The organism is Bradyrhizobium sp. MOS003 (assembly GCF_003020125.1).
Classification (GTDB): Bacteria; Pseudomonadota; Alphaproteobacteria; order Rhizobiales; family Xanthobacteraceae; genus Bradyrhizobium.
The window spans coordinates 1-55514 of record NZ_PYFW01000003.1 but is presented as its reverse complement, the minus strand read 5'-3'; the positions used below and the strand labels follow the sequence as shown (position 1 = coordinate 55514).

The 55514-nt window shown below is 64.9% G+C and carries 58 protein-coding genes, 1 tRNA gene and 1 riboswitch (1 of these 60 running past the window's edge); of the genes, 36 read left to right on the top strand and 23 right to left on the bottom strand.

The window, feature by feature from the left end; translation table 11 throughout:
• From C7G42_RS15205 to C7G42_RS15185, 5 genes are all read left to right on the top strand, one after another.
• Positions 1-819 carry the 3' portion of a urate hydroxylase PuuD gene (locus tag C7G42_RS15205; RefSeq protein ID WP_106950427.1) on the top strand. The gene continues 372 nt to the left of window position 1, outside the view, so 819 of the gene's 1191 nt are visible here — the last part of the coding sequence; its start codon lies off the left edge, out of view; its stop codon occupies positions 817-819.
• A 145-nt stretch (positions 820-964) separates the two neighbouring features.
• Positions 965-1822, top strand: coding sequence for a VOC family protein (locus C7G42_RS15200; RefSeq protein ID WP_106949795.1), 858 nt, complete (start codon positions 965-967; stop codon positions 1820-1822).
• 77 nt (positions 1823-1899) lie between these two features.
• Positions 1900-2175 (top strand): hypothetical protein, encoded by a 276-nt coding sequence (locus C7G42_RS15195; RefSeq protein WP_106949794.1) that lies wholly within the window; start codon positions 1900-1902, stop codon positions 2173-2175.
• Between the two features lie 173 nt (positions 2176-2348).
• Entirely contained in the window at positions 2349-3308 is a 960-nt protein-coding gene (locus C7G42_RS15190) for a lytic transglycosylase domain-containing protein (RefSeq protein WP_106949793.1), read from the top strand.
• 94 nt (positions 3309-3402) lie between these two features.
• The gene (locus C7G42_RS15185; protein WP_106949792.1) at positions 3403-3864 is read left to right on the top strand and encodes an NUDIX hydrolase; all 462 of its coding nucleotides are present in this window, start codon (positions 3403-3405) and stop codon (positions 3862-3864) included.
• 11 nt (positions 3865-3875) lie between these two features.
• Here C7G42_RS15185 and C7G42_RS15180 read toward each other — a convergent pair whose 3' ends face one another.
• Positions 3876-4859, bottom strand: a complete 984-nt coding sequence (locus tag C7G42_RS15180) for a Bug family tripartite tricarboxylate transporter substrate binding protein (RefSeq protein ID WP_106949791.1) — start codon at positions 4857-4859, stop codon at positions 3876-3878.
• 454 nt (positions 4860-5313) lie between these two features.
• Between C7G42_RS15180 and C7G42_RS15175 the strand changes: the two genes are divergently transcribed.
• Together C7G42_RS15175 and C7G42_RS15170 are read left to right on the top strand one after the other, a co-directional pair.
• A complete protein-coding gene (locus C7G42_RS15175) occupies positions 5314-5928 on the top strand; it encodes a hypothetical protein (protein ID WP_199580924.1) in 615 nt (204 codons plus the stop codon).
• Positions 5925-6200, top strand: coding sequence for an HGGxSTG domain-containing protein (locus C7G42_RS15170; RefSeq protein ID WP_106949789.1), 276 nt, complete (start codon positions 5925-5927; stop codon positions 6198-6200). Before C7G42_RS15175 ends, C7G42_RS15170 begins: the two co-directional genes overlap by 4 nt.
• Positions 6201-6219: 19 nt before the next feature.
• Here the strand turns inward: C7G42_RS15170 and C7G42_RS15165 are convergent, their stop codons facing one another.
• Together C7G42_RS15165 and C7G42_RS15160 are read right to left on the bottom strand one after the other, a co-directional pair.
• On the bottom strand, positions 6220-6402 hold the full coding sequence (locus C7G42_RS15165) for a hypothetical protein (protein ID WP_106949788.1): 183 nt from the start codon (positions 6400-6402) through the stop codon (positions 6220-6222).
• 357 nt (positions 6403-6759) lie between these two features.
• Positions 6760-8187, bottom strand: coding sequence for a TAXI family TRAP transporter solute-binding subunit (locus tag C7G42_RS15160; RefSeq protein WP_106949787.1), 1428 nt, complete (start codon positions 8185-8187; stop codon positions 6760-6762).
• 271 nt (positions 8188-8458) lie between these two features.
• Between C7G42_RS15160 and C7G42_RS15155 the strand changes: the two genes are divergently transcribed.
• Entirely contained in the window at positions 8459-9700 is a 1242-nt protein-coding gene (locus tag C7G42_RS15155; RefSeq protein WP_106949786.1) for an MFS transporter, read from the top strand.
• Positions 9701-9982: 282 nt separating this feature from the next.
• On the top strand, positions 9983-10159 hold the full coding sequence (locus C7G42_RS35295) for a hypothetical protein (protein ID WP_199580923.1): 177 nt from the start codon (positions 9983-9985) through the stop codon (positions 10157-10159).
• Between the two features lie 32 nt (positions 10160-10191).
• Here the strand turns inward: C7G42_RS35295 and C7G42_RS15150 are convergent, their stop codons facing one another.
• Positions 10192-11403 carry a GAF domain-containing sensor histidine kinase gene (locus tag C7G42_RS15150; protein ID WP_106949785.1) on the bottom strand — a complete coding sequence of 404 codons (1212 nt, stop codon included), beginning with the start codon at positions 11401-11403 and terminating at the stop codon, positions 10192-10194.
• On the opposite strand from C7G42_RS15150, the gene C7G42_RS36120 reads away from it, so the two are divergent.
• The 5 genes from C7G42_RS36120 to C7G42_RS15125 all read left to right on the top strand — a co-directional run bounded on the left by C7G42_RS36120 (position 11360) and on the right by C7G42_RS15125 (position 16634).
• Complete coding sequence (locus tag C7G42_RS36120; protein ID WP_349627528.1) at positions 11360-11884, top strand: response regulator; 525 nt, start codon at positions 11360-11362, stop codon at positions 11882-11884. The two genes, C7G42_RS15150 and C7G42_RS36120, sit on opposite strands and share 44 nt — an antisense overlap.
• Positions 11885-12028: 144 nt before the next feature.
• A complete protein-coding gene (locus tag C7G42_RS15140; protein WP_106949784.1) occupies positions 12029-13234 on the top strand; it encodes a M20/M25/M40 family metallo-hydrolase in 1206 nt (401 codons plus the stop codon).
• A gap of 156 nt (positions 13235-13390) precedes the next feature.
• Positions 13391-14479, top strand: coding sequence for a mandelate racemase/muconate lactonizing enzyme family protein (locus C7G42_RS15135; RefSeq protein WP_106949783.1), 1089 nt, complete (start codon positions 13391-13393; stop codon positions 14477-14479).
• A gap of 187 nt (positions 14480-14666) precedes the next feature.
• Positions 14667-15815: an amidohydrolase gene (locus tag C7G42_RS15130; RefSeq protein WP_106949782.1), complete on the top strand. Its 1149-nt coding sequence runs from the start codon at positions 14667-14669 to the stop codon at positions 15813-15815.
• Between the two features lie 96 nt (positions 15816-15911).
• Positions 15912-16634, top strand: a complete 723-nt coding sequence (locus tag C7G42_RS15125; RefSeq protein ID WP_106949781.1) for a DUF72 domain-containing protein — start codon at positions 15912-15914, stop codon at positions 16632-16634.
• Here C7G42_RS15125 and C7G42_RS15120 read toward each other — a convergent pair.
• Positions 16631-17818 (bottom strand): CaiB/BaiF CoA transferase family protein, encoded by a 1188-nt coding sequence (locus tag C7G42_RS15120; protein ID WP_106949780.1) that lies wholly within the window; start codon positions 17816-17818, stop codon positions 16631-16633. The genes C7G42_RS15125 and C7G42_RS15120 overlap by 4 nt on opposite strands.
• Before the next feature lie 79 nt (positions 17819-17897).
• Positions 17898-19250 (bottom strand): ferredoxin reductase family protein, encoded by a 1353-nt coding sequence (locus C7G42_RS15115; RefSeq protein ID WP_106949779.1) that lies wholly within the window; start codon positions 19248-19250, stop codon positions 17898-17900.
• A 262-nt stretch (positions 19251-19512) separates the two neighbouring features.
• On the opposite strand from C7G42_RS15115, the gene C7G42_RS15110 reads away from it, so the two are divergent.
• On the top strand, positions 19513-19989 hold the full coding sequence (locus tag C7G42_RS15110; protein ID WP_245427734.1) for a hypothetical protein: 477 nt from the start codon (positions 19513-19515) through the stop codon (positions 19987-19989).
• A gap of 18 nt (positions 19990-20007) precedes the next feature.
• Here C7G42_RS15110 and C7G42_RS15105 read toward each other — a convergent pair whose 3' ends face one another.
• The 5 genes from C7G42_RS15105 to C7G42_RS15085 form a co-directional block, all read right to left on the bottom strand.
• The gene (locus C7G42_RS15105; RefSeq protein WP_106950424.1) at positions 20008-22293 is read right to left on the bottom strand and encodes a heavy metal translocating P-type ATPase; all 2286 of its coding nucleotides are present in this window, start codon (positions 22291-22293) and stop codon (positions 20008-20010) included.
• 29 nt (positions 22294-22322) lie between these two features.
• Positions 22323-22811 (bottom strand): EF-hand domain-containing protein, encoded by a 489-nt coding sequence (locus C7G42_RS15100; protein WP_502694210.1) that lies wholly within the window; start codon positions 22809-22811, stop codon positions 22323-22325.
• A 71-nt stretch (positions 22812-22882) separates the two neighbouring features.
• Entirely contained in the window at positions 22883-23077 is a 195-nt protein-coding gene (locus C7G42_RS15095; RefSeq protein WP_106949778.1) for a DUF2783 domain-containing protein, read from the bottom strand.
• Entirely contained in the window at positions 23074-24711 is a 1638-nt protein-coding gene (locus tag C7G42_RS15090) for an FAD-dependent oxidoreductase (RefSeq protein WP_106950422.1), read from the bottom strand. Before C7G42_RS15090 ends, C7G42_RS15095 begins: the two co-directional genes overlap by 4 nt.
• A gap of 29 nt (positions 24712-24740) precedes the next feature.
• Entirely contained in the window at positions 24741-25283 is a 543-nt protein-coding gene (locus C7G42_RS15085) for a VOC family protein (protein ID WP_106949777.1), read from the bottom strand.
• Between the two features lie 124 nt (positions 25284-25407).
• Here C7G42_RS15085 and C7G42_RS15080 point away from each other — a divergent pair, with 124 nt between their 5' ends.
• Positions 25408-25896, top strand: a complete 489-nt coding sequence (locus C7G42_RS15080) for a MarR family winged helix-turn-helix transcriptional regulator (protein ID WP_106949776.1) — start codon at positions 25408-25410, stop codon at positions 25894-25896.
• A 9-nt stretch (positions 25897-25905) separates the two neighbouring features.
• Here the strand turns inward: C7G42_RS15080 and C7G42_RS15075 are convergent, their stop codons facing one another.
• The gene (locus tag C7G42_RS15075; RefSeq protein ID WP_106949775.1) at positions 25906-26085 is read right to left on the bottom strand and encodes a hypothetical protein; all 180 of its coding nucleotides are present in this window, start codon (positions 26083-26085) and stop codon (positions 25906-25908) included.
• The gene (locus C7G42_RS15070; RefSeq protein ID WP_106950421.1) at positions 26082-26306 is read right to left on the bottom strand and encodes a hypothetical protein; all 225 of its coding nucleotides are present in this window, start codon (positions 26304-26306) and stop codon (positions 26082-26084) included. Before C7G42_RS15070 ends, C7G42_RS15075 begins: the two co-directional genes overlap by 4 nt.
• A gap of 330 nt (positions 26307-26636) precedes the next feature.
• Between C7G42_RS15070 and C7G42_RS15065 the strand changes: the two genes are divergently transcribed.
• Positions 26637-27092 carry an Hsp20 family protein gene (locus tag C7G42_RS15065; protein WP_018322651.1) on the top strand — a complete coding sequence of 152 codons (456 nt, stop codon included), beginning with the start codon at positions 26637-26639 and terminating at the stop codon, positions 27090-27092.
• Positions 27093-27195: 103 nt separating this feature from the next.
• The gene (locus C7G42_RS15060; protein ID WP_106949774.1) at positions 27196-27513 is read left to right on the top strand and encodes a hypothetical protein; all 318 of its coding nucleotides are present in this window, start codon (positions 27196-27198) and stop codon (positions 27511-27513) included.
• Between the two features lie 63 nt (positions 27514-27576).
• Here the strand turns inward: C7G42_RS15060 and C7G42_RS15055 are convergent.
• Positions 27577-27651 (bottom strand) — tRNA-Gln (locus C7G42_RS15055).
• Positions 27652-27903: 252 nt separating this feature from the next.
• On the opposite strand from C7G42_RS15055, the gene C7G42_RS15050 reads away from it, so the two are divergent.
• The 10 genes from C7G42_RS15050 to C7G42_RS15005 all read left to right on the top strand — a co-directional run bounded on the left by C7G42_RS15050 (position 27904) and on the right by C7G42_RS15005 (position 40338).
• The gene (locus C7G42_RS15050; RefSeq protein ID WP_106949773.1) at positions 27904-29682 is read left to right on the top strand and encodes an acyl-CoA dehydrogenase family protein; all 1779 of its coding nucleotides are present in this window, start codon (positions 27904-27906) and stop codon (positions 29680-29682) included.
• A gap of 210 nt (positions 29683-29892) precedes the next feature.
• Positions 29893-30651, top strand: coding sequence for an enoyl-CoA hydratase-related protein (locus C7G42_RS15045; RefSeq protein ID WP_106949772.1), 759 nt, complete (start codon positions 29893-29895; stop codon positions 30649-30651).
• Between the two features lie 177 nt (positions 30652-30828).
• Positions 30829-32490, top strand: coding sequence for a bifunctional metallophosphatase/5'-nucleotidase (locus C7G42_RS15040; RefSeq protein ID WP_106949771.1), 1662 nt, complete (start codon positions 30829-30831; stop codon positions 32488-32490).
• Between the two features lie 133 nt (positions 32491-32623).
• Complete coding sequence (locus tag C7G42_RS15035; RefSeq protein ID WP_106950420.1) at positions 32624-33553, top strand: histone deacetylase family protein; 930 nt, start codon at positions 32624-32626, stop codon at positions 33551-33553.
• A 74-nt stretch (positions 33554-33627) separates the two neighbouring features.
• Complete coding sequence (locus tag C7G42_RS15030) at positions 33628-33879, top strand: exodeoxyribonuclease VII small subunit (protein ID WP_106949770.1); 252 nt, start codon at positions 33628-33630, stop codon at positions 33877-33879.
• A gap of 609 nt (positions 33880-34488) precedes the next feature.
• Entirely contained in the window at positions 34489-36417 is a 1929-nt protein-coding gene (gene dxs / locus C7G42_RS15025; RefSeq protein WP_106950419.1) for a 1-deoxy-D-xylulose-5-phosphate synthase, read from the top strand.
• Positions 36418-36610: 193 nt separating this feature from the next.
• Positions 36611-37165 (top strand): nucleoside 2-deoxyribosyltransferase, encoded by a 555-nt coding sequence (locus C7G42_RS15020; RefSeq protein ID WP_106949769.1) that lies wholly within the window; start codon positions 36611-36613, stop codon positions 37163-37165.
• 27 nt (positions 37166-37192) lie between these two features.
• The gene (locus tag C7G42_RS15015; RefSeq protein WP_106949768.1) at positions 37193-37927 is read left to right on the top strand and encodes a TlyA family RNA methyltransferase; all 735 of its coding nucleotides are present in this window, start codon (positions 37193-37195) and stop codon (positions 37925-37927) included.
• A complete protein-coding gene (locus tag C7G42_RS15010; RefSeq protein WP_106950418.1) occupies positions 37920-39167 on the top strand; it encodes a class I SAM-dependent RNA methyltransferase in 1248 nt (415 codons plus the stop codon). The genes C7G42_RS15015 and C7G42_RS15010 overlap by 8 nt, the downstream gene beginning before the upstream one ends.
• A 94-nt stretch (positions 39168-39261) precedes the next feature.
• A complete protein-coding gene (locus C7G42_RS15005) occupies positions 39262-40338 on the top strand; it encodes an Acg family FMN-binding oxidoreductase (RefSeq protein ID WP_245427732.1) in 1077 nt (358 codons plus the stop codon).
• On the opposite strand, the gene C7G42_RS15000 is transcribed toward C7G42_RS15005, so the two are convergent.
• The 3 genes from C7G42_RS15000 to C7G42_RS14990 all read right to left on the bottom strand — a co-directional run bounded on the left by C7G42_RS15000 (position 40335) and on the right by C7G42_RS14990 (position 42816).
• Positions 40335-40961 (bottom strand): hypothetical protein, encoded by a 627-nt coding sequence (locus C7G42_RS15000; RefSeq protein ID WP_106949766.1) that lies wholly within the window; start codon positions 40959-40961, stop codon positions 40335-40337. The two genes, C7G42_RS15005 and C7G42_RS15000, sit on opposite strands and share 4 nt — an antisense overlap.
• A 195-nt stretch (positions 40962-41156) precedes the next feature.
• A complete protein-coding gene (locus C7G42_RS14995) occupies positions 41157-41795 on the bottom strand; it encodes a hypothetical protein (RefSeq protein ID WP_106949765.1) in 639 nt (212 codons plus the stop codon).
• Positions 41796-41952: 157 nt separating this feature from the next.
• Positions 41953-42816 carry a DUF1194 domain-containing protein gene (locus C7G42_RS14990; protein ID WP_106949764.1) on the bottom strand — a complete coding sequence of 288 codons (864 nt, stop codon included), beginning with the start codon at positions 42814-42816 and terminating at the stop codon, positions 41953-41955.
• Between the two features lie 270 nt (positions 42817-43086).
• A riboswitch (Fluoride riboswitch) is annotated at positions 43087-43176 on the top strand.
• Between the two features lie 36 nt (positions 43177-43212).
• Here C7G42_RS14990 and C7G42_RS14985 point away from each other — a divergent pair.
• The 4 genes from C7G42_RS14985 to C7G42_RS14970 all read left to right on the top strand — a co-directional run bounded on the left by C7G42_RS14985 (position 43213) and on the right by C7G42_RS14970 (position 46171).
• Complete coding sequence (locus C7G42_RS14985; protein ID WP_349627527.1) at positions 43213-44484, top strand: MFS transporter; 1272 nt, start codon at positions 43213-43215, stop codon at positions 44482-44484.
• A 28-nt stretch (positions 44485-44512) separates the two neighbouring features.
• Complete coding sequence (crcB, locus tag C7G42_RS14980; RefSeq protein WP_106949762.1) at positions 44513-44896, top strand: fluoride efflux transporter CrcB; 384 nt, start codon at positions 44513-44515, stop codon at positions 44894-44896.
• A gap of 124 nt (positions 44897-45020) precedes the next feature.
• Positions 45021-45332: an ATP-dependent Clp protease adapter ClpS gene (gene clpS, locus C7G42_RS14975; protein ID WP_106949761.1), complete on the top strand. Its 312-nt coding sequence runs from the start codon at positions 45021-45023 to the stop codon at positions 45330-45332.
• 77 nt (positions 45333-45409) lie between these two features.
• On the top strand, positions 45410-46171 hold the full coding sequence (locus C7G42_RS14970) for a hypothetical protein (RefSeq protein WP_199580922.1): 762 nt from the start codon (positions 45410-45412) through the stop codon (positions 46169-46171).
• A 21-nt stretch (positions 46172-46192) separates the two neighbouring features.
• Here the strand turns inward: C7G42_RS14970 and C7G42_RS14965 are convergent, their stop codons facing one another.
• The 4 genes from C7G42_RS14965 to fabI form a co-directional block, all read right to left on the bottom strand.
• Positions 46193-47386: an adenylate/guanylate cyclase domain-containing protein gene (locus C7G42_RS14965; protein ID WP_106949760.1), complete on the bottom strand. Its 1194-nt coding sequence runs from the start codon at positions 47384-47386 to the stop codon at positions 46193-46195.
• Between the two features lie 51 nt (positions 47387-47437).
• On the bottom strand, positions 47438-48523 hold the full coding sequence (gene aroC, locus C7G42_RS14960) for a chorismate synthase (protein WP_106949759.1): 1086 nt from the start codon (positions 48521-48523) through the stop codon (positions 47438-47440).
• 188 nt (positions 48524-48711) lie between these two features.
• Complete coding sequence (locus C7G42_RS14955; protein ID WP_106949758.1) at positions 48712-49311, bottom strand: histidine phosphatase family protein; 600 nt, start codon at positions 49309-49311, stop codon at positions 48712-48714.
• Between the two features lie 13 nt (positions 49312-49324).
• Positions 49325-50140, bottom strand: a complete 816-nt coding sequence (fabI, locus tag C7G42_RS14950) for an enoyl-ACP reductase FabI (RefSeq protein ID WP_106949757.1) — start codon at positions 50138-50140, stop codon at positions 49325-49327.
• 172 nt (positions 50141-50312) lie between these two features.
• On the opposite strand from fabI, the gene C7G42_RS14945 reads away from it, so the two are divergent.
• Both C7G42_RS14945 and C7G42_RS14940 read left to right on the top strand, forming a co-directional pair.
• Positions 50313-50801 (top strand): RNA polymerase sigma factor, encoded by a 489-nt coding sequence (locus tag C7G42_RS14945; RefSeq protein ID WP_028144186.1) that lies wholly within the window; start codon positions 50313-50315, stop codon positions 50799-50801.
• Positions 50802-50906: 105 nt separating this feature from the next.
• Positions 50907-51677 carry an anti-sigma factor family protein gene (locus tag C7G42_RS14940; protein ID WP_106949756.1) on the top strand — a complete coding sequence of 257 codons (771 nt, stop codon included), beginning with the start codon at positions 50907-50909 and terminating at the stop codon, positions 51675-51677.
• A 317-nt stretch (positions 51678-51994) separates the two neighbouring features.
• Here C7G42_RS14940 and C7G42_RS14935 read toward each other — a convergent pair whose 3' ends face one another.
• Both C7G42_RS14935 and C7G42_RS14930 read right to left on the bottom strand, forming a co-directional pair.
• Positions 51995-52957 carry a DnaJ C-terminal domain-containing protein gene (locus tag C7G42_RS14935; protein WP_106949755.1) on the bottom strand — a complete coding sequence of 321 codons (963 nt, stop codon included), beginning with the start codon at positions 52955-52957 and terminating at the stop codon, positions 51995-51997.
• A 109-nt stretch (positions 52958-53066) separates the two neighbouring features.
• The gene (locus C7G42_RS14930; RefSeq protein WP_199580921.1) at positions 53067-53474 is read right to left on the bottom strand and encodes an RT0821/Lpp0805 family surface protein; all 408 of its coding nucleotides are present in this window, start codon (positions 53472-53474) and stop codon (positions 53067-53069) included.
• 113 nt (positions 53475-53587) lie between these two features.
• Between C7G42_RS14930 and pdxH the strand changes: the two genes are divergently transcribed.
• On the top strand, positions 53588-54229 hold the full coding sequence (gene pdxH, locus C7G42_RS14925; protein WP_106949754.1) for a pyridoxamine 5'-phosphate oxidase: 642 nt from the start codon (positions 53588-53590) through the stop codon (positions 54227-54229).
• Positions 54230-54255: 26 nt separating this feature from the next.
• Complete coding sequence (locus tag C7G42_RS14920) at positions 54256-55008, top strand: SDR family NAD(P)-dependent oxidoreductase (RefSeq protein ID WP_106950415.1); 753 nt, start codon at positions 54256-54258, stop codon at positions 55006-55008.
• The last annotated feature ends 506 nt before the right edge of the window (positions 55009-55514 follow it).

Below are 55514 nucleotides of genomic sequence, written 5' to 3'. Positions count from 1 at the left end.
AGCTTTTGCAGCCTCGCGCTGGCGTGGCTGCTCTATGAAGCCGCCTGCCGTTCCGGACTTGCACAGCGCGAATTGCCCTTCGCCATCGGCGGCTATCTGTTCCTGGTCGCGCTGACCTATGCCTTCACCCATGTGCTGAGCGGCCGTGGCGCCTTCAACCAGATCGGCGCGATCATCGGCACCATCATGGTGGCGAATGTCTTTGCGCTGATCATCCCGAACCAGAAGAAGATCGTGGCCAGCCTGATCGCGGGACAGGCGCCGGATCCGAAGCTCGGCAAGGCCAGCAAGGAGCGCTCGGTTCACAACAACTACCTGACGCTTCCCGTGGTCGTGCTGATGATCAGCAACCACTATCCCCTGCTCTACGCCACGCGCTTCAACTGGATCATCGTTGCCACCATCCTGGCGCTGGGACCCGTGATCCGCCACTTCTTCAATGAGCGCCACGCCGGGCGCAAATCGCCCTGGTGGGTGTGGGGCGTGGCTGCGATCGGCGTGATTGCGATCCTCTTCCTGTCCGCGGCCGGCCCGCGCGAGGTGAAGACGGGCGCGTTATCGGCGCAGCCGACCCTTGCCGCTGTCGAGGAGATCGTGACGTCCCGTTGCAGCATGTGCCACGCGGCCGAGCCGGTCTGGGTCGGCATCGTGACCGCGCCGAAAGGCATCCTGCTCGATACACCCAAGCACATCCATCGCAACATCCGCCTGATCGGTCGCGTCGCAGCCTGGTCCAATGCGATGCCGCCGGGCAACATCACCGAGATGACCAGCGAGGAGCGCGCGATCCTCGCTGCCTATCTCGAGCGGGCCCGCTGATGCTGCCGCGCGTCGGCGGATCATTTCGCGGAATGAAATTCCGTATCGCGCATCGAATTGAAAATGACTTGGCCGCCTATCCGGCGTAGACAGGACGGGCCGCCGCCCGCGGTCTCAAGTCAGTTTGCATTCGGGGATAAGAACAGTGGCCCTCAAGAACGTCATCGGTATCGACCACGCCGTGGTCATGGTGAAGGACCTCGACGAGGCCGCCGAGAATTATCGGCAGCTCGGCTTCACCGTGTCGCCGCGCGGCACCCACAGCGCGCATATGGGCACCGGCAACTACACCATCATGTTCGACCCTGATTATATGGAGCTGCTCGGCGTGCTCGCCGCGACCGAGCACAACGCACCCGCACGCGCCTTCCTCGACAAGCGCGGCGAAGGCATCGAGCGTATCGCCTTCACGGCGGTCGATTCCGCTGCCGGTGCCGACGAGATCCGCGCACGAGGCTTCACGCCGATCGGCCCGACCGATTTCGAACGGCCGGTCACGCTGCCGAACGGAACGGTCTCGGCGGCAAAATTCCGCACCTTCATGTGGCCGACCGCGGAAGCGCCCGGCGGCGTGCGCATCTTCGCCTGCCAGCACAAGACGCGCGAGACGGTCTGGATTCCCGAACTGATGAAACACGCCAATGCGGCGAAGCGGATCAGGCAGACGCTGATTGCAACACCCGAGCCCGCGAACGAGGCCGCGCATCTCGGCCGGCTGATCGACCGCGAGCCGATCGCCGAGGCCGATGGCGCGGTCACGGTGCGCTCCGGCGGCGATCGTGCCGACTTCGTCTATCTCACGCTGGAGCAGCTCGGAAAGCGCTATCCCGGCGTGCCGCTGGCCGGCCTTGCCGAGCGCGGCGGCGCGGCTTTGGTGCTCGTCAGCGGCGATCTGTCGGCGACCGAGAAGGCGCTGGGTTCGGCAGCCGTACGCAGCGGGACCGCGATCTGCGTGCCGCCGGCCGAGGCCAACGGCACCCTGCTCGCCTTCGTTGCCGGCTGATTTGAACCAATTCTTTAACGCGTGTTTACCCGGCGGCTCTAGGATTCCCTGCGATCCAAGCCACCGGGGCCAAGCGAATGTTCAAAGAGGGATCGCCGATCGTCTATGAGGCGCCGGCCGAACTGAAGAAGTGGCCGTCGCTGAAGGGCGAGAGGCAGAAGGACCGCGGTCCGCCCTATCTCGTCTACAACGGCACGCTCGCCGACTGCGTCCGCGAGCTCATGGGCAAGCCGATCAAGGGCATCTCGCTCTACGACATCATGACGACGCCACAAGCGGCCTTTGACCAGACAGTGCTGTCGCCTGGCGATGCCGCCGAGATCGCGATGCGCAAGGATTTTCCGAAGGAATAATCGCGCCGTCCGCCGACGACACTTATCCCTTTCGCGGTTCCTGAGTTCCAGCGGAACACCGTACTAACACCGATCATTTTGCGGAATCGTAGCTTCGCCGCAATTACGGTTAAGAAGTCCTTGTCACCGGCGCGTCGCCGGTCGCTCCCCACGGATCGAGGACTTCTACAGAGATGCGATTTGTCATCGCGGCTTGTGCCGGGCTTTTCATCCTGATGTGCGACTTCGATCTAGCGGCGTCGCGGCAAGCATCGACTTTCGACAGCGCAGGTCTTCGAGACAATCAGGCATCCCCGCTCACTCCGGTCGTTGAGCTGTTCCTCGCGAGCGTGCAGGCAATCGATCTCGCCAACGCGCGCGCTGCCTTTGAGCAAGTGATCGCGCCGCCGCCCGTCGTCGAAGCGGCCGCACAGACGCCGGTTTCACCGACCGAACAATTCTGCCATGCGCTTCGACAGGCCGCCGAGACCAGCGGCATTCCCGTGCCGTTCTTCGCCCGCCTGCTCTGGCAGGAGAGCCGCTTCAAGTCCGACGAAGTCAGCCAGGCCGGCGCACAAGGCGTCGCTCAATTCATGCCGGAGACGGCCGCCGAGGTCGGACTCGACGATCCCTTCGATCCCATCAAGGCGCTGCCCGCATCGGCCAAGTTCCTGCGCAAGCTGCGCGATGATTTCGGCAATCTCGGCCTCGCGGCGGCAGCCTATAACGCCGGTCCCGGCCGGGTTCAGAAGTGGCTCGCCAAAGAGAGCGAGCTGCCGCGCGAAACCCGCGACTATGTCCGGATCATCACCGGCACCAAGGCCGAAGACTGGACCGAGCGGTCGGAGGCGCTTGCGATCAGGATCGACCTGCCGCGCGAGGCGCCGTGCGAAGGCATCGGCAGTCTCTCCAAAGCCAAGGATATCGCCTGGGTTCCGGTCAACTTGACGCCGTCCGCCACTGCTTTCATCCGCAAGGCCGAACAGCTTGCCGCGCGCCTGACGACAAACCGGGCGCGCAAGCGGTTGGCATCCCTGCTCCACAAAAACGCCCCGGCCCGTGGCAAGGCGAGAAACATGATTGCAGTCCGTGCGGCGAAGGGCACCAAGGCTCGCGCCATCCGCATCGCAGCGCGCGAGCGCTCGGCGATCTGATGCGTCGATCGGACGCCAATTGACGGAGCAGTCTGCTCCAGATCGGCCGTGCTATCAGGTTATGGAGGGGGCCACACCGCGGACGGAGCCTGCGATGCCATCGAAGAGCGCCGGGATCATCGCCTATCGCAAGCGCCGGAATCTCGAGATCCTCCTCGTTCATCCCGGAGGGCCGTTCTGGCGCAACAAGGATCTCGGCGCGTGGTCGATCCCCAAGGGCGAGTATGCGGAGGAAGAAGATGAGGAGACCGCCGCGCGACGGGAATTTGCCGAGGAGCTGGGATTCGAGCCGTCCGTGCCGCTGATCGCGCTTGGCGAGGTCAAGCAGCGCGGCGGCAAGATCGTCAGCGCGTTCGCCGCCCAGCTCGATATCGACGTCAGCAGCATCCGCAGCAACACGTTCGAGATGGAATGGCCGCCGCGCAGCCGCAAGCGGCAAGTCTTCCCGGAGGTCGACCGCGCCGAATGGTTCACGCTCGAAGAGGCGCGGGAAAAGATCAACGCGGGACAACGCCCGCTGCTCGATCGGCTGGCGCAGCTGGCCGGCGAGGAATAGCGACCGCGCCCCTACTCCGCCTTGATGTCAGCGGCAGCGACGACCTCGGCGAGCTCCCTGGTCTCCTTCGCGATCTTCGCGGCATACTCGGCCGGTGTCAGCACGCTGACGACGCCCTGCGAGCTGAGCTTGTCCGCGAGCACCGGATCATTGGCCGCCGCGACGATCTCCCGGTGCAGCGTCTCCAGGATCGGCGCCGGCGTCGACTTCGGCATGAAGAAGCCGACCCAGAACGAGATGTCGAAGCCGGGATAACCGGCTTCCGCGACGGTCGGCACATCAGGCAGCGCCGGCAGCCGCTCGGCCGACGACACCGCGAGCGCGCGCAGCTTGCCGGCCTTGACGAGCGGCACCGCGGAGAGCGGATCGAACACGGCCAGCACCTCCTGGGCGAGGATGCCGACCTCGGAAGCCGCGCCGCCGCGATAGGGCACGTGGATTAGCTTGATGCCGGCCTTCTGGCTGAGCAGCTCCATGGCTAGATGGGCAAGGTTGCCGTTGCCTCCCGAGCCGTAGGCCAGCGCACCGGGTGCAGCCTTCGCCGCCGCGACGAGATCGGCCACGGTCTTGATGTCAGCCGTCTTGGGATTCTCGGGATTGACCACGAGCACGAGCGGCGCCGACACGACGGTGGTGAGCGGCGCGAAGTCGCCTTGCGGGTCGTAGCGGATATCCCTGAACAGCGTCTTGTTGAGCGTGATGGTGGACGAGTTGCAGGCGAGCATGGTGTAGCCGTCGCCGTCCGCACGTGCGACGCCTTCGGCGGCGATCATGCCGTTTGCGCCGGCGCGGTTCTCGACCACGAAGGGTTGCCCGAGCTTGTTGCCCAGGCGATCGCCGATCATGCGCGCGACGACATCGACCGGTCCGCCGGCGCTGAAGCCGACCATGACCTTGACCGGCCGCACCGGATATTTCTGCGCCGATGCCTCCGTCGCCAGCGCAACGGCGCACAATCCAGCGATGACGGCCAGCAGGCGGGCGGTTCGTTGCATTGGTTCTCTCTCCCCAGACTTCAGCAGCGCCGTTTGTGCAGGCATGTTGGCGCGACGCATTCGAAGGTCATGAATAACGGTCACGCCGGATTTCGCAATCGCGTTTGGTCGCCGGCATTCCGCCGCACGGCAGGTGCGCGCCGCCTCCAGGCAAAAAATGCGAAAACAACCCCATGCACAGTAGACGGGCCCTGTCGAAACAAGGACTTACGCGAGGCCACGAGCTTCGGATGTTACGAAACGAGTTTTGACTCGTCGGGCAAAACAGGGGCATAATGCCACCATCGCGATCCGCGTCAGCAACCGGCCTCCAGAGTCATGTGGGCCTCGCTCGATCGCGCACAAGCCCAGCATCGACAATTCAAAACGCAACCGCCGCACGGCAACCGAGAGGGTCAGCTTCGCACCAAAGAAGCCGGCTCGCGCGTGCCGTGGGCTCGAAGGAGACATTGACATGACAACGGCCATGACACGCAACAGCACGATGCCGACCGTCAAGTACGGCAGCAGGCCCACGCCGCGGGTCAAGCTCACTGGACAACGGATCGCAATTCAGCATCCGGACCTGGAGACCGGCGAGCACTTGGTGGGCGAGGCGCTCGGTGCCGTCGATCAAGACGCTCTGCATGGCATCCTCAAGCAATTGATGAAAGCCAGCGTGATCCTGCAGAAGCCCGATGAGGACAATCTCGCCTTCATGATCTCGATGATGAAAGGCATCGCGCCGCGGGACTCCCTCGAGACCATGCTGACGGCGCAGATGGTGTCCGTCCACGTCGCGACCATGCGCTTTGCCTGCCGCCTCGCCTTCGCCGAAGGCACCCCGCAGCAGGAAGGCATTTCGCACACATTGACCCGGCTGGCGCGCACCTTCGCAGCCCAGATGGAGGCCCTCAACCGCCACCGCGGCAACGGCGAGCGTCCGATCACGGTGCAGAACCTGTCGGTCCAGGACGGCGGCAGCGCGATCGTGGGGAATGTCACGCAACAGGCGCATCTCACGGTCGGCGATGCCGACATGCCGATACCTGACGACCGCGCCAACGTCTCGAACGGCGGCGCTGCATGAGTGCCGGTCACACCCGCAACACGCGCGCGATGGCGGCGAGCCCGCGCTGCGGCGCCGGCACGCGCGAAGGCCACGCCTGCCGCGCGCCCGCGATGCGCGGCAAGCTCCGCTGCCGCATGCACGGCGGCGCGCCCGCATCGGGCGCGCCGTGGGGAAACCGCAATGCGCAAAAGCATGGCGCCTTCACGCTCGAGCGGACCGCAGAGCGACGGGCGATCCGTGAGCTACTGGGCGAGGCGAGGAAGCTGCTGAAGGAGCTGGATGCAGACTAAAGGGAAAGCAGCTGCAAGGTCAGTGCGACGCGTTCGCCGGATTGACGGGAGAAATCTGCAGCCCCGCTTCCTCCAGCGCTTGGATGATTTGCTTCGCCAGAAGCTTGGCCTCTTCGGTCTCGATCCGAGCGTCGGGATGTCCTACGAAGAACGTGCAAATGGTCGTGGCGACTATGGTATTCACCTGGTGCAAATCAACCATTTGATTCCCACGAATTGCGAGCTGCTTCACTCGGAGGGAGCGGCGCGCGACCCGCAGCAGGGAGAGCGGTCAACGCAAGCCAAAGAATGACAGAATGTCCGCGATCACAACGACCAGCATGATCCTGCCCATGGTAAGAGCGATGACGTCCCTTTTGTTCCGATTCTCCACCAACCGTGCGGCCTTGGATGACGGAATGAGAGGCCCGGCGCGATCGACACAGGATGTCGGCGCGTGAAACTTCGACCGGCTCGGAAGCGGGGGACACACAAGCGGAAGCTGCTACTCCCGGCTCTGCCCTCGCTCCTCTCTTGGCATTGTGGGCCAATTGGATCGCGGAGGTCGACCGCGGCGGTTTCAGATGGTCGCCTCATCCTCGCGGCGCGGTCTGCCCCGAACCGTTTCCAAGTTGGCGCGCTGCAACGCAGCTCGTCTCTCCGCGATGGCATTGCTGAACAGCCCGAGCACCAGACCAAATGCCGCGAGTTCCTCCTCCTCGATAGCGCCGTCATCGTAGCATTCGAGCGTTTCCAATATGATGGCGTCGGCTTCGCGCTGCAGAACCAAAAGGTCCTGGTTCGATCCCGCGGTTCGCGCGCTGGAAACCATGGCCAGGATTCTGTTGCGGTGGCTGGTGGTTTCCTCTCTTTCGTCGCGGTTCAAGTAGCGACGCAACCAGGCAGCGGCAGAGCCGATCCCGGAGAGAAGCAGGAGCCCGAACCAGAAGTAATCGCCGTACCGGTCGAGGAAGGTACGTTCGGTGCCGTCTATGACAGCCGCCGCTCCCCGATGGACCGGCAGCTCGGTATCCTTGTCGACGTCGGGTTTGGCAATGTGCGCAGCACCCGGCACCTGCCTCGCAATCGCCTGGCGAACGGCAAAGAGCTGGCGGAAAAAGGCGGCGACTGTCGTTTCAGGCAGGGACTTTCTCGCTACGATGAGGTGGCTGACACTGACCGTTTCAACCTTGTCACCCGGGCGAGCCGGATCCGCATTGAAGACGCTGGGCGGAATTTCCTCCGATTCATACTGGGGATGCTTCAAGGCGATCGCTTCCGATGTCTCGATGGCGAGAAACTTCGGCTCGCCGCGCACCCGCGCCGTTGCAGCAACGGCATCGGACGTGACTTTGCTGTCGAGCGGCCCGACCGCCATGAACGCATCGATCGTGGGATCCCGCGCCAGCTCCTCGGTCTGGTTCGTGCCAAAGTGCGTCACGACGACCCTGTCCGCCTCCACTCCGGAGGCGCTCAGGATGACGCGTAGCAGCGCAGCGTTTGCCGGCGTCCGGCCGATCACGCCGACGCGGCGCCCTGCGAGATCGGCGACCTCTTTGATCTTCGGCGCGAGCTTTCCTTTCGAGTTCTTGCCGGTAGGTCCAGACGGAGCCCACAGCACGACGAAGTTCTTACGCACGACGGCGACGGTCTGCGCCTCGACAGGCATGTCCAGGTCGCCGCGGCCGACGGCGAGGTCGGCTTTGCCCGCCCCGAGCAGGGCAAGAGACTCGACCGCTCCGTCGGTCTTGATCGGGAGCAGCCGGATAGTCCGACTTTCGGCGCCGAAGGCATCGGCCATCGCCTGAATGACCTTGTCGTCGTCGCTGCCGGGTGGTCCAACCGCAATCCGGAGGATGTCCGGCCGCAACGCATAATAGAGTCCGCCCGCCGCGGCGCCAAAGACAAGGAAGCCAACGGCGAGAACCAAGAGCAAGGAATTGCTCCTCCTCCGCTCTCGACGGGCCCTCTCGCCGGTCGTCTGACTTGTGCTCTCGGACGAAGACATTGCCGCCGCTGGCTGCAGATGAAGGCGCTTCCTGCCTGGAAGGATGCCACGTTTTCCCGAGTATAACGTCCGGGAACCGTCCTGGTTCATAACCGCCGCCTGAGACCGGCAACACGCTCAGGCGTCGCCATGACGGTCGGCAGGCACGGCAAACGCCGTCCTGATTGCCGGCCGAAGCCGCAATCCGGAATGAGGGGGGCGCGCCGCCGCCATTGGCGCCTGCCTCGCCATCATGTACGCCCATCCCAAACCATTTCGGGACGGGACACCCATGGCCACCTCCGACGACGCGGGCACCGCCACCCGCGCGCTGATCTTCGCGCTGCTCGCGCTCGCCTGCGGTCACATGCTCTCCACCCTGCTGCGCACCATTCCGGCGGTCAGCCTCGACCTGATGGCCGCGGATTTCCATATCGAGCCGCAGGCGCTGGCGAGCCTCACGTCGATCTATCCTTTCGCGTTCGCCGCGGCGCAGATCCCGGTCGGCGCGGCGATGGACCGGTTCGGCGTGCGGCCGGTGTCGCTGAGCCTGCTCGCGGGAACCGTGCTCGGCGCGGTGGCGTCGGGATTTGCCACGGGGGCTGCGAGCTTTGCGGTCGGGCAGTTCATGCTGGGGGTCGCCACTTCGGGCATGCTGATGTGCCCGATGACGCTGGCGGCCAAGCAATTGTCGGCAGCGCGCTTCGGGCTGTGGTCGGGCGCGATCCTCTCGATCGGCAATATCGGCATGCTGTTGTCGTCGAGCCCGCTCGCCTTCGTCGTCGACGCCTACGGCTGGCGCGCGGGATTCTGGATTTCCGCGATTGGAGGAATCGCGGTGGCGCTTGCGGTTTTCGCACTGGTGCCGGGCCAACCTGCCGAGCACAAGGACGAGTCCTCGCCGCTGGCACAGATGATCGAGGTGCTCAGGCTCGGCCTCTCGCGCCCCTTGCGCGGCCTGATCGCGCTCGCGCTGGTGTCGCTGGCGACATCATTGGTGCTGCGCGGCCTGTGGGGCGGCCCGTGGCTGATGGACGTGAAAGGCCTGTCGCGGGTCGAGGCCGGCAATCAACTCGGCGCATTCACGCTGGCGATGATCGCGGGGCCATTGTGCATCGGCATGATCGACCGCAGGCTCGGCCGCCGCCGCGCGCTGGTGGCGGGCTCGCATATGGTCGGGGCGTTGCTGCTGGCGCTGATGGCGCTCGGGGCACCGCATTACGCGGTGTCCGTGCTATCAGGCGTGCCCGTGATGCCGCCGCAATATGACCTCGTCCTGTTCGTTCTGATCGGCCTTGCGACCTCTGCCCAGCCCCTGCTGTTCGGCATGTCGCGGCAGCTGGTCGACGCACAGGTTGCGGGCAAGGCGCTTGCCGCGGTCAACCTCGCCTTCTTCCTCGGTGCTGCCCTGATGCAATCGGTGACAGGTGCGGTGGCCGCGTTCGCGGGGCTGCCGGCGGTGCTGCTGTTCATGGCGGCCGCGCTGATGGCCGGAGTGCTCGTTTTTCTGGCCTACACGACGCGTGCGGCCTGAACTCGCAGCTATCCAGCTCGTCGCGAAAAGTGGCGCGATGGGCGGGCGTCCCAAGAGTGCACCGAGTTGCGGGGCTTTCTGAGTTCACGATCGATCCGCGCTTGAACCCTGCCGGCAGCCAGGCCCCATGAGGCTTGTCTGGGTCTTGCCGGTGGCAACGTCTCACCGATCTGGAACCGCCGTTGCCAAAGGCGCAGTTCGATCTCCCCGGGCATGAATTCGACGCCTTGAGTCGGAACGTATCCGCAAATCTCGTGTTGGCGTGCAACCGAGGACCGCGCGATGGCCAAAAAGTTCGATCCGGCACCTGCCGACAAGCATGCCGAACCAGCCCGAAAAGATCGCCGCGTCGACAAGGCCGACGAAGAGCTCGATAAGGGCTTGAAGGACAGTTTTCCGGCATCCGACCCGCCCAGCAGCACCCAGCCTGGGAAATCCTTGCCCGACGGCAAAGACTGAAAGTGTGCAAGCAGGCTTCTCGAGGTCAGCGTTCAGGAAGTCGCCGGGCCGGACGCGAGCCGGCATCTCTCGTCGAGGAGGAGCGGCATTTGAAACGTGAAGCGGGTTTCATCGTCCGTCGAAGTGACATCGATCGTGCCGCCGTGAGCCAAAGCAATCTGCGAAACGATGAAGAGGCCCAGACCCAGACCTTGCTGATTCCCGGTATCCCGCCCGCGCACGAAAGGCACGAACAGCTTCTCCAGCGTGGCCGGTGGAATGGCCGGGCCCCGATTGGTGACCGAAAGCGAAAAACTGCCGTAGGTTTGCGCGCGCACGAAAACGGGGGTCTCGGCCGCGCTGTAGCTGAGTGCGTTGCCAAGGAGGTTTGACAGCAAGCGGGCAATGCGCTGGCGGTCGGCGAAGACCGGCCTTGTGATGACGAACTCGGCTTCAATTCTGCGCTGGGGATGCGTGGCGCGCATCTCGTCGACGACCTGCTTGAGCAAAGGTTCGAGCGGCTCCATCGACGGCGCGAGCGGCATCTTGCCGCCAAGGCGACTGCGCGCGAGATCGATGACGTCTTCGATCAGCGACGACATGCGAACGGTGCTCGCTTCCATCATGGAGACCAGCGACGTTGCCCTTTCATCGAGCGCCGTCTTTGCCAGCAGGCGCGTGCCGGCGGCGATCGCGGCCAGCGGATTGCGCAGATCATGACCGAGCACCGCCATGAACTGCTCCTGCAATTCGGCGGCAGCCCTGGCGTCCAGCAGACTCGCCTCGGCGGTCGCAACCCGCCTTGCCGCATCGAGATGAATGCCGATCAGGTCGGCGAACAGCCGGAACATCCCGATGATGCCGGGATCCTTCAGCTTCGCCGGCTTCGGGTCGAGGGCGCAGAGCGTTCCGAAGAAGCTTCCGTCGGCAAGGAAGATCGGCATCGAGATGTAGGACTGAAAACCATACATCGCCGGCGTATGATGATCCGCGTAGCAGGCATCCTCGGCGACGTGATCGATCACGATGGCCTCGCGCGCCTGGTGCACCTCATGACAGATCGTCGTTTCGATCTTGAGCTCGCCGCCGGCGCCGAGGCCGAGCCCGACCTGGTCGTTGGCCGCGAGACAGACCCAGCGATCGCCGGTGACGCGAGCCACGGCCGAGAATCCCAGCCCCGTGACTTGCGATACGACCGCGAGAATTGTCGGCACCGCCGCGATGGCTTCGATGGCATCGATATCGGCTTTGAAGTCGTGGTCCATGGAGCTCCATTGGCAACAGCCCGGGCGCGGTCGATCACTTGTTCGCGCGACTTTTTCTAAAGTTGGCGCTCATGATCGAACGGGCAAGGAACCAGCTCGGTTTTCATCACTTGGATCCACTGTAGATGGGAGCGTTGTGTTGAGAATACTACTTGTAGAAGACGAGCCGTTGATCCTTATGGACGTCGAGCTCGGGTTGCAGCAGGCGGATCACACCGTGGTCTCGGTCTGCAATGCGGACAGGGCAATCGACATTCTTCGGGCGCAAACCGTGGACCTCGTCCTAACAGACATCGACATGCCTGGTTCCATGGATGGACTCGAGCTTGCAGCCGCCGTAAGCGACGGTTGGCCCCCGGTGAAGATAGTCGTCATGTCGGGAAAGAGACGTCCGACCGATGAGGAACTTCCGCCGCATGCCCGCTTCATGCCCAAGCCATTCAGCCAATCCCAGCTCCTGCAGACCGTCAGCGTCTGGTAGAGGCGGCCCGGACGGGCCACGTCGCGCTGCCTGTTGACGACTGCGTTCGGCGCCTGCCGCAATGCTCGTGAGCCGTTCAGGAGACTTGCACAACGTCGTCCCTCGAAGGATGCTGCAACGTACCAGCATCACAAGGGACCTGACATGCCTGTCGACACCAAAGCCGCCACCGACCGCCTCATGCGCTTCCTCGCCATCGAGGGCGTCACCGGACAGGAGGCGGCGATCGGGCGGGAGCTCAGCGCCGCGCTGAAGGAGAGCGGCGTGCCGGCCAAGGCGATCCGGCTCGACGACGCCAACACGCGCATTCCCGTGCCGACCGAGACCGGCAACCTCATCGTCGACCTGCCCGGCCGCGGCGCGTTGCACAACCAGCCGCGCATCATGTTCATGACCCACATGGACACCGTGCCGCTCTGCGCCGGCGCCAAGCCCAAAAAGTCCGGTCGCAAGATCGTCAACGAGGCCAGGACCGCGCTCGGCGGCGACAACCGCTGCGGCTGCGGCGTGCTGGTGACGCTGGCGGCCGAACTCGAGAAGCAAAAGCTCGACCATCCGCCGATCACGCTGTTGTTCTGCGTGCGGGAGGAAAGCGGGCTCTACGGCGCGCGCCACGTCAAGCTGGACGAGCTCGGCTCGCCGGTGATGGCCTTCAACTATGACGGCGGCGCGGCTTCCAACGTCGTGATCGGCGCGGTCGGCGCCGACCGCTGGAGCGTGGAGATCTTCGGCCGCGCCTCGCATGCCGGCGTCGCACCCGAGCGCGGCATCTCCTCGACCATGATCATGGCGCTGGCGCTTGCCGACGCGCAGGCCGGCGGCTGGTTCGGCAAGGTGGTGAAGGGCAAGGGCGCGAGCGCGCGGATGGGCACCAGCAATGTCGGCCCCGTCACAGGCGGCGAAGGGCGCCCCGCGGGCGACGCCACCAACGTCGTCACCGATTACGTGCATGTGCGCGGCGAGAGCCGCAGCCATGACGGAAAGTTCTTCAAGGAGATCACCAAGGCCTACAAGGCCGCGTTCGAGAAGGCGGCCAAAAAAGTCACGAACGCGCAGGGCAAGTCCGGCAAGGTCAAGTTCAAGGCCGAGACCGATTATTATCCATTCCGCATGAAGGACAGCCAGCCTGTGATCAAGCGCGCGGTCGAAGCCGTGTCAGCGGTCGGCGGCACGCCGAACGTCCGCACCGCCAATGGCGGCCTCGATGCCAACTGGATGGTCCGTCACGGCATTCCGACCGTGACCTTCGGCGCCGGCCAGAACGAGGCGCACACGATCGACGAGTGGATCAATCTCGACGAGTACGACCGTGCCTGCGCGCTTGCCGTGCAGATTGCAACGATGCGGTGAGGTGCGCTGGTAGGGGGGTAGCCGAAGGCGTAACCCACCACTGCTTGTCACCGCGGAAACCCAAGAGGTTGGTTAAGCCGAGCATATCCGCTTTGCGCATTTGCCCGGCTACCCCACCCGTACGAAACGACCGAACAAAAAGAAAAGGGAGGCCACATGCCACGCATCGCTCATATCGAGACCGGGCTCTACCGGATCCCCCTCCCCGTCACGCTCTCCGACTCCACGCATGGCGAGATCGCGGCGTTCGAGCTGATCACCTGCCGCATCCGCGATGCCGACGGCGCCGAGGGCGTGGGCTACACCTACACCGTGGGCCGCAATGGCGGCGCTGTCGCGGACATCCTCAAGCGAGAAATCCCTCCGCTGATTGAGGGCCGCGAGGCCGACGATACCGAAGCGATCTGGCATCACGTCTGGTGGGCGCTGCATTATGGCGGGCGCGGCGGGCCGGTGGTGCTGGCGCTCTCCGCGCTCGACATCGCGCTGTGGGACCTGAAGGCGCGGCGCGCCAAGCTGCCCCTGTACCAATTGCTCGGCGGCTTCGATGCGCACGTGCCATGCTATGCCGGCGGCATCGACCTCGATCTTTCCGTCGATGAACTGCTCGCGCAGACCGACGGCAATCTCGCCAAGGGCTTTCGCGCCATCAAGATGAAGGTCGGCCGGCCCGACCTGAAATCCGACGTCGCCAAGGTCTCCGCGATGCGACAGCATCTCGGCGACGGCTTTCCGCTGATGGTGGACGCCAACATGAAGTGGACCGTCGAGGAAGCCATCCGCGCCGCGCGCGCCTTCGTCCCCTACGACCTCACCTGGCTCGAGGAGCCGATCATCCCCGACGACGTCGCTGGCCACGCGCGCATCATGCAAGACGGTGGCGTTCCGATCGCGGCCGGCGAGAATCTGCGCTCGCTGTGGGAGTTCAAGAACTACATCGCCAGCGGCGCGGTGTCCTATCCCGAGCCTGACGTCACCAATTGCGGTGGTGTCGGCGCCTTCATCAAGATCGCGCGGCTGGCGGAAGCGTTCAACCTGCCCGTCACCAGCCACGGCGCGCACGACATCACCGTGCACCTGCTCGCGGCCTGCCCGAACCGCTCCTATCTGGAGGCGCACGGATTTGGGCTGGACAAATACATCGAGCACCCGCTGGTGCTTCAGGACGGCAAGGCGCTCGCGCCGGACCGACCCGGGCACGGCATCAACTTCGACTGGACGGGCCTGGCGAAGCTGGCTGGGTAGGGTTGAAGAACATCCGTCATGCCCGGGCATCACACGTTCTTCGCGCAACAAGCAAGACGTGGATGGCCGGGTCAAGCCCGGCCATGACGACGCTGCTGCACACGAGGCATTCGCTGGCCCTTGATGCGCCGATTCAATATTCGGTTATGCTGGCGATAGCCGGTCCCTCCTGACGAAAGCCCCTGCCTTGACCCCCGAGCTGCACCAGAAACTGACCGCGTGGCGCCGGCACCTTCATGCGCACCCGGAGCTGTCGCTTCAGGAAAAGGAGACCGCCGCCTTCGTACAGGACAAGCTCGCCGAGCTCGGCATTCCCTTCGAGGCGGGCATCGGCGGCCACGGCATCGTCGCGACCCTGACGCGCGGACATGCACACAGTCGCGTCGGCTTGCGCGCCGACATGGATGCGCTGCCGATCACCGAGGATACCGGGCTTGCCTACGCGTCCAGGACACCAGGCGTGATGCATGCCTGCGGCCATGACGGACACACCGCTTCGCTGCTCGGTGCCGCCGCGCTGCTCGCCGCTGACAGCAGCTGGAGCGGCACGGTCGATTTCATCTTCCAGCCGGCGGAGGAAGGCTTTGGCGGCTCGCGCGCGATGGTTGCGGCCGGGCTGTTCGACCGATTTCCGATGGAACGCGTGTTCGGCTTCCACAATTGGCCGGGCCTTGCCGCCGGCACCATCGCCGTGCACGACGGCGTCGTCATGGCCTCCGGCGGCCGCATCACCATCACCATCGAGGGCCATGCCGGCCACGCCGGCATGCCGCATCTGACACGCGACCCGGTGGTGGCGGCCGGCCATCTGATCGTGGCGCTGCAATCGATCACCGCGCGCAGCGTCGACCCGCTCGACACCGCCGTGCTCTCGCTCTGCACCATCGAAGGCGGCACCGCGCCGAACCAGATCGCCGGACGCGTCACCATCCGCGGCACGCTGCGATACCATCGCGAGGCGGTCAAGGACGTCATCCTCGGCGGCATCGAACGGACCTGCGCCGGGATCGCGACGAGCTTCGGCGTCAAGGTCGCGCCCGAGATCGTCTGGGGCGTCGGCGTCGTGGTCAACACGGCTGACGAGGCGGCCCTTGCGCGGATCGCCGCCGAGAAGGTTCAGGCCGAGCTGCGGCGCGACCTCGCGCCCAGCATGGCCGGCGAGGATTTTGCCCATTATCTCCAGCAGCGGCCGGGCGCCTTCGTCTGGATCGGCAACGGCGAATTGCGCGACGGCGCCGAGTTGCACGGCCCGCGCTACGATTTCAACGATGCGATCCTGCCAGTCGCCTCCGGCTGGATGGCGGAGGTGGCCAAGACGGTGCTGGCGTCGAACTAGCGACCGCGCACCGACAGCAACATATCGCCCGCCTCGACGTTTCCTCCTGCAAGGCGCGGCAGCTCCCGCCGCGCCCAACGGATGGCACGTGGGAAAATGGCGCGCGTTCTGATCGGAACTTCCGGCTGGCACTACGATTCCTGGCGCGGCCCGTTCTTTCCTGAAGGCGTGACGCTGAAGCAGCAGCTCAGCTACTACGCCGGACAATTCGACACCACGGAGCTGAACGGCGTGTTCTACCGCACGCCGACGCCAGACGCCGTGAAAGGCTGGCGCGAGCAGACCGGCCGCGATTTCGTGTTCGCCTGGAAGGCGTCGAAGTTCATCACGCACTGGAAGCGGCTCTCGGATCGCTCGGTCAACAGCCTCGAGCTGCTGGAGAACCGCATCTCACGGCTCGGCGGCAAGGCCGGCCCGATCCTGTTCCAGCTGCCGCCGCAATTCCAGGCCGACGCAGACCGCCTCGCGGCCTTCTTCAAGCTGCTGTCGCAGAAACGGCGTTACAGCTTCGAATTCCGTCATCCGAGCTGGTACCAGCCGCGCATCCTGCGCATGCTGGCGGACGAGAACATCTCGCTGTGCCTGTCCGACCATCACGACGCGCCGGCGCCATGGAAGCGCACGGCGGATTTCGTCTATGTGCGCGGTCACGGGCCGGGCGGACGCTATCATGGGCACTATACGAAGGCCGCGCTGGCGCAATGGGCGAAACGCATCAAGTCCTGGAAGCGGCAGGGCTGCGACGTCTATGTCTATTTCGACAACGACCAGAAGAGCGCGGCGCCCGCGGACGCCAAGGCGTTGAAGCAATTGCTCTAGATGACACCACCTTGCCGAAGCGCCCCGATCTCAGCCGCGTCATAGCCGAGTTCAGCAAGGACCCGATCGGTATGTTCCCCGAGCGTCGGCGGGCGGCTCGCTATTTCGCCCGGCGTTTCCGACAGCCGGACCGCAGCACGCGTCACCGGCGCGGGCTTCGGCAGACCGGGATAGTCGACGTCCTGCATGAAGCCGGCGGCGCGGATGTGCGGATGATCCAGCGCCTGTTGCGGTGAGAGGACGGGCCCGGTCGGAATCATCGCACCTCCCAGCGCATCGACGGCCTCCTGCGTGGTGCGCCCGGCGCACCAGCGCGCCATCCGCTCGCTGATGACGGGGCCGTTATTGCCGCGGCTGATGTCGTCGGCAAAGCGCGGATCGTTCAGCCACAATTCCTCCTCGCCCATCAACTTCGCCCAGCGCTTGAACAGCGGATGCCCCGTGACCTGGCACAGCACCCAGCCGTCCCGCGTGCGGTAGATGTCGGCGGGCGCCGCGGTCTGGCCGAGATTGCCTGTCGGCACGCGATTGACGTTGATCACGGCCTGCTCGATCAGCGTCGCGTTGGTGAAGGACAAGGCGGTTGCGAGCAGCGCGCCCTCGACGACCTGCCCACGCCCGGATTTGCCGCGCTCGATCAGTGCTGCGAGCGTGCCGAACGCGCAGTGCAGCGCGGTGCCGAAATCGACCCAGTTCACCGCGGCCCGGTACGGCGGGTCGCCAGCGCCCGTCATGTAGACCGATCCCGACATGACCTGCCCGACGCCGTCGAAGCCGACCCGGTCGGACCACGGCCCCGGCCCGCCGAACGCGGTTGCCGTCGTCAGGATGATGTCGGGCTTGATCGCCTTCAAGGACTCGTAGTCGAGCTTCATCGCACGCAAGGTCTGCGGCGGCAGGTTGGCGACGACGACATCCGCGGTCGCAACCAGGCGCCGCATTACCTCCTGCCCCTCGACCTTCATCGGATCGAGCGTGATACACTTCTTGTTGCGGTTGACCTGGAGGAACAGCGCGCCTTCGCCACCTTCCCCGACCGGCGCCACGAATCGATCCTCGCTGCCCTCGCGCTTTTCCACGCGAATGACTTCGGCGCCGAATTCGGCCAGCAAGGTCGCGCAATAGGGCCCTGCGATATAGCGCCCGAAATCGAGCACCCGCACCCCCTCCAAGACTCCTCCCATCGAACCCTTCCCTGTCGTTTTTCGCAGATTACAGGGACTGGCTGCCAGGGCAAGTTGGGAAGCGGGATGCACATCTTCATCATCGCATCGCGAACAGCTCCTGATGAAACCGCTTTTCGACGGGAAAGCCGTGCGCTCTGAGGTCTCGTCTGAGGGCTTCCCCGAAACCCGCCGGACCACAGAACCAGATGCTCGCCTCGCGCCATTGCGCTACGGCTTCGCGAATGCGTGCCCCGGTCAGTCGTCCGTGACGGGCGTCGATGAGGACGTGGAGGCGAACATTTGCCGAGTGCGCGTCTGCTGCAAGCTTGCCGAGGGCTTCCTCATCCACGTCAGTGGTGGTGTGAAAGAGGTCAACCGCCTGCGCGACGGAGCAACCCGGAATATCCTTCGGCATGGCCATCTGTTTCATGCGGGCAATGAAGGGCGTAATGCCGATGCCACCGCCGATCCAGATCTGGTGCGAGCAATCGTCGTCGAAAGTGAAACAGCCATAGGGGCCTTCCACCTTCACCTCCTGCCCGACACGGAGCTTCTCCCGCAACCGGCTGGTGTGGTCCCCAAGTTCCTTGGTGATGAAGATGATCCTGGGGTCTGCAGCATTCCAGCACGAGGCGATCGTGTAGGGATGCGCGCCCTCGGAGACATCCGAGGTGGCAAAGGCGAACTGGCCTGGCCTATGCCCCGGCCAGTCATGGGGCACCTCGATCTCGGTCTCGATTGCCCTGACGCCGGGATAATATTTGAGCGAGGTGATCCTGCCCTGAACCTGGCGCCGGGCCCCAATGCGCCGCAGCAACGTCACAGCCGCCGCCCACGTTCCGAAGGCCAGCAGCGCCCCCACGATCCAGCCGAGCGGCGACATCCAGTAGCTGAACTTCATCAGCGTGACGGCGTGAAAAACCAGGACCAGATAAGCGACGGCGAGGAGCCGATGCGTCTTGTAGAAGAGCCGATAGGGGAACATTTGAACGAGCGCCAAGACTATCAGCACGACGGCGCCGTAGAAGGCCCACTCGCCCAGCCCCTCTGCCGGTTCACGCAGGCCCGCAAAGAAGGCCTCGATCGGATTTTCGATGACGAACCTTGGTCCACGCTGGGGCCGGGTCAGTAAACCCCAACCGACCGCCCATTTCGGAGCGCTGGCCCAGAGCCAATGGATGATGGCGGTCACGAGGGCGGCGATACCGAGCCATTTGTGCAAGCGGTACATCTTGTCGAGACCGCCCAGCCACGCCTCCGGCCAGCGCGGTCGCAGCGCGAGCATCATCGCCATGCTCATGCAACCGATTGCCAGGACGCCGCTCAGCTGCACCATCCTCTCGCGAAGCGGGAAGAAGGAGCCCGGCCCAAATGGCTGGGGCTCCGCAACCAGCCACAGCAGGACGAGAACCGCCAGAGTGCCCCACAATATCTGTTTGAGCTTCTGCATGTTTACCTCGCGACGTTACAGCTCCAGCTTGAACCGATCGCGCCGCGTTGCATTGAGCTGACTCAAGCCTGATCGTGACGAACTGCAGGGGGCCGGTCGACGCCGGGCGTGCAGGATTCTCTTTCAGTTCTTCCCCAGAAGCCGCGACGCGTCCTGCGTCTCGGGGCCGCAGCCCGTTCCGTTCAAGACTTTGCTCCAGCGCAAACTCCTGGATGTCGTGATCCCCCACCTGAAGGCAAAGAATCTCTTCGGAGGAAGTCCCGTGATCATCTCAACCAGACCGCTCATACCCGCAGCCCTCGCACTTTGTCTTGCCTTGGGGCAGTCTGCCCTCGCCGCCGGACCCCACACGCATGAAGGACCAACCGCGACCGTCCGGCCAGTGCTCGACCACGGCAAGAAGTGGCCGACCGATGATGTCTTGCGCCGCGGCATGGACGACATCAGTCTTGCGATGAGGCAATCGCTGGCACCCATTCACAGCAATATGTTTACGACGGCGCAATACGAGGCTCTGGCGACGCGCATCCAGGTGCAGGTCGACGACGTGGTGGGAAACTGCAAGCTGCCCGAGCAGGCCGATCAGCAACTTCACCTCGTCCTCGAGCAGATCATCGACGGCGCGGCGAAGATGAAGGCCGGGACCGGCCGCGATCGAGGAGCCATGAAGATCGTGCGGGCGCTCGCTCAATACGGCAAGTATTTTGACCATGCCGGCTGGCAACCGCCGGAGCATTGAGGTCGATTGCCGCGGCCGCTATGCAGCCACGGCCTCGTATATATCCTCCTCCTGGGCCGTGTGCATCCGCACCAGCGTTTCGATCGCCTCGATCACGCGCTGGGCGTCTCGAATCAGGTAACGGTCGATCTTCTCCGACGGCAGGTCCTCCGCGATCCGGGCGAGCAGCCGCGCGAGATGCAGGATCTCCCGATGCGCACGGCTCATGGCGGAAAGCCCGTGGCGGTCGCGCAGCACTTCCGTGAGCTTGGGATAGACGCTGTCTTCATCCTCGCGTTCGTGCATCACGACGCTGCTCTGGACCAGTCGGTGGGCCTCGCCAATCAAGGCGACGATGGCTTCGGGCGCCGCGTCGTCGAGCGCATCGACGATCTGGCGCAAGCGGTCGAGATCCCTGAGCAGGGCCTGATGATCGTGATGCAGGGTCTTCCCCTGCTCTGCGGTGAGGCGCGGGCCACTCCTGACGAGCGGCGGATTGAGCGCTCGCAGCGCGTTCAGAATGACGGCAACATCGATCACCTCCTGGACGATCGCGGCGGGCACGGGATCGAGCCAGCCAACGGTAGCCGCGGCCATGGCGACCAACGACAATCCCATCCCGACGAAGATGCTCTGCAGGGCAATGCGCCGCGCCCGCTGCGCGATGATGATCGCCTCGCCGACCCGATCCAGCCGGTCCGTGAGGATCACCACATCTGCCGCCTCGGAGGAGGCGCTTGCGCCACGCGCGCCGAGCGCGATCCCGGTGTCAGCCACCGCCAGCGCCGGGGCGTCATTGATGCCGTCGCCGACCATGATGGTCGGATGCAGCCGCTGTTCGCTCCGCACCGCTTCGACCTTGTCCGAAGGGACGCGGTCGGCCAGCACGGCATCGAGATCCAGCGCCGCTCCGATGGCCTGCGCCGCCGCGGCGCGATCACCCGTGACCATCACCATTCGCTTGATGCCGGCGTCCCGCAGCAGCCGGATCGCGCGTGGCGTGTCCGCCCGCAATTCGTCGGCCAGCAGCAGCGCGCCGATCAGGCGGCCGTCCACTGCGACAAAGACGATCAACGCCGAGCGCCACGAGGCGCGTCGAATCGCTCGCAGCTCCCATGGCGACAACTCGGCGCGTGAGAGCAGCATTTCACGCGAGCCCGCCACGACGTGGCGTCCGTCGATCTGCCCGCCGAGGCCGGAACCCATGATCTCCTTGACCTGCTCCGGCGGCTTCAGCGCGAGCCCACGGGCGAGAGCCGCAGCGACGACGGCCTTCGCAAGCACGTGATGCGACGCTTGCTCGAGCGACGCTCCGAGCCTGAGGACCTCATCCGGATCCTCGCCCGGCGCAACCTCTACGGACAGCAGCCGCGCCCCACCCACGGTCAGGGTACCGGTCTTGTCGAACAGCACGGTGTGCGCGCGGGCCAGCGCCTCCAGCGCCCTCCCGCCCTTGACCAGGATGCCGCGGCGGGCCGCCTGCGCCACCCCGGCGATGAAGGCGACGGGCGCAGCCAGAATCAGGGGACACGGTGTCGCCGCCACCAGCACGGCAAGGCTGCGGGTCAAGTCGCCGGAGATGCGCCATGCAACGAAAGCGATGACGAGTGTCAGCGGCAGAAAGATCAGCGCATAGCGGTCGGCCAACCGCACGAAGGGAGCTTTCGCAGTCTGCGCCGCAGTCACCATGCGCACGATGCCCGCGTAAGTACTCTCGCTGGCCGCCGCCGTCACGGTCAATTGGAAGGTCTCACCCGCGTTCAGAGAGCCGGAGAGAACGGCGGTTCCGCGTGTCTTCTCCGCCGGAATCGGCTCGCCAGTCACCGCGGATTCGTCGATGGTGGCAGAGACCGACGCAACGACACCGTCGACCGGCACGATTTCGCCGGCTTTCACCAGAAGCTCTTCGCCGACCGCGACGTCCTCGACCGGAGCATCCTCGATCCGCTCGCCGGATTTGCGATGGACCTGCCGCGGCGCCCGATCGACCAGGGATCGCAGATCATGCTCCGCCCGCGCGACCGCGATCTCCTCCAGCACGTTGCCACCGGAATACATCAGCGCGACCACGGCGCCTGCGAGCGGCTGTCCGAGCGCGAGGGCCGCACTCATCGACAGCAGCGCGATCGCGTCCACTCCGACGCGACCGCTCATGAGATCCCTGACGATCGAGACCGCCAATCCCGCGATCACCGGCGCCGTGCCGAGCGCCCATGCGAGATCGGCCAGATCAGGCCGGCCCGCAACTCGCGCGAGACTACCTGCAGTCAATCCTGCGATGGCGATCGCAACCAGAGCCCATCGCAGGATTCGATCAAACGACATGGCTTGGCGCGCCCGCCCTTCGGCCGGGCTCACTGGTGTTGCGGAAGCGGGCTGTTGCTCCCGTGCATGAACGTCATCATCTCTTCGAGACTGAGCTTGCCGTCCTTATCGCTATCCATGGCCTTGAAAATTCGTTCGTGAGCGACTTGAAACTCGGGCAGCGAGACGGTTCCGTCGCCATCGGCATCGATCAGCGCGAAGATGATGCGGAAGACGACCGGCGACTGCATCCGGTCTGCGCCTGTCGCGCCCTGCCCCTTCATTCCTCGTCCCATCATTCCCATCATGTCTCCACCGCGCGACGAACTCTGCCGCTCGGCCGATGGGCTTGCAGGAGAACTCGACTGCGGCGACGCAGGCGCTTGCTCCTGTCCGGGATGATGGGCCTGATGCTCAGCCGGCGATTGAGCCAGGGCCGGCTGGCCCAGAGTGACAAACAGCAACGCTGCAGCAATGGTTCGACCTGGCATGGCGCTTCCTCCGGCCTGGTGTGAGCCCGGCAAGGTGTCGAACTTCACCGAATTTACCTTGAGCCAAGTCAAGAAAGCGGCGTGCAACCTCCTCTATCTTGAGGCGGGAACTTATCCGACTAGCCGCCGCCGGTGCGGGCGCAGCCGATCGCCTCCGTGAGCACCCTGCGGTCGCCGACGTGATTGGCGAGCAGCAGGATCAGCCGGGCGTTCATCCGCAGCGCCTGATCCTCGTCGAGGTCACGCTGGCTGTTGATCAGCTCGGCGTAGAAATCGTCGGGATCGGCGATGTTGGGTGACAAATTGAGCATCATGCTGCCAGCTCCTTCCGTCCGGCGATGTCGTGTCCGGAGGCCCGCAACATCGCATCCGCGATCCTCGCGTCGTCGAATCCGGTCCAACGTGCGGCGACATATTGATCGGGCCGGAACAAATAGGTGGTCCCGGGCGAAGCGCCGTAGCGCTCGGCAAGCAGGCCGGAGGGATCGGCGATGTCGCGGCCGACGACAATGAGCTTTGCTTTGAACGGCCCCACCGCGATCTCGGTCTTGTCGGTCTCCTTGCCGAAGGTCACGACCGTGAATGCATCGCCGAGACAATGGAGGAACCAAACGGGCTTGCCATCCGCCGTGATCGGCGCATCGGCCGCATTGGTTCCGGGCCGCACGCCGCCCATCATCGCGTCGTCGTCGGGGGTATTGAGCGCCGACGTCACATAGGGCGTCGGCGTCGAGAGACGGCCGCTGTTGACCAGCGGTCGGGCAAAACCGTGATGGCGAGCGAGCTCCAGCACCGCGTCGCGGAAATAGCGGCTTACTTTCGTCTTCGGCGTGATGAAGTCGGTGGCGCGGGTCGAGTTCAGGATGTTGTCGTCGGCTGCATAGGCGCGCTCCTCGTGATAGCTGTCGAGCAGCGCTTCCGACGCTTCGCCGCGCAACACCATCGCGAGCTTCCAGGCGAGATTATCGATGTCCTGGACGCCGGTATTGGCACCGCGCGCGCCGAACGGCGAGACCTGGTGCGCGGCATCGCCGGCGAACAGCACCCGGCCCTGGCGGAAATTGTCGATGCGCCGGCAGGCGAACTGATAGATCGAGACCCATTCGAGCACGAACTCGGTGTCCTCGCCGAGCATGGCGCGAATGCGCGGGATCACCCGCTCCGGCCTTTTTTCCTCATCTGGGTCGGCGTCCCAGCCGAGCTGGAAGTCGATGCGCCACAAATTGTCGGCCTGCCGGTGCAGCAGCACGGACTGGCCGCGGTGGAACGGCGGATCGAACCAGAACCAGCGCTCGGTCGGGAAATCCGCCTTCATTGCGACGTCGGCGATCAGGAAGCGATCCTGGAAGAACTGTCCCGTGAACTCGGCGCCGACCATCTTGCGCACGTCGGAATTGGCTCCGTCGCAGGCGATCACCCATTGCGCCTCCATGGTGAAGATGCCGTCGGGTGTTTCCACCGCCAGCACCGCATGGTCGGCCGCCTGCTTGAGGCTGATCAGGCGATGCTTCCAGCGCAGCTCGATCAGCGGGTTGGCGCTGCATTTGGCAACCAGCATCTCTTCCAGATGATATTGCTGCAGATTGATCATGGCCGGCCATTGGTGGCCGGCCTCGGGCAACAGATCGAACTGGTAGGACATTTGGTCCTGGAAGAAGACCTTGCCGACGTTCCAGCTGACGCCGCGCTCGACCATGGGGGCCGCGCAACCGAGGCGGTCCCAGATCTCGAGCGGACGCTTGGCGTAGCAGACCGCGCGCGAGCCGATCGAGACGGTGTCGTTGTCGTCGAGCACCACGACCGGCTGGCCGCGCGCCGCGCAGTCGAGCGCCGCGGTCAGGCCGATGGGACCTGCGCCGATCACCACGATCGGATGCCGCTTCACGATCCCCTCGGCCTGCTCCTGGGAACGCCGATAGCCGAACTTCGGATAGATGTAGCTCGTCATGTTCGCTTCCTGATGCGCGTAGCCGCGAATCAATGCGCGTCCGCGAATTCCTTCTCGTGCATCCAGGCGGTGTGGCGCGGCGGACGCTTGGTGCGCGACCATTCCTCGACCATCTCGTGCGCGACCGATTTCATGCGGTCGATCTGCTCGGGCGTGGCGGTCCAGGCCGCGATCTCCAGGCGATGACCGCTGGGGTCGCGGAAATAGATCGACTTGAAGATGGTGTGGTCGGTGACGCCGACGACGTCGAGGCCGGCGGCCTCCGCGCGCGCCTTGGCCTCTTCGAGCTCGGCGAGGTCTTTGACCTGAAAGGCGATGTGCTGGGTCCATTCCGGCGTGTTGGGATCGCGGCTCATCGGCGGCGAGTTCGGCAGCTCGAAGAACGCGAGGATGTTGCCGTTCCCGGCGTCGAGGAAGATGTGCATGTAGGGATCGGGTGCCTTGGTCGAAGGCACCCGATCCTCGGCAATGGCGCCGAGAAGATCCATGTTCATGACGGTCTTGTAGAATTCGACCGTGGCCTTGGCGTCGACGCAGCGATAGGCGACGTGATGGATCTTCTCGATTTTCATGGCGTTTCGCTCCCTGGATCTGCGGTTGCGAAATTGGTATCAGATGTTACTATTATTTGAATTTGACCTGGATCAACCGGCTCCGAAGAAATCTTCCGGTGGATCGGTGGACGGGAATGGCGCGATGGGACGTTCGGGCGTGGCGCGCGGGAATGCGACCGAAGCCGCGACGGCGCAAGGTGGCGTCGAACTGGATCTGCAGCGGTATTTTCCGTACCGGCTGGCACGCCTCGCCGAGCAGGTGTCGCTGGCGGTGGCCGAGGTCTATTCCGAGCGCTTCGCGCTGACGCGGCAGGAATGGCGCGTGCTCGCCATTCTCGGCATGCGCCCGGAGATTGCGACCAAGGAGATCGGCCCGCTGACGACGCTCGACAAGATGCAGGTCAGCCGCGCCGTGCAGGGCCTGGAGTCACGCGGCATCGTCGGCCGCAAGCACCATCCCGACGACCGGCGCGAGCTGATCGTCTCGCTGACCCCGGCCGGTCGCGCGCTCTATCGCAAGATCGTGCCCTACGCGCTGGCGCGGGAGACGAAGCTGCTTGGGGCGCTGACCGCCGAGGAGATGGCGGTGCTTGACCGGGTGATGCGCAAATTGTCGGCCGCGCTGGCGTAGCTCTTCCCCTCACGCCGCCGATCGCTCCGGCACGCCGCCCCGCAGATCGTCAAGCAGACGCTGCTCGCGCTCGATCCGGGCGTGATAGAGCGCGCGTTCGCTCTCGCTTCTGGCACCCGCCAGCAACACGCGATAGTGCCCGATCACTTTCTCGCTGCCGCTGATCAGGAGGTTGCGGACGTCACTCATCGTTCCACTCCGCTCGTGGTAATGGCCGATGGCATGTTCGGAACGGTGAATGCTGCCGGGAAGACATCGGCGGCGAGAGCCTCGAGCGCGGTCTGCTCCTCGGCGAGGCGTCGTTCGATAAACTGGCGCTCAATGTCCGACAGCTCAGTCTTCAGCAGGCGCCGATAACGAGAGAGGTTGTTGCGGTGCGCGCGGATGCGGGCAAAATCCTGATCGAGCATCGTCGTCACTCCTGACGGTCTTTCACGGTCCTTTTCGAGTTTGCGGTATGGGAAGAAGCATCTTCCGGCGCAAAAAATATTCAGGCTTGTTTTGCTGTCAAGACCCCCCTCTTGCCGCTTCCTTGACGACGCCGGGGGCCCACAAAAAAAATCTTACCCGCCCCTCTTGCAAGGTCCTTGTGGCGCTCTAAGTCGTTTTTCGCCGCGAGAGCGGTGTGCCGGATGCCCGATCGGGTCCGGCGCGGGCGCCGGGCCGGGGTCTTCGGATCCGTTTTCCGATTCCTTAAACGGCGCTCCTTCGTATCCATCTTGCTCTTTGGAGGACTTGGTATGAGGACCACCTTCGACTTCGCGCCGCTGTGGCGCTCCACCATCGGCTTCGATCATCTGGCCGACCTCGTCGACAGCACGCTGCGCCAGGCGGGCGAGGACAATTATCCGCCCTACAACATCGAGCGTTCCGGCGAAGACCAATACCGGATCACGCTGGCCGTGGCGGGCTTTGGCGTCAACGACATCAGCGTGACCGCCGAGCAGAACGCGCTCACCATCGAGGGCCGGAAGCCCGACAGCGCCACGCGCGAATATCTCTATCAGGGTATCGCCGCGCGTCCGTTCCGCCGCGTGTTCAATCTCGCCGACTACGTCCAGGTCAAGCAGGCCGCTTTCCAGGACGGTCTCCTGGTCATCGATCTCCTGCGCGAGATTCCGGAGGCCATGAAGCCGCGCCGGATCCAGATCGCGGGTGCTGCTTCACCGCAGATCGAGCAGAAGAAGGCGGCCTAAGCCGGTCGAACGCTTTCGACAACGACGACCATGGCGGATGGCGACCTGATCGCCATCCGCCGGTCGAACATCCCTTCGAAAGGAGTGCAGAGGGAGACAAGAGATGACCAATGCCAATGCGACCACCGGCGGTCTCGGCGCGCTGTTCCATCCGGCTGCGCATTATGCTTCGCCAAGCGCCGTCCTCGACGACGGCAAGCTCTCCACGGCGGAAAAGCGGATCATCCTGTCGTCGTGGGCCTCGGACATGTACGCCATCGAATCCCACCCGGCGCTGCGCGAAATTCCCGGCATGGATCAGCCGATCCGGCTCGCGGACATCCTCACCGCGCTACGCAAGCTCGATGACGACGACGACCCGCCGCCCGGCGGCGGCGTCCCGATGCGGCTGCGGCGGCCCTGGGCCGCCGCAACGCCGTAATCAAGACCCCGCCAATGATCTGTACGAGGCCGGCTTCGCCGGATTTCGAGGAAGCGGAGCTACTGGCTGGGGCGGGAGGGATCGAACCTCCGAATGGCGGAATCAAAATCCGCTGCCTTACCGCTTGGCTACGCCCCAACGACCCGGACGGGATAGCGACGGCCGGCCGCCGCAGATTCCCTCCGGTCGCAGCCGGTCTATAGGGAGCAGCGCGGCATTTCAACCGCCTGGAGGGGCAAAATACCGCTGGTGCCCGGGATCGGCCGCGCCACGCCCGATATCGAGCCGGGCTTGGGATGACAGGCCCTGCGGCGAGGCAGCCTTCCGCCCATTGAGACCTCCGCCATTTCATGGGAATACGGCGCCAATATCCGTCCACGGGAGTGAGCCATGACCTACCGCGCGCCGATCTCTGACATGCTGCTGTCGCTCAACCACGGCGCCGGCCTCAAGGCCGCCATGGAGGCCGGCCATTACGGCGATTTCGACGCCGACATCGCCGCGGCCGTGCTGGAAGAAGCCGGCAAGTTCGCAACCGACGTGCTGGCGCCGCTCAACAAGGTCGGCGACCAGCACGGCATCAAGCTCAGCGACGGCAAGGTGACGACCGCGCCGGGCTGGCCGGACGCCTACAAGCGTTGGACCGAGGGTGGCTGGAACGCGGTCTCGGGCCCCGAGGATTTCGGCGGCCAGGGCCTGCCGATCGCGATCAACGCCGCCTGCACCGAGATCTGGAGCGCCGCGAACGTCGCCTTCGGCCTCTGTCCATTGCTGACGGCCTCGGCGATCGAAGCGCTGGACGCCCATGGCAGCAGTGAGTTGAAGAATATCTATCTCGAAAAGCTCGTCTCCGGCGAGTGGACCGGCACGATGCAGCTGACCGAGCCGCAGGCCGGCTCCGACGTCGGCGCGCTGCGGACCCGCGCCGAGAAGCAGGCCGACGGCACCTATCGCATCAAGGGGACGAAGATCTTCATCACCTATGGCGAGCACGACATGACCGACAACATCGTGCATTTCGTGCTGGCACGCCTGCCCGACGCGCCCGCCGGCACCAAGGGCATCTCGCTATTCCTCGTGCCGAAGTTCATGGTCAATGCAGACGGCTCGCTCGGCCAGCGCAACGACATCTTCGCCTCGGGCGTCGAGCACAAGCTCGGCATGCATGCCTCCCCCACCTGCACCATGACCATGGGCGATCATGGCGGCGCCATCGGCTTCCTGATCGGCGAAGAGAACCAGGGCATGCGCTGCATGTTCACGATGATGAACCAGGCCCGCCTCGGAGTCGGCCTGGAGGGCGTCGGCGTTGCCGATCGGGCCTATCAACAGGCCTTGTCCTTTGCGCAAGAGCGCAAGCAGGGCCGCGCGGTCGGCAAGAAAGGCGACGGCTCGGACGCGATCTTCGTGCATCCCGACGTCAAGCGCATGTTGATGCGGATGCGGGCGCAGACCGCCGCCGCGCGCACCATCTGCTATGCGACCGCGGTCGCGCTCGACGTCTCGACGCGCGCCAAGGATCCCAAGGTGCGCACTGACGCTGCCGCGCGCGCGGCGCTGCTGACGCCGATGGCCAAGGGTTATTCCACCGACATCGGCAACGAGGTCGCCTATCTCGGCGTGCAGGTGCATGGCGGCATGGGCTTCATCGAGGAGACCGGTGCGGCCCAGCATTATCGCGATGCCCGCATCACCGCGATCTACGAAGGCACCAACGGCATCCAGGCGATCGACCTCGTCACGCGCAAGCTCGCGGCCAATGGCGGCGCGTCGGTGTGGGCGCTGCTCGACGAGCTCTCGGCGACCGTCAAGAAAGTCGAAGCCTCCAACGATCCGGCTTTCGGCACCACGGGCGTCAAGCTGCGCGAAGCGCTGGAGGCCTTGACGCGCACCAGCAAGTGGCTGCTGGAGCGCGTGACGTCCGCGCCGAACGAGGCGCTTGCAGGTGCGACGCCATACCTGCAGCAGTTCGGCTCCACGCTCGGCGGTTGCCTGCTCGCCTCCGAGGCACTCGCCGCCAAGGCCGACGGCAACACGGACGCCGCGCGCTACGTCTCGCTGGCTCGCTTCTTCGCCGAGAACATCAGCGTGCAGGCCGGCGCGCTCGAGCGCACCGTGACAGAGAGCGCGGAATCCGTCGCGGCGGCGGACGCGGTGTTGCTGGGGTAGCATCGGATTCACACAACCTGAAGATTTAAACGAAAATAGTTACAACTAATTGCTGCAATGCGGCCCCGCGACGGCTGCCATGTGCCGCATTGCGGAAATCGGCTCCGGAAAGCTTGACCGAGCGCATTGGCATGCCTGGGGGATGATGTAGGCTTGATGCTTGCAAGTCTCGCGAGCCGGCAGGCCTCGCGGCGGGCGCAGGGAGTTCTCATGCCGAATGGCAACATCGTCGTTACCGAAGAGCGCGGAACGCGCGTCATCACCCTGCGCCGCCCGGGCAAGAAGAACGCCATCACCCAGGACATGTATCGGGAGATGAGCCGCGCGATCGACACCGCGCAGAACAACCCTGATATTCGTTGCATGATCATCACCGGCGGATCCGGCGTGTTCACCGCCGGCGACGACATCGACGATTTCTTGCACGCCGACACCGCCCGCCCCGAGACGCTGTCGGAGGGCGCCAAGTTTCTCTATTCGCTCGCCCTCAACGTCAAGCCGATCATCGCCGCCGTCGACGGCGCCTCGATCGGCATGGGCACCGTGATGCTGTTTCACTGCGACTACGTGCTGGCCTCGAACGCTGCGACCTTTTCCGCGCCCTACATCCATCTCGGGCTGGTGCCGGTCGGCGCCGCCAGCCTCCTGATGCCGAACACGATGGGGTATCAGCGCGCCTTTGCGATGCTGGTGATGGGGCGGACCTTCACCGCGGCGGAGGCGCATCATGCCGGCTTCGTCAACACCGTGGTGTCGCCGGGACATACCGAGGTCGAGGCGCGCAAGGTGGCGCGCGAGATCTGCCGGCTGCCCGCCGAGGCGGTCGCGACCTCGCGCAAATTGCTGCGCACCGCGCCCGAAGAGCTCACGCGCCGCATCGACCAGGAAGGCCATCTGTTCGGCGAGCGGTTGAAATCGGATGACGCGATGGCCGCGTTCAACGCGTTCGCGAGCCGGAAGAAGCGGTAGCCTGTCATTCCGGGCGCGCGACGCGCGAACTATGGTGCGCAATTGCGCACCTGAGAATCCATTCATCCACCAACGCTGCCGCACAATGGATTCCGGGCTCGACGTTACGCGTCGCCCCGGAATGACGGCAGCGAGAACTTTCGTGAAATCTTCGCCTGGAACGATTAATCTGGTTCAATGCGATACGCCTTTCGATCGATCCTTGCCGCACTCGCGCTGACCTCCTCCCTCCCCGCCTCGGCCCAAACCGCCGCGCCGGTCGAGCTGCGCATCCTTGCCATCAACGATTTTCACGGCAATCTGCGCCCGCCGCCGGGCGGCATCCGCATCGCCGATCCCGAGGACGGCGCCAGGAAGGTGATGGTTGCGGCCGGCGGCGCCGAATACATGGCGACGCTGGTGAAGCAGCTGCGCGAGGGACACAAGAACACGATCTTCGTCGCGGCCGGCGATCTGATTGGCGCGAGCCCGTTCCTGTCGGCAATGTTTCACGACGAGCCTTCCGTCGAAGCGCTTTCGCTGATGGGGCTTGCGATCAGCTCGGTCGGCAATCACGAGTTCGACGAGGGCAAGACCGAACTTCTCAGGATGCAGAACGGCGGTTGCCATCCGGTCGACGGCTGCCAGGGGCCGCATCCGTTCACGGGCGCCAAATTCCGCTATCTGGCCGCGTCCACCATCGAGACCGCGACGGGCAACAGCGTGCTGCCGCCCTACGAGATCCGGGAATTCGACGGCATCCCCATCGCCTTCATCGGGCTGACCTTGAAGGAGACCGCAGGCATCGTCTCGCCGTCGGGCATCACCGGGCTCGAATTCCGCGACGAAGCCGCGACCGTGAACGCGCTGGTGCCGCAGCTGAAGGCGCGCGGCGTCGAGGCGATCGTGGTGCTGATCCACCAGGGCGGCGAGCCCGTCGGCGGCTACAATGAATGCCCTGCCATCACCGGGCCGATCGTCGACATCGTCAAGAAATTCGACCGCGCCGTCGACGTCGTCGTCAGCGGCCACACCCACCGCGCCTATGTCTGCGACATCGACGGGCGGCTCGTCACCAGTGGCGACAAATACGGCACGCTGGTCACCGCTATCGATCTCAAGCTCGATCCCGTCACCCGCGACGTCGTCAGCGCCAAAGCCGAGAACGTCATCGTCGCCAATGCCTCGCTGGCGAAGGATGCCGAGCAGACCGCGCTGATCGAGGCCTATGACAGGCTGTCGGCGCCGATCGCCAACCGGCCGGCGGGATCGGTGACGCAGACGCTGTCGCGCGTGCCGAACGAGGCCGGCGAAAGCGCGCTCGGCGACGTCATCGCGGACGCGCAGCTTGCCGCAACCAGGGCGACCCAGGATGGCAGCGCTGTCATCGCGCTCACCAATCCCGGCGGCATCCGCACCGACATCGTCCCGAAGGAGAACGGCGCGATCACTTTCGGCGATGTCTTCGCCAGCCAGCCGTTCCGCAACCGCCTCGTGACGATGACGCTGACGGGCAGCCAACTCAAGGATATGCTCGAGCAGCAATGGCTGGACCCGAAGCGACCGCGGATCCTCCAGGTGTCGAACGGGTTCAGCTATGCCTGGGATGCGTCGAAGCCATTCGGCGAGCGCGTGATCGCCGACAAGATGACGCTCAACGGCAGGCCGATCGAGCAGGCCAGCGGCTATCGTGTTACCCTCAACGATTACCTCGCAGTAGGCGGCGATGGTTTTACCGTCGCCAAACAAGGCACGGCGCCGCAATATGGCGGCTACGACGCGGACGCGCTGTTCGCGTTCTTCCGGGCGCATGGACCGATCGGCCCGCTGCCGCTGAGCCGCATCCTGCGCGTGAATTGATCCGGATCAAACGGGCCGGAACGGCACAACCCTTTGCCATTCCCGTTCGAGCGCATAGATTGGGTTTTGCATTGCGTTTTGGCGCCGGATGCGCCAAGCGACGTCGAAAGCCCGCATCCATGAGGCCGACCTGATGAGCACGCTTCTCCTTTCCCACAAGGCCTGCCTCGACCATGTCACGCCGCCGGGACATCCTGAAAGGCCGGATCGCCTGCGTGCGGTGGAGGAAGCGCTGTCGCATGAGCGCTTCCAGTTTCTGGTGCGCGACCAGGCGCCGGAGGGCGATCTCGATCTCGTCACGCTGTGCCACAACGAGCACTACGTCACCGAGTTGCGCCACATCGCGCCGAGCAGCGGCCTCGTCTATATCGACGGCGACACCTCGATGTCGCCGGGCACGTGGGAAGCGGTGATGCGCGGTGTCGGCGGCGCCGTGGCTGCCACCGAAGCAGTGATGAATGGCGAGCATCGCAATGCCTTCGTCGCGGTGCGCCCGCCCGGCCATCACGCCGAGATCGGCAAGCCGATGGGCTTCTGCTTCTTCGACAATGTCGCCATCGCCGCGCGCCATGCGCAGCGCAAATACGGCATCAAGCGCGCGGCCATCGTCGATTTCGACGTGCATCACGGCAACGGCACGCAGGACATCTTCTGGTCGGACCCGACCGTGATGTACTGCTCGACGCACCAGATGCCGCTGTTTCCGGGCACCGGTGCGACGGGCGAGCGCGGCGACCACGACACCATCGTCAACGCGCCGCTCGCCTCCGAGGATGGCGGGCCGGAATTCCGCTCCGCGTTCGAGAACCTGATCCTGCCGCAGCTCGAAAAATTCAGCCCGGAGCTACTCGTCATCTCCGCCGGCTTCGATGCGCATTATCGCGATCCGCTGGCCTCGCTGAATTTGCGCGCGGAGGATTATGGCTGGGTGACGCGCAAGCTGATGGATCTCGCCGACAAGACCGCGGGGGGCCGCGTTGTTTCGGTGCTCGAGGGCGGCTATGACCTGCAAGGACTGAAAGAATCTGTTACGGCGCATGTCGGCGCCCTGATGGGCGCCTGAAGCACCCGCCACATTACGCCCGCAAAACTTTGTTTTCTCGTAGCGGAAAGCGAATCGGGCAATCGGAAACGGATATGGCCGAAAATACTCAAGTCGAGGTCTCCAGGCTCACCTTCGAGCGCGCGATCGAGGAACTCGAAACGATCGTGAAGCGGCTCGAGGACGGCAAGGTGCCGCTCGAGGAATCCGTGACGATCTACGAGCGCGGCGAAGCGCTGAAGCGCCGCTGCGAGGAATTGCTGCGCCAGGCGGAAGCGCGCGTCGACAAGATCACCACCGATGCCAGCGGCCAGGCCACCGGCACCGCGCCGCTGGACGTGCAGTAAGGAAAACCGAGACTTTCCCACTCAGTCTCCTGACCGGCCTCGCGAAACCCCATCACGAGCGCGTGGCCGCCCCCATTGATTTCACGATCGCACGGCGCTATCCGCCGAGGAGCCCGGTTCCATTCAGCCGGATCGATATCATCCGTTCCGAAAATCGGTCCCTTTGGACCAAAAGGCACCTCATTCAGGCCAAAAAGCCTGCCAAAGAACCGGGCAAGGCTGGAACCCCTGGTCCCGGCCCAAGGTTAACCACTCTGGCCCGCCGGTTGCATATGCATACCCCTAATCGGTCCTGCGGGTTGGCTTTGGCCCCAGCTTTGGTGTAAAGCTGCGCGGAGTGTGGCTTTTTGCAAGCCTTGCGCGGGCAGAGAATTCCGACGACAAGCGCTTCAAACTGCTTATGAAATTGGCTGGGACGGACGAAGCCGATCTAAGTGACAGGGATCACAGAGACTGAACCGGAGCGCACTTAAGCTTACCTAAGCTTGAAGACGGGGCCTTGCCCCATGCAGGTGGCTCCGACGGTTTGAGGACTCGCGCTGCGCCGATATTGTGCAAACCCATCGCGCACCGGAATGACCTTCCGGCGCTGACAAATTGGAAATCGCCGTGAACGCATATAGTAAGACGCCGCTTCTCGACACCATCCGGACACCGGACGACCTGCGCAAGCTCAAGATCGAGCAGGTTCGCCAGGTCGCCGACGAGCTGCGGCAGGAGACCATCGATGCAGTCTCGGTGACCGGCGGTCACTTCGGCGCGGGTCTCGGCGTGGTCGAGCTCACCACCGCGATCCATTATGTCTTCGACACGCCGCGCGACCGGCTGATCTGGGACGTCGGCCACCAGGCCTATCCGCACAAGATCCTCACCGGCCGGCGCGACCGCATCCGCACGCTGCGCACCGGCGGCGGCCTGTCCGGCTTCACCAAGCGCAGCGAGAGCGATTACGATCCGTTCGGCGCGGCGCATTCCTCGACCTCGATCTCCGCTGGCCTCGGCATGGCCGTGGCGCGCGACCTCTCCGGCGGCAAGAACAACGTGATTGCAGTCATCGGCGACGGCTCGATGTCGGCCGGCATGGCTTACGAAGCGATGAACAATGCGGGTGCGATGAACTCGCGCCTGATCGTCATCCTCAACGACAACGACATGTCGATCGCACCGCCGGTCGGCGCCATGAGCGCCTACCTGTCGCGCCTTTACTCCGGCAAGACCTATCGCACGCTGCGCGAGGCCGCCAAGCAGATCAATCAGCGTCTGCCCAAGGTCATCGCCAGCCGCGCCAACCGCGTCGAGGAATATTCGCGCGGCTTCATGATGGACGGCGGCACGCTGTTCGAGGAACTCGGCTTCTACTATGTCGGCCCGATCGACGGTCACAACCTCGATCATCTGCTGCCCGTGCTGAAGAACGTACGCGACATGGAGACCGGCCCGATCCTGGTCCACGTCGTGACGCAGAAGGGCAAGGGCTACGGTCCGGCAGAAGCGTCCGCCGACAAGTACCACGCGGTCGTCAAGTTCGACGTCGCCACCGGCACGCAAGCCAAGTCCAAGCCGAACGCGCCGGCCTACCAGAACGTGTTCGGCCAGAGCCTCGTGAAGGAAGCGGAGAAGGACGACAAGATCGTCGCCATCACCGCTGCGATGCCGTCGGGCACCGGTGTCGACATCTTCAACAAGGCGTTCCCCGACCGCACCTTCGACGTCGGCATCGCCGAGCAGCACGCGGTGACGTTCGCCGCGGGTCTTGCGACCGAAGGCTACAAGCCGTTCTGCGCGATCTACTCGACCTTCCTGCAGCGCGGTTACGACCAGATCGTGCATGACGTCGCGATCCAGAGCCTGCCCGTCCGCTTCGCCATCGACCGTGCCGGCCTCGTCGGCGCCGACGGTGCCACGCATGCCGGCTCGTTCGACAACGCCTATCTCGGCTGCCTTCCGAACATGGTGATTATGGCAGCTAGCGACGAAGCCGAGCTCGTGCACATGGTGGCGACCCAGGTCGCCATCAACGACCGTCCGAGCTCGCTGCGCTATCCGCGCGGCGAAGGCCGCGGCGTCGAGATGCCGGAAGTCGGCATTCCGCTCGAGATCGGCAAGGGTCGCGTGGTCCGCCAGGGCAGCAAGATCGCCCTGCTTTCCTTCGGCACGCGCCTCGCCGAATGCGAGAAGGCAGCCGACGAGCTCGCAGCCCACGGCCTGTCGACCACGATCGCCGATGCACGCTTCATGAAGCCGCTGGATACCGAACTGGTGCTCAAGCTTGCCCGCGACCACGACGTGCTGATCACGATCGAGGAAGGCTCGGTCGGCGGCTTCGGCTCGCACGTCGCGCAGTACCTGACCGATCAGGGCGCGCTCGACACCGGCATGGTCAGGTTCCGCTCGATGGTGCTGCCCGACGTGTTCCAGGACCACGACACCCCGGCCGCGATGTATGGCCGCGCCGGTCTCGACGCCAAGGGCATCGTCGCCAAGGTGTTCGAAGCGCTCGGCAAGGACGTCAAGGCCGAGACGGTCAAGCTGGCCTGAGGCTGCTTTCTTTACCTCTCCCGCTTGCGGGAGAGGTCGGATCGCGTAAGCGATCCGGGTGAGGGCTTTCGCCTCTTGTGGGGGTCCTCGCTTGCCGAGACACCCTCTCCCCGGCCCTCCCCCGCAGGCGGGGAGGGAGCGCAGCTTTCGCCGCGGTACGCAGCCCGCCTGAATTTCTCCGAAGCAGTCAGCCATGAAAATCTATCTGGCAGGCCCCGACGTGTTCCTGCCGGATGCGGTCGAGATCGGCCGCCAGAAGGTCGCGATCTGCGAGCGCTACGGGCTCACCGGCCTCTATCCCCTCGACAACGCGATCGACCTCGACGCGCCCGATGCCGCGCGGCAGATCTTTTGCGGCAACGAGGCGATGATGGATGCGGCCGACGCCATCATTGCCAACCTCACCCCGTTCCGCGGCGCCGGCGCCGATCCCGGCACGGTTTATGAGCTCGGCTACATGGCCGGGCGACGCAGATTCTGCCTGGCCTATTCCAACGACGGCGCCACCTATGCCGACCGTGTCGGTCGTTTCATGGACGTCAGGTCCGAGGACGGACGGCTGGTCGACGCACAGGGACTGACGGTCGAGGATTTCGGCCTCGTCGACAACCTCATGATGATCTATGCGCTGGAGCTGCACGGCTGTCCGCTGGTGACGCCGGTCGCGATGCCGATCGACGTCTGGCACGATCTGGCGGCGTTCGAGGCTTGCGTCCGGATAGCGGCCGCGCGATTGATCGCTACATAAGCGTTCGAACCCTTCTCCGGAGATCCGATGTCCCCTGCCCGCAAGCGCGCGGATGTTCTGCTGGTCGAGCGCGGCCTGTTCGAGAGCCGCGCGCGGGCGCGCGCGGCGATCGAGGCGGGTCTCGTCACGGCCGACGACAGGCAGGTCGCAAAGCCATCGGAGACGATCGCCGAGGACGCGGTGATCCAGGCCGAGCCCGCGCACCCCTACGTCTCGCGCGGCGGCGTCAAGCTCGCCGGAGCGCTGGAGCGCTACAGTATCGAGATCGAGGACCATGTCTGCCTCGACATCGGCGCTTCCACCGGCGGCTTCACCGAGGTGCTGCTGGCGAACGGCGCGAGCCTGGTGTTCGCCATCGATGTCGGCACCAGCCAGTTGCATCCCTCGCTGCGCGGCCATTCCAAGATCGTGTCGATGGAAGCGACCGACATTCGCAGCTATGACGGCAAACGGCTGCCGGCGCGGCCCGATGTCGTCGTCATCGACGTCAGCTTCATCTCGCTGAAATCAGTGTTGCCGGTGGCGCTGTCGCTCGCGGCCGCGCCGATGAGCCTGCTGGCGCTGATCAAGCCGCAATTCGAGGCTGACAGGAAGCACAACAAGAAGGGCATCGTCCGCGACGCCGCCGTGCACCGGGAGATCTGCGACGACATCGCAGCCTTTGCCGCTTCGCTCGGCTGCACCGACACCGACGTATTCCCCTCGCCGATTACGGGCGGCGACGGCAATGTCGAATTCTTCCTGGGCGCGCGTCGTGGTTGAGCGCATCAGGATCGATCATGTCGGCCATCGCGGCGACGGTGTCTGCCTCGACGCCGGTGATGCGGTCTACGTGCCCTACACGCTTGGCGGCGAGACCGTCGAGGTCGATCACGTCCTGGGCAACCATCCCGACCGCCGCAAGCTGCTCGCGGTCGACGTCGCAAGCCCCGAGCGGATCGCGCCGTTCTGTCCGCATTTCGGCGTCTGCGGCGGCTGCGCCATCCAGCATTGGGCGGCCGAGCCGTATCGGGCCTGGAAGCGCGGCATCGTGGTCGAGACGCTGGCACAGGCCGGCATCGATTGCGAGGTCGCACCGCTGGTCGATGCCCATGGCGCCGGGCGCAGGCGCATCACGCTGCACGGCCGCTTCGGCACACATGACGTCCTCAAGGTCGGCTTCTCGGCGACGAGCTCGCACGACGTCATTCCGATCGATCGTTGCCCGATCCTCGATCCGGCGCTGAATGGCGCGCTCGAAGCCGCCTGGGCGCTGGCGGAGCCGTTGACGTCCAGGATGCCGGTGACCAAGCCGCTCGACATCCAGGTCACCGCCACCGCCAACGGCCTCGATGTCGACGTCCGCGGCTCCGGCCCGCTGCCGACGCCGCTCGTCACCGCGCTCTCGCGCGTCGCCGAGCAGCACCGCCTGGCGCGACTGACGCGCCATGGCGAATTGGTGCTGCAACGCCTGGCGCCGACAATCATGATGGGCCGCGCTGAGGTGACGCTGCCGCCGGGCTCTTTCCTGCAGGCAACCGTCGCGGGCGAAGAGACGCTGGCAGCGCTCGTCGCGGAACGCATCGGCAAGGCCAAGGAGGTTCTCGACCTCTTCTGTGGCGTCGGGCCGTTCGCTCTGCGACTCGCGGAGAAGGCCCGCGTCACCGCTTTCGACAACGACGCCGGCGCCATCACCGCACTCGCGAAGGCCGCACGCACGCCGGGCCTGAAGCCGATCAAGGCAGAGCCGCGCGATCTGTTCCGCCGCCCGCTGGTGCCGCCGGAGCTACGTGATTTCGAGGCCGTGGTGTTCGACCCGCCGCGCCAGGGCGCGCAGGCGCAGGCGCTGAAGCTCGCCGCGAGCAAGGTCCCCGTGGTGGTCGCGGTGTCCTGCAACGTCGCGACCTTTGCCCGCGACGCGCGGCTGTTGATCGATGGCGGCTACAAGATCGACAGCGTCGTGCCGGTCGATCAGTTCCGGCACACGCCGCATGTGGAGCTGGTGGCCAAGTTCACGCGGTAGAGCGAGGGGTCTCCGACCTTGAGGCCTGTCAATTGCTACGCCTTCCACCAGCGCTAAAAGCGTCCTGCGCAAATTCAACGTGGAGCGAACCTTCGTGGTTGACCGACGTCAATTCATCGCGGCAGCGCTCGGACTTTCGACTGCAGCCGTTGGTGGCCCAGCTGTAGCTGCGGCCATGACCTATGACGAAGCGGCGACGTCATCACGCGTTCCGCTGCAGGCCGTACCTCGGGATCGCGAGCTCGTGCGCTTTGCCACCCTCGCCGCCAACAGCCACAACACCCAGCCGTGGATCTTCTCCGCTCGCGGCAACGAGATCGCGATCGCGCCGGACTTCGCGCGCCGCTGTCCCGCCGTCGATCCGGACGATCATCACCTCTTCGTCAGTCTCGGCTGCGCCGCCGAAAACCTCATCCTCGCCGCATCCACGCTGGGCTGGCGCGCTGATCCGGTCCTCGACGGCGACCGGATCGTGATCGCGCTCGAGCAGGCCCCGCCGGCCGCATCGGCGTTGGCGACCGCAATTCCAGCCAGGCAATGCACCCGCGCTACGTTCGACGGCAAGCCGGCGACGCCCGAGATCTTGCGCCAGCTCGAGAACGCCTGTCGCGAACCTGATGTCACGGCCATCCTGATGACCGAGCGCACCGCCATCGCCGGGGTCACCGACTATGTGCTCGAAGGTAACTCGGCGCAAATGCGCGACAAGGCCTTCATGCGTGAGCTCGTGAGCTGGCTTCGTTTCAACGAGAGCGAGGCGCTCGCGACCACGGACGGGTTGTTCTCGCCTGCGTCGGGAAATCCGTCCCTGCCGTCATGGCTGGCGCGGCCGCTGCTAAAGTTCTTCTTCACCGAGAGCGGAGAAAACAAGAGATATCGCGAACAGCTTGCCAGCTCCGCGGGCGTCGTCGTGCTCGCGGCAGATCGCAGCGACAAATCGCACTGGATCGCGGTCGGCCGTGCCTGCCAGCGCTTCGGCTTGCAGGCGACCGCACTGGGACTCAAATATTCCTTCGTCAACCAGCCGGTGGAAGTGGCAAGGCTGAGGCCGCAATTTGCGACCTCGCTCGGGCTCGGCGAGCGGCGCGCCGATATCGTAATGCGCTTCGGTTACGGCCCGGACCTGCCGAAATCGCTGCGACGTCCGCCGGAACTGGTGATGCGATCCTAACGCCGCAGGCCGCTCAGGGCCGGCGACTCGCCGGGCAGCATGTTCGATCTGATATCGCTATCCATGCGGCCGGAATCCTGCTGGATGAAACCGGCTCCGAACGACAGGCTGAGGTTTGAGGTCGGCTTGAATTCGACACCGGCAAATGCGCTGGTGCCGGGTGCCGCGCCGGTCAACGGCGCAACCGAGCTGCCGATGCCATTGCCATATTTCAACGTGTCGAAACCGGCAAAGAATGTCACGGGCATGCCGCCCATCGTCTTGGTGTTGTAGCCGAACTGCGTGCCGTCATATGAGAGCGCGCTGAAATTGCCGGCAAGTCCGTTCTGACCAAGTCCGTTCTGACCGAGGCCGGTCTGACTGAGCCCGCTCCAATTGAGGCTGCCGCGCTGGTTGCCGACGAAGAAGCCGTTCGACCCGCTGCGCCAATTTGCACCGCCGGCATTGAAGCCGGCGAAATGACCGTCAGGATCGGAACTCTGGCCCGGGCTACCGCCGAGGCCGAAAGGCCCGCCGGGGATCCAATATCGCAGCGGCGCGACCTGCGCATAGGCGGGTGCTGCGGTCAGGCAAAGCACGGCAAGCAGAGTTGCAAGACGACGTGACGAGACGAGGCTGGGCATAGAAGGCTACCGTGAGGATCTTTGCGATTATACGCCTCGAACGTCCCCAATGCCAGCGGAGCGCCCCCCCAACGTCGCAGCCGCAGCTTGGCGATCGATCGGTGTCGGCGGCTTCGCACAGGCCTGCACGATTCTGAGAGAGGCGACCGACAGTTAAAACCACCGGCGCAATCCGGCGCATCGCGGCCGTGAATGCTATGCCGTCCGGTCGACGGTGGACGACGTGTCGGCCGGTGGATATTTCGTCACCGGCACCATGAAGGATTTGGTGCCGACCTGGTAGATGATCTTGCCGTTCTGCCCATCGTCGGTCGCGATCTGCGTCTGCCCGAACATGATGACGTTCTTGTAGACGTAGCCGGTTCCCTGGCGCGTGATGCCGTCGGTGGTGACGCTGACCTGCGCTTCCTTGCCATCGACCGCGAGCACCCTGAAGCTCGCGCTCTTGCCGTTGTCGCTGGAATAGCCGCCCCAACTCCCCATGAGATTGCTGTCGGAAGCCGGCGGGGCCTGCTTCTCGAGGTTCGCGGTCTGCTTGCCGGCGCCCCCCACCGAGAACAGCAGCACCATGTTCTTGCCGTCCTTGGTACCGACGGTAACGCCGCCGAAGGTGATGAGGGTGCCCTGGACCTGGGCAAAGCCGCGATCGGTACGGCCGTTATGGGTGTACTCGACCTGCGCCCGGGAGCCGCGGATGTTCACGACCTTGAAGCCGACGGGCTGGTTGCCGTTGCCCACCCAATTGCCCTTCCAGTCGCCGACCAGAGCGCTCTGGTGATACAGGCGCTCGTTGGCGGGCGATATCTGGTTGGTGCTCGATGAGATGACGGCCATGGCATTGCTCGGACGGGCCTGACAACCCGCTTTGCTCGCTTCGGCAATGTCAGGATGCCGACTTGAAACGAACAGAAACTATGAGATTAGGACCCGGCGTCGGTAAACGAATGGTTAAATTCTTTATCGGCCGGGCGGTCAAAAGGTCTCACCGGGTTTAGCGCCCCCAACGGTCCGACCAGATCTTCTCGCCGATAAGGCAGTTGACGCGCGGCTCCTTGTCGGCGACCCGCATCACGGGACGCTCCGGCGTGCGGCCGGCGACCTCCATCAGCAGCTTGGTGCGGATCGCCTCCTTGAACTTGTCGCGATCCTTGATCGTGATGACGAAGGAGCCGGGACCGCCGATGACGCAGTCCTCGTAGTAGAAATCGAGATTGTCGATATCCATGGTCGAATAGGACGGCTCCTTGACCATGATCGGCAGGCCGTTGATGACGATGCCCTTCTCCAGCGCGGCATCCCGCGCCACCGTGACCGGGCCGCCATTGTTGTTGGGGCCATCGCCGGAGATGTCGATGACGCGGCGCAGGCCCCGATAGGGATCCTCGTCGAACAGCGGCATCGCGAACGTGATCGCGCCGGAGATCGAGGTGCGCGAGGCGCGCCGGATCGGCGTCTTCATGATTTCGGCGGCGACCGCGTCCGCCGTCTCGGGGCCGTCGACCAGCCGCCAGGGGATGATGATCTTCTGGTCGCTCGAGGCGGCCCACTCGAAATAGGTCACCGCGATCCGGCCGTTCGGGCCGAGCTTCAGCGCTTGAAGGAACTCCTTCGACTGGATCGCCTGCGCGTAGCCTTCGCGCTGGATCGCGAGCTCGTCCATGTCCATGGAGTAAGACACGTCGACGGCGAGGATCAGCTCGACGTCGACCGTCTGCGCGTCCCTGTCGGCCGCAAGCCGCTGCGGCTCGTTCTTTGGCGGTTCGAATTTTGGTCCCGGTGCCGCGATGCCCGCGACATCCCCTCCGGCAAACATGCCGGCCACCAGCACAGCCCCGATCGAGAACAGCATGCGCATCGCAGTCTCCCGTCGTATGACGCGATGGTGACATGCAATCGCCGAGCCGCAAAGGGCGAAGATCGCTTGCGCTTCACATTCGAGTTAAGGAATTGCGGCTTGGAAGTGCACGCGCCTTGCGCAAAGCGGCCACGGTGTTCCGCGCTCGTCTGTCGGAACGCGCCAAATTGCTCGCATCATCGGGGCTCACGATGCGCGAAGTCGGAACGACCAGCCGCGGGACGGGGCGCTCCACCCACTTGTCCGGCACGATTTCCATGCTAGGTTGGCCACAGAGATGGGGATGGAGTCCCCCGATAACCGCCCGCCGGTCTTGAACCCGATCTTGGACCGTGATGGGCTGATGACTCCTGCTTGAGGAGGGGCGATTTTTGCGCCTCTGCCTTCGGCGGGAGCATGGACAAACCCGCCAATGGCGGGTTTTTTTGTTGTCTGGTGCAAAGGCCAGGAGAAGACGAAGACGTGACGACGACACCGAATGCTGCACGTCGCGCGCTGCCCAGGGGGATCTGGGTGCTCGGCTTCGTCTCGATGCTGATGGACATCTCCTCAGAGATGATCCACGCGCTGCTGCCGGTCTATCTCGTCACCGTGCTCGGCGCTTCGACGCTCACCGTCGGCTTCATCGAGGGCATCGCGGAGGCGACGGCCTCGATCACCAAGATCTTTTCCGGCGCGTTGTCCGACTGGCTCGGCAAGCGCAAGCTGCTCGCGGCGCTCGGCTATGGCCTCGCGGCCCTCACCAAGCCGCTCTTCCCGCTTGCGTCCAGCGTCGAATGGCTGGTGGCGGCGCGCTTCGTCGATCGCATCGGCAAGGGCATCCGCGGCGCGCCGCGCGATGCGCTGATCGCCGATATTGTCCCCGTCGGACTGCGCGGGGCCAGCTTTGGCCTGCGGCAGTCGCTCGACACCATCGGCGCCTTCGTCGGGCCGCTTCTGGCGATCGGCCTGATGTGGTGGACGGCGGACAATTTCGCTCTCGTGTTCTGGTTCGCGGTGCTGCCGGCCTTCCTGTCGTTCGGCCTGATCGCCTTTGCCGTGAGCGAGCCCGAGCCGGACCCAAGCCGGGAGGCGGCCAGGAATCCACTCAATCTCGCCGCGATGCGGCAGCTCGGTGCGGTCTATTGGCGCGTCGTGGCCGTCGGAATCGTCTTCACACTCGCGCGCTTCAGCGAGGCCTTCTTGATCCTGCGCGCACAGAACATCGGGCTCAATGTGATGTGGGTGCCGGCCGTCCTGGTGCTCATGAACGTCGTCTACGCGCTGTCGGCCTATCCGGCCGGCGTGCTCTCCGACCGGATCAACCGGACCGGCCTGCTCGCGCTCGGACTCGTGTTCCTCGCGGGAGCCGATCTCGCGCTCGCGCTGCTGCCGAGCCTCGGCGGCCTCGCACTCGGCGTCGTGCTGTGGGGGCTGCATATGGGACTGACGCAAGGATTGCTCTCGGCGCTCGTCGCCGACGCCGCGCCGCCCAGCCTGCGCGGCACCGCGTTCGGCTATTTCAACCTGTTCACCGGCCTTGCCTTGCTGGCCGCGAGCGTGATCGCCGGCGCGCTGTGGGATGCCTATGGTCCGGCCGGCACATTCCTCGCAGGGCTCGGATTCGCATTGATCGCGCTCGTAGGACTCTTGGCCGTCGGCAACGGTCTGGCAGCGGGGGACAAATGATGCAATTCGCAAACAAGGGAACGAGACTTTGAACATTCAATACATTCTCGCCGTCGCCGGCGGCGGGGCGCTCGGCGCCGTCGTCCGTTATCTCGTCGCGATCGGTTCGGGCCGGGCGTTCGGCGCGGATTTTCCCTGGGGTACCTTGATCATCAACGTGACCGGATCGTTCCTGATCGGCACGTTCACCGCTCTGTTCGCGACCAGATGGAACCTTCCGCAAGCCGCACGCATCTTTCTCACCGTTGGAATCTGCGGCGGGTACACCACGTTCTCGACCTTCTCGCTGGATGCCTGGTACCTGATCGAGCGCGGGCAGACATGGGCGTCAGCCGCCTATATGGTCGCATCCGTCGCATTGTCGGTGGCGGCTTTGGTCGCCGCGCTCCATCTCGTCCGCGCGCTTCCATGAGCGAAGCGGGCGTGCGATGCATTCCTGCCCGGCCGCAGCTGCATGATGGGACCGGGCACCCATCTTGGAGAGCCTCCCCCTCCTGCGCTATGGTACGCTCGCTCATCACAGTGTTTCGGACGCGATGAACGACACCACCGCCAAGCCCAAAATCAGGACTAGGACCAAGACCAAGGTCGAGCGGCCGAAGCTGCACAAGGTCATCCTGATCAACGACGACTACACGCCGCGCGAGTTCGTCACCATGATCCTCAAGGCCGAATTCCGCATGACGGAGGATCAGGCCTACAAGGTGATGATCACTGCGCACAAACTCGGCGCCTGCGTCGTCGCCGTGTTCACCAAGGACGTCGCCGAGACCAAGGCCACCCGCGCCACCGATGCCGGCCGCGCCAAGGGCTATCCGCTGCTGTTCACGACCGAACCGGAGGAATAAAGGCCGGTCTGCCCCTTCGGATCAATTTTAGCTATCGGCGCTACCGCAGGTTTAATCTCCTGTGCCACCACAACGCGATGACAGTCGCACTGCGCAAACAGCTCGCACTCGAGCCAGCCCGCCCCGAAACCTCGTTTGGTCCGTTCAAGCTGCTGCACGCCCTGCCCTGGCTGATCCTGGCGGCTGCAATGCGCGTGATCGCGTTCGGCGGCGGCGCCGTGGCGCTGCCGGCCATCATCGTCGCCGACATTTCGGTGCTGCTGGCCTTCTTTGCGACGGCACGACAATCGATCGAGGCTGCCGGCGGCCAATCCTCGCTCGGCACGCTGACATTGGGCGAACAGTTCAAGCTCTCCTTCTCGATCCTGTGGCGGATCATGCTCGTGATGATCACAGCGGCGCTCAGCGCCGCAGCGATCGGCTACGAGGCTTCGTATCATCTGATGGCGGGCCTCGACGGCATGGCATTCGACCAGTTCACCCATCCCGGTCGGTTCTGGAGTGCATGGATCGCCGCACTCGTGCTGCTCATGATCGTCCGCGCCGAGCGCGACGACGGCAAGGTCGCCCTGTTCGCCGCGATCGGCGAATTCGTGCGGCGCGGGCTGTGGCTCGGCGCAGCCGTCATCGTGCTCGGCGCGGTCAACGTCGCCCTCGCCTATGGACAGGAAGCCGTGCGGATCGCGATCTGGAATTTCTGGCAGACCTCGTCGGCGACGCAGTTCACCAAGAACCTGATCTATTTCTGCTTCATCTTCAGTTTTGCGATGCTGCGGCTGTGGATCACTCTGACGATCCTGACTCTTGGTCTGAGACAGTCCTATGTCCGCATTGACTAGTTCCGCCGACGATGCCGTCCGCTAGGCCATCACCGCCGGCGTCTCCTCACGGAGTCCATACACACGCTGCGCCTTGGAAAATCCTGCGATCGGAAATTCGCCGAGTTCGTGCCAATCGTGTCGGCCGACATTGGCGAAACCTTCCGAGGCGACGACGGTCCGTCCCAGCCGACCCGTGATCTTCTCGAGCCTCGCGGCAAGGTTCACGGCCGGTCCGATGCAGGTGAAGTCGAGGCGGTTGCCGCCGCCGATATTGCCGTAGAGGATATTGCCGACGTGCAGCGCGACGCCGAAGCGGAAGCGCTCGACGACGTCGCCGACCGGAAAGGCGAGCGCCTCGACGCTGGCGCGGGATTCGCGCGCCGCCTCCAGCACGCGCGAACAAACATGGGCTGCGTCGCCGACATATTCGTCGATCGGAAACACCGCGAGCAGGCCGTCGCCCATGAATTTCAGCACCTCGCCGCCATGGCCGCGGATCGCGGCGACCTGACAGTCGAAATACTGATTGAGGATCTCGACCACGGTCTCGGCCGGCAGCCGGTCCGACAGCGCGGTGAAGCCGCGCAGATCCGACAGCCAGATCGCGGCCTGCATGGTGTCGTTGTGGCCGCGGCGGATCTGGCCGCCGAGGATGCGCGCGCCGGCGCGGTTGCCGACATAGGTGTCGAGCAGCATCTCGGCGGTACGGCGAAGCGAGATGATCTCGATGATGCGCGCCAGCGGTTCGATGATCACGCGAAGCGCCGCGATCTGCTCCGGATCGAAGCCGCCAGGCTGCCGTGTGCTCACGCTCATCGCGTGAAGCGTGCCGTCGAGAAAGTGAAGCGGCAGCGCCAGATAGTCGGTCGCGCCCTCGTTCCTGAGATCGAGCAGGACCGGAAAGCGCTCGGCCTCGGGACCATGCGGATTGCCCCTCACCTCGACCTCGTCGCTGAACACGATGCTGAGGGGGCTGGCCTGGAACTCCGGGGTGGTTTGGATTTCGAAGTCGACCGTGCCCATCTGGATGCCCGACACGCCCTCGGTCCAGATGAAGTTGCGGCCGAACACCTCCGGATGCAGCGTCCGGATGAAGACCCCGACGCGCCAGAGTGGCAGTCCGGCCTCGACCATGCGCTCGCAGCACTCGGCCATCCAGCCTTCGGGATTGTCCATGGGGTGCCGGGCCGAGATCAGCCAGTCGACGACATCATGATGTGAAACGCTGCTCATGGTCACATCGTGCCGGATCGACGACGGTCCCGCCAGCGTGAAGATGGGCGATCAGCCGACCTGTCCGCGATGCCTCAGCAAATGATCGGCCAGCACGCAGGCCATCATGGCTTCGCCGACGGGGACGGCGCGGATGCCGACGCAGGGGTCATGGCGGCCCTTGGTAAAGATCTCGGTGTCCGCACCTTTGCGATCGACCGTGAGACGCGGCTGCAGGATCGAGGAGGTCGGCTTCACTGCGAAACGCACCACGATCGGCTGCCCCGTGGAAATGCCGCCCAGCACGCCGCCGGCATGGTTGGACAAAAAGCGCGTGCCGTCATTGCCGGTGCGCATCTCGTCGGCGTTCTCTTCGCCGGTCAGCTCGGCGGCGCCGAAACCGGCGCCGATCTCGACGCCCTTCACCGCGTTGATGGTCATCATCGCGCCCGCCAGATCGGAATCGAGCTTGGCGTAGATCGGCGCACCAAGGCCGGCCGGTACGCCTTCGGCGACCACCTCGATCACCGCGCCGATCGAGGAGCCGCTCTTGCGGATGCCGTCGAGATAGGTCTCGAAGAACGCGGCCTTGTCCTTGTCAGGGCAGAAGAACGGATTCTTGGCGATCTCGTCCCAGTCCCATTTCGCGCGGTCGATCTTGTGTGGGCCGATCTGCACCAGTGCGCCGCGCACCTTCACGTCAGGCAGCACCTTGCGCGCAATGGCACCCGCGGCGACGCGCGTCGCCGTCTCGCGCGCCGAGGAGCGGCCGCCGCCGCGATAATCGCGCAGGCCATATTTGGCCTCATAGGTGAAGTCGGCGTGACCCGGACGAAACTTGTCCTTGATCTCGGAATAGTCCTTCGAGCGCTGGTCGGTGTTCTCGATCAGGAGTCCGATCGGCGTGCCCGTCGTCACCTGCACGCCGGTCTCCGGATGCGCCATCACGCCGGACAGGATCTTGACCTGGTCCGGCTCCTGGCGCTGGGTGGTGAAGCGCGACTGGCCTGGCCGGCGGCGATCGAGGTCCTGCTGGATGTCGGCCTCGGTGAGCGGGATCATCGGCGGACAGCCATCGACCACGCAGCCGATCGCCACTCCATGGCTCTCGCCGAAGGTGGTGACGCGGAACATGTGGCCGAAGGTGTTGAAGGACATCGCTGCTCGCTGGATCGTAAGTCAGTGCTGACTTAGCTCGCCCCGAAATATGCGTCAAATATGCCCGCAGTCGTCGTGGCCGGGCCTGTCCCGGCCATCCACGTTCCGGGCCGCCACGAGCGAGTAAGTGCGTGGATTCCCGGGACAAGCCCGGGCATGACGGCCCAAGATGGGGCAGCGCGCCGGGCTTAACTGAACTTCTCCAGCCGCCCCTCACGAAACACGTAGACGGCGCCCTGCTCGATATAGAGCTCGGCGGCGCTCGCCGGCGTCTCCAGGCCGAGCGAGACCATCAGGGCCCGGCAGGTGCCGCCATGGGCCACCGCGACGGTGTCGGTCCGAAGCTGGTCGTACCAAGCGCGCACGCGGACCTGCACGTCAGCGTAGGTCTCCGCGCCCACAGGTCCCACCGTCCATTTGTCGGCGAGGCGCCTGGCGTAGATTTCGGGATCTTTGGCCTCGCTCTCGGCCAGCGTCAGCCCCTCCCAGACGCCGTAGCCGATCTCGCGCAGGCGATCGTCGAGCGCGTATTCAGCAAGCGGCAATTCGAGCTTGCCGCGCGCGAGCTCCATGGTCTGGCGTGCACGGCCGAGCGGGCTCGACACGTAAGGTAGCGCCGCCTTGTCCTTGTCGTCGCGCTTGAAGAGGTCCGCCAGCACGCCGCCGGCCTGCATGGCCTGATCGCGGCCGCGCGCGTTCAGCGGAATGTCCTTGGTGCCCTGAAGCCTGCCGAGCGCATTCCACTCGGTCTCGCCGTGACGAAGGTAATAGATCGTGGGCACGGGCATTCCAGATCTATGGCTAGTCCTTGCTGCCGAACGCAATGTCCGGCGCGTCAGGCCGCTTCATGCCGAGCACGTGATAGCCGGAATCGACGTGATGCACCTCGCCGGTGACGCCGCGCGAGAGGTCGGAGAGGAGATACAGCGCGCTGCCGCCGACGTCCTCGGTCGACACATTGCGGCGGAGCGGCGCGTTGGCCTCGTTCCACTTCAGGATATAGCGGAAGTCGCCGATGCCGGACGCCGCCAGCGTCTTGATCGGACCTGCCGAGATCGCATTGACGCGGATGTTCTTCTCGCCGAGGTCGGCGGCGAGATAGCGCACGCTGGCTTCGAGTGCCGCCTTGGCAACGCCCATCACGTTGTAATGCGGCATCCACTTCTCGGCGCCGTAATAGCTCAGCGTGATCAGCGAGCCGCCGTCGGTCATCAGCTTCTCGGCGCGCTGCGCCACGGCCGTGAACGAGTAACAGGAGATCAGCATCGACTTGGAGAAATTCTCCTGCGTGGTGTCGACGTAGCGGCCGTCGAGCTGCTCGCCATAGGCGATCGCATGCACGAGGAAGTCGATCTTGCCCCATTTCTCCTGCAGCACCGCGAACGCGGCATCGATGGTCGCGGCATCCGTGACGTCGCAATGGCCGAGCACGAGGCCACCGATCTCGGCGGCGAGCGGCTCGACGCGCTTTTTCAGCGCATCGCCCTGATAGGTGAAGGCGAGCTCGGCGCCGGCGGCGTGGCATGCCTTGGCGATGCCCCAGGCGATCGAGCGGTTGTTGGCAACGCCGAGGACCACTCCGCGCTTGCCTTGCATCAGACCCGAATTCTGCGCCATTTTTGAACGTCCCGTCGAACTCTTGGTGAGGCCTGGAGGTACACCAGCCCTCCCTCGCGGTACAGCCCTAATACGCCGCGTTAACGCTGTTTCGAGCGGCGGAATAGCCGTTCCGTTCGGGTGTTATGATCGTTGAGGCGCTCGCGCCTGATACCAGGACGTCAAGACCGCAATGAGTGCGTTTCGCCAGAGTGTGGAAGCCATGATCCCGGCGTTGCGCCGCTACGCCCGCGCGCTCACGCGCGACGCGGACGCGGCCGACGATCTGGTGCAGGACACGCTAGTGCGGGCACTGCGTTCGGAGCGATTGTTTCTCGGAGGCGACGTCAGGAGCTGGCTCTACACGATCCTGACCAACCTCAACAAGAACAGGCGGCGCTCGCTGGCGAGGCGGCCGCAATTCATGCAGTTGACGGAGAACAACCCGGATGCCAGCGGCACCGAAGCCGAAGGGCGCGACATCGAGAGGGCGCTGGCGACGCTCGTCGAGGAGCAACGCTCGGTGTTGCTCCTCGTCATGCTGGAGGGCATGAGCTACCGCGAGGTCGCCGACATCCAGGGCGTGCCGATCGGCACCGTGATGTCGCGCCTCGCCCGCGCCCGCGCCCACGTCAAGGCCTCGCTGGAGGGCGAGCGCCCGACGCTCAGGCGGGTGAAATGATGGCAGGTTTGATGCACGCGTGTCGTCCGCCCCCAGCATGCTGATGAGCTACGCGAAGTTGAGCTTTGAACGACATTTAGGGCCACAGAGCCAGAGACGATCGATATGAACGACCGCAAGATCCCAGTGACCGAGGACGAACTGCACGCCTATGTCGACGGCGAGCTGCCGGCCGAGCGCCGCGCCGACGTCGAGGCCTGGCTTGCCGCCCACCCCGATGAGGCCGAGCGCGTGCAGTCCTGGCGCGCCATGGCTGAGATGCTGCACGCCCGCTACGACGCTATCGCCCAGGAGCCGGTGCCGGCACGGCTGGAGCTCGAGCGGCTGGAACGCCGCCCGCGCCAGTGGCTCTATGGCGCCGCCGCGGCGGTGCTGGTTGCGTTCGTCGCCGGCGGCTCGGCCGGCTGGGTCGCGCATGGCGCCGCCAATGCCCCCTCGACCTTCCAGAGCTTTACGGCGGATGCGCTCGACGCCCACCGCCTCTATGTCGTCGAGGTCCGCCACCCCGTCGAGGTCGGCGGCAACGAGCGCGATCACCTTCAGGCCTGGCTGACCCGGCGCTGCGGCTGGACCGTGTTCGCGCCGAACCTGGAGGCGAGCGGACTCAAGCTCGTCGGCGGCCGGCTCTTGCCGGGTCCGAACGGGCCGGCCTCTTTCCTGATGTATGAGGGTGCCTCGGGCGAACGCTACACGATCTACACCGCCAAGACCGAGAATGGTGCGACGCAAATGCGTTACGCCAACACGGACAAGGACGGCGCATTGTTCTGGGCCGAACGCGGCGTCGGCTACGTCGTCAGCGGCGGCGGCGATCGCGACCGGCTGACCAGGGTGGCGCAAGCGGTCTATGATCAGGCCGAGAAAAACGGCACCTAGACAACCGTGCGAGCACGGTGCCCAGATTCCGACATTGAAAATTTGGAATGAAGACATCGGCGCGTCTCATTATCGCACCGGATGATCACGCGAAAATGAGCAGCGTTCGATCCGCCGATCGACGCGGGCGGCCTCGATTGGGGTTTTTGGTACCGCGCTGGTCCCCCTCTCGAGGCCGCACCTTTTTATCGGCTGCCCCGCCGGGCAACCGACACGTCGAGCATCGAAGCGCTACCACGCTCCAGGCATATGATGAGCATCATCTCCTCGACGATGCCCTAGGCCTTTAGGAGAACCCCTTTGATTCGGATCTTGCCCTAACCAAGCCCGCTACGTGGATTGTAGGGGTGCTGGTCCCGCCATTTCTCCATCAATGCTTCAAGCTCGGCGTCGTTCCCGTCCGGTAGCATAATCCTGATGGTGACGAAGAGATCCCCGGTTCCTCCAGTCTTCGGCAAGCCCTTGCCCTTGAGACGAAAGGTCCGGCCGCTGGAGGTGTTCTTCGGAACCGAGAGCTCCACGGCATTGCCGAGGGTGGGCACCCGGACCTTGGCCCCGAGCACCGCCTCATAGAGCGTGACCGGGAGGTCGATCCGCAGATCGGCGCCCTCGATCTTGAAGTAGGCGTGGGGCGCGATGCTGATGGTGATCAGGAGATCACCGGGCGGATGGCCCTGCGCGGACTCGCCCTGCCCCCGAAGCCGGATCTGCTGACCCTCGGTGACGCCGGCCGGAATCTTGACGTTGAGCTCCTTGCCCGTCGGCAGCCGGACGCGCTTCTCGCCGCCCTTGACCGCCTCTTCCAGCGAGACGGACATGGCAACGTTCACGTCGAGATCGAGCCCGACGCCGCCGGTGTCGAATTCAAACTGGGCGCCGCCGCCGGCCCCGGGCCGGGCGCCACGCATCCCCCCGCCGAACATGCTGTTGAGGATATCCTCGAACCCGCCGCCGCCCTGGCCGGGACCGCCGCCGGAGCGGAACGTATAGCTTTCGAACCCGCCGGGACCCGCGCGGCCGCGCGGCCCGCCACCACCCGGAAAACCCTGGAAGCGCGGCTTGCCGTCGGCGTCGATCTCGCCGCGGTCGAACTGCTTGCGCTTGTCCTCGTCGCCGAGGATCTCGTTCGCCGAGTTGATCTCGGAGAAGCGCTCGGCGGCTTTCGGGTCATCCTTGTTGCTGTCGGGATGATGCTTCTTGGCAAGCTTGCGATAGGCGCTCTTGATCGCGGCAGCGCTTGCGCTCCGCGGCACCCCCAAGACCTCATAGGGGTCGCGCATCCGTCACGTCTCCTTCAGGACATCGAATTGTTCAAAGGGCTCCCCGCCCCACCTGCGATCCATGTGGGGGTGGAGTGGCATTTTTGCAACTAGGTCCGCAGACCGAATCCTAGCTCCGCCACGGCTTTAGCGTATGAATCTCCCAACGGCCACGGGTGCTTTGGCAGCCGGCGCCCTGGAGCCAGCTTTCGGTCGCCCCGTTGACGTAGCTCGCCAGGAAATCGCGGCATCTGCGGCCGTCCTCGGCGGCATAGGATTGCGCGATCGGCGTCACCGAACCGCGCGCGCCGGTCTCCGGATTCTCCCAATGCTGGCTGGAATCCCTGTCGCCCTTGCTGAGGACGTCGGAAGCGGCGTTGCGGGCGAAGGCGAGATCGGTCTCGGTTGGCGGGGCGTCCTTCGCCGGCCGCGCGATCGAACCGGTGAGGTCGCTGTCGTCGGCCTTGGCATAGGCGCCGGTGTCATTGCGGGAAAAGCTGCAGCCGCCGGTGCCGAGCCCGATCAAAATCATCGTCATCACGAAGCCCGACGGCCGGATCGCCGATAGGCCAACGCATCCCCATGCCCTATATAGGGCGGCAGCGGACAACAACGCGTTTTGGGCCGCGGGACGCAACTCGGACTCCAGACATGACCGACACGACCTCGATGAAACACCAGACACCCTTAACATCCGGTGATTTTACCGCCGCCGATGAACCATTTGCTCTGTTCGAGGCCTGGTTGAACGAGGCGATCAAGAGCGAGCCGAACGATCCGAACGCCATGGCGCTCGCAACCGTCGACCCCGACGGGCTGCCGGATGTGCGCATGGTGCTGATGAAGGGCTTCGATACCGAGGGTTTTGTCTTCTACAGCCACATCGCCAGCCAGAAGGGCCGCGAACTCGCCGCAAACCCTAAGGCAGCGTTACTTTTTCACTGGAAGTCGCTGCGCCGTCAGGTCCGCATCCGCGGCAACGTGACGCCGGTGACCGAGGCCGAAGCCGACGCCTATTTCGCGACGCGACCGAAGCAGGCGCAGATCGGCGCCTGGGCGAGCAAGCAGTCGCAGGAGCTGGAGAGCCGCTTCGCTTTCGAACAGGCCATCGCGAAAGTCGCGGCCAGACACGTCATCGGCGAAGTGCCGCGGCCGCCGGGCTGGAGCGGCTGGCGCATCACGCCGTCGCGGATCGAGTTCTGGCACGACCGCCCGTTCCGCTTGCACGACCGCATCGAATTTCGCCGTGACGCGGCCGGCCAACCGTGGTCCAAGACGCGGATGTATCCGTGAGCTTTAGGGCGACCTGAAAGATGTCCATGCCGCATTCGTCCAATGCGCCGCGCCGCACGCTGCTCCTGACTGGAGCCAGCCGCGGCATCGGCCACGCCACCGTGATCCGCTTCTCCTCGGCGGGGTGGCGTGTCATCACCTGCTCGCGGCATCCGTTCCCGGAGGATTGTCCATGGGATGCCGGCCCTGAGGATCACATCCAGGTCGATCTCAGCAATCCCGCGGACACGACACGCGCGATCTCCGATATCCGCGACCGCCTCGAAGGCGGCATGCTGCACGCGCTGGTGAACAACGCCGCGATCTCGCCGAAGGGCCCGGGCGGCTCCCGGCTCGGCTCGGTCGACACCGACCTCGATACCTGGACGCACGTGTTTCACGTCAATTTCTTCGCGCCGATCATGATCGCGCGCGGGCTGATCGAAGAGTTGAAGGCCGCCAAGGGCTCCGTGGTGAACGTCACCTCGATCGCAGGCTCGCGCGTGCATCCCTTCGCCGGCGCCGCCTACGCCACGTCGAAAGCTGCGCTCGCATCGCTGACGCGCGAGATGGCGTCCGATTTCGGACGCGTCGGCGTCCGCGTCAACGCGATCGCACCTGGCGAGATCGACACTTCGATCCTGTCGCCCGGCACCGAAAAGATCGTCGATCAGCAGATTCCGCTGCACCGCCTCGGCACGCCCGACGAGGTCGCCAAGATCATCTACGTGCTGTGCACGGACACCAGTTCTTACGTCAACGGCGCCGAGATCCACATCAACGGCGGCCAGCACGTCTGATCGTTTCGCGTCGTTGCGCGGCCGGTATGGAGCAAGGGCGACGCCCCCTCTCTCGTGTCCCGGACGCGCTGCGGCACGCAGTGACGCTGCGCCGCGTCCGGGGCACGAGGGCGGAGTGTGGCGCACGCTCTCTCCACGTCATTGCGAGGGGCCCTCGCGACGAAGCAATCCAGAATCCTTTCGCGGAGGGATTCTGGATTGCTTCGCTGCGCTCGCAATGACGGAGCGAGTTTCGGCTGCGCACTCTCCAACTCGCATTTCGTTTGCAGACATGCCTGCGCGTTCTCGCGGCGCAATTCGCCCGAGCTTTGCTTGATCACTCCACCCCCTAAATCCAAGAGGGCGCAGGGAAGGCCGGGTGCCGGCTGGCACCCGCGGTCTGCTGCGCGAATAATGCGCAAAAAAAGACCGCACAGCAGCATACAGGTGTCGCCGATCACTCGGCCTTCCCTGCGCGATGGCTGGACGGCTTATGCCGTGATCTCCCGGGAGCCGACCATTCCTTT

Coding starts and splice junctions, on each gene's coding strand:
- C7G42_RS15195 (WP_106949794.1), top strand. CDS start 1,900: ATGTTCAAAGAGGGATCGCCGATCGTCTATGAGGCGCCGGCCGAACTG.
- C7G42_RS15190 (WP_106949793.1), top strand. CDS start 2,349: ATGCGATTTGTCATCGCGGCTTGTGCCGGGCTTTTCATCCTGATGTGC.
- C7G42_RS15185 (WP_106949792.1), top strand. CDS start 3,403: ATGCCATCGAAGAGCGCCGGGATCATCGCCTATCGCAAGCGCCGGAAT.
- C7G42_RS15180 (WP_106949791.1), bottom strand. CDS start 4,859: ATGCAACGAACCGCCCGCCTGCTGGCCGTCATCGCTGGATTGTGCGCC.
- C7G42_RS15175 (WP_199580924.1), top strand. CDS start 5,314: ATGACAACGGCCATGACACGCAACAGCACGATGCCGACCGTCAAGTAC.
- C7G42_RS15170 (WP_106949789.1), top strand. CDS start 5,925: ATGAGTGCCGGTCACACCCGCAACACGCGCGCGATGGCGGCGAGCCCG.
- C7G42_RS15165 (WP_106949788.1), bottom strand. CDS start 6,402: ATGGTTGATTTGCACCAGGTGAATACCATAGTCGCCACGACCATTTGC.
- C7G42_RS15160 (WP_106949787.1), bottom strand. CDS start 8,187: ATGTCTTCGTCCGAGAGCACAAGTCAGACGACCGGCGAGAGGGCCCGT.
- C7G42_RS15155 (WP_106949786.1), top strand. CDS start 8,459: ATGGCCACCTCCGACGACGCGGGCACCGCCACCCGCGCGCTGATCTTC.
- C7G42_RS35295 (WP_199580923.1), top strand. CDS start 9,983: ATGGCCAAAAAGTTCGATCCGGCACCTGCCGACAAGCATGCCGAACCA.
- C7G42_RS36120 (WP_349627528.1), top strand. CDS start 11,360: ATGGCTTCGATGGCATCGATATCGGCTTTGAAGTCGTGGTCCATGGAG.
- C7G42_RS15150 (WP_106949785.1), bottom strand. CDS start 11,403: ATGGACCACGACTTCAAAGCCGATATCGATGCCATCGAAGCCATCGCG.
- C7G42_RS15140 (WP_106949784.1), top strand. CDS start 12,029: ATGCCTGTCGACACCAAAGCCGCCACCGACCGCCTCATGCGCTTCCTC.
- C7G42_RS15135 (WP_106949783.1), top strand. CDS start 13,391: ATGCCACGCATCGCTCATATCGAGACCGGGCTCTACCGGATCCCCCTC.
- C7G42_RS15125 (WP_106949781.1), top strand. CDS start 15,912: ATGGCGCGCGTTCTGATCGGAACTTCCGGCTGGCACTACGATTCCTGG.
- C7G42_RS15120 (WP_106949780.1), bottom strand. CDS start 17,818: ATGGGAGGAGTCTTGGAGGGGGTGCGGGTGCTCGATTTCGGGCGCTAT.
- C7G42_RS15115 (WP_106949779.1), bottom strand. CDS start 19,250: ATGCAGAAGCTCAAACAGATATTGTGGGGCACTCTGGCGGTTCTCGTC.
- C7G42_RS15105 (WP_106950424.1), bottom strand. CDS start 22,293: ATGTCGTTTGATCGAATCCTGCGATGGGCTCTGGTTGCGATCGCCATC.
- C7G42_RS15095 (WP_106949778.1), bottom strand. CDS start 23,077: ATGATGCTCAATTTGTCACCCAACATCGCCGATCCCGACGATTTCTAC.
- C7G42_RS15090 (WP_106950422.1), bottom strand. CDS start 24,711: ATGACGAGCTACATCTATCCGAAGTTCGGCTATCGGCGTTCCCAGGAG.
- C7G42_RS15085 (WP_106949777.1), bottom strand. CDS start 25,283: ATGAAAATCGAGAAGATCCATCACGTCGCCTATCGCTGCGTCGACGCC.
- C7G42_RS15080 (WP_106949776.1), top strand. CDS start 25,408: ATGGGACGTTCGGGCGTGGCGCGCGGGAATGCGACCGAAGCCGCGACG.
- C7G42_RS15075 (WP_106949775.1), bottom strand. CDS start 26,085: ATGAGTGACGTCCGCAACCTCCTGATCAGCGGCAGCGAGAAAGTGATC.
- C7G42_RS15070 (WP_106950421.1), bottom strand. CDS start 26,306: ATGCTCGATCAGGATTTTGCCCGCATCCGCGCGCACCGCAACAACCTC.
- C7G42_RS15065 (WP_018322651.1), top strand. CDS start 26,637: ATGAGGACCACCTTCGACTTCGCGCCGCTGTGGCGCTCCACCATCGGC.
- C7G42_RS15060 (WP_106949774.1), top strand. CDS start 27,196: ATGACCAATGCCAATGCGACCACCGGCGGTCTCGGCGCGCTGTTCCAT.
- C7G42_RS15050 (WP_106949773.1), top strand. CDS start 27,904: ATGACCTACCGCGCGCCGATCTCTGACATGCTGCTGTCGCTCAACCAC.
- C7G42_RS15045 (WP_106949772.1), top strand. CDS start 29,893: ATGCCGAATGGCAACATCGTCGTTACCGAAGAGCGCGGAACGCGCGTC.
- C7G42_RS15040 (WP_106949771.1), top strand. CDS start 30,829: ATGCGATACGCCTTTCGATCGATCCTTGCCGCACTCGCGCTGACCTCC.
- C7G42_RS15035 (WP_106950420.1), top strand. CDS start 32,624: ATGAGCACGCTTCTCCTTTCCCACAAGGCCTGCCTCGACCATGTCACG.
- C7G42_RS15030 (WP_106949770.1), top strand. CDS start 33,628: ATGGCCGAAAATACTCAAGTCGAGGTCTCCAGGCTCACCTTCGAGCGC.
- C7G42_RS15020 (WP_106949769.1), top strand. CDS start 36,611: ATGAAAATCTATCTGGCAGGCCCCGACGTGTTCCTGCCGGATGCGGTC.
- C7G42_RS15015 (WP_106949768.1), top strand. CDS start 37,193: ATGTCCCCTGCCCGCAAGCGCGCGGATGTTCTGCTGGTCGAGCGCGGC.
- C7G42_RS15000 (WP_106949766.1), bottom strand. CDS start 40,961: ATGCCCAGCCTCGTCTCGTCACGTCGTCTTGCAACTCTGCTTGCCGTG.
- C7G42_RS14995 (WP_106949765.1), bottom strand. CDS start 41,795: ATGGCCGTCATCTCATCGAGCACCAACCAGATATCGCCCGCCAACGAG.
- C7G42_RS14990 (WP_106949764.1), bottom strand. CDS start 42,816: ATGCGCATGCTGTTCTCGATCGGGGCTGTGCTGGTGGCCGGCATGTTT.
- C7G42_RS14985 (WP_349627527.1), top strand. CDS start 43,213: ATGGACAAACCCGCCAATGGCGGGTTTTTTTGTTGTCTGGTGCAAAGG.
- clpS (WP_106949761.1), top strand. CDS start 45,021: ATGAACGACACCACCGCCAAGCCCAAAATCAGGACTAGGACCAAGACC.
- C7G42_RS14970 (WP_199580922.1), top strand. CDS start 45,410: ATGACAGTCGCACTGCGCAAACAGCTCGCACTCGAGCCAGCCCGCCCC.
- C7G42_RS14965 (WP_106949760.1), bottom strand. CDS start 47,386: ATGAGCAGCGTTTCACATCATGATGTCGTCGACTGGCTGATCTCGGCC.
- aroC (WP_106949759.1), bottom strand. CDS start 48,523: ATGTCCTTCAACACCTTCGGCCACATGTTCCGCGTCACCACCTTCGGC.
- C7G42_RS14955 (WP_106949758.1), bottom strand. CDS start 49,311: ATGCCCGTGCCCACGATCTATTACCTTCGTCACGGCGAGACCGAGTGG.
- fabI (WP_106949757.1), bottom strand. CDS start 50,140: ATGGCGCAGAATTCGGGTCTGATGCAAGGCAAGCGCGGAGTGGTCCTC.
- C7G42_RS14945 (WP_028144186.1), top strand. CDS start 50,313: ATGAGTGCGTTTCGCCAGAGTGTGGAAGCCATGATCCCGGCGTTGCGC.
- C7G42_RS14940 (WP_106949756.1), top strand. CDS start 50,907: ATGAACGACCGCAAGATCCCAGTGACCGAGGACGAACTGCACGCCTAT.
- C7G42_RS14935 (WP_106949755.1), bottom strand. CDS start 52,957: ATGCGCGACCCCTATGAGGTCTTGGGGGTGCCGCGGAGCGCAAGCGCT.
- C7G42_RS14930 (WP_199580921.1), bottom strand. CDS start 53,474: ATGACGATGATTTTGATCGGGCTCGGCACCGGCGGCTGCAGCTTTTCC.
- pdxH (WP_106949754.1), top strand. CDS start 53,588: ATGACCGACACGACCTCGATGAAACACCAGACACCCTTAACATCCGGT.
- C7G42_RS14920 (WP_106950415.1), top strand. CDS start 54,256: ATGCCGCATTCGTCCAATGCGCCGCGCCGCACGCTGCTCCTGACTGGA.